Source organism: Streptomyces olivochromogenes (genome assembly GCF_001514115.1).
GTDB classification, from domain to species: Bacteria; Actinomycetota; Actinomycetes; order Streptomycetales; family Streptomycetaceae; genus Streptomyces; species Streptomyces olivochromogenes.
On sequence record NZ_KQ948452.1, the window covers coordinates 225,424 to 283,094 of the forward strand.

Here is a 57,671-nt window from a genome sequence, read left to right on the forward strand (position 1 = left end):
CACGGCTACGTCAGCCTGGAGATGGGGGGAGGGTTCAGCCACAGCGCCCCCGACACGCAGGAGACCTGGGTGCGGATGCTGGACGCCCTCGACGCGCTGCTGCGGAACTGGCCCGCGAGCGCGGCGGCGACGGCAGCGACAACAGCGACAGCAGCAACAACAGCGACAACAGGGGCAGAAACCGGGCCTGCATCCGCCCACTGATCGTCCCGCCCGAATCGTCCCTCCCGTCGATTCCGGCACCCGAGAGTTTTGATGGAGACACCGAGGCCATGACCACCGACCACGACTGGATCACCACACCCATCACCGCCGACCTCCTGCGCGGTGCCCTCGACCTGGAGCCCACCGAACGCGGTCTCCTCCCGCACCGGCTGCCCGCCCGGGCCCGCAGGCAGATCCCCGACGGACAGCTCGCCATGGCCGAGGCCCAGCCCTCCGGCGTACGGCTGGTCTTCCGTACCCGGGCCACCGCCGTCGAGCTGGACACCTTGCCCACCAAACTCGTCTACGTGGGTGCGCCGCCCCGTCCGGACGGGGTGTACGAGTTGGTTGTCGACGGCCGGCCGGCGGGGCGGGCGAGCGTGATCGGCGGCAGGACGATGACCATCGACATGGCCACCGGAGCGGCCTCGACCCGGCCGGGAGCGGTCGGGACGCTCCGTTTCGACGGTCTGTCCGACGGCGTCAAGGACGTCGAGATCTGGCTGCCGCACAACGAGAGCACCGAACTCGTCGCCCTGCGCACCGACGCCCCCGTCGAGCCCGCGCCGGACCGGGGACGCAAGGTGTGGCTGCATCACGGCAGCTCGATCAGTCACGGTTCCGACGCCGCCGGGCCCACCTCCACCTGGCCCGCGCGCGCCGCCTCCCTCGCCGGTGTGGAACTGATCAACCTGGGGCTGAGCGGGAGTGCTCTGCTCGATCCGTTCACCGCGCGGGCCATGAGGGACACCGCCGCCGACCTGATCAGCGTCAAGATCGGGATCAATCTGGTCAACACCGACGCGATGCGGTTGCGTGCCTTCGGACCGGCGGTGCACGGCTTTCTCGACACCGTCCGTGACGGGCATCCCACCACGCCGCTCTTGGTCGTCTCGCCTCTGCTCTGTCCCATCCATGAGGACACGCCCGGGCCCACCGCCCCGGAACTCTCCGATCTCGGCGCGGGGCGGCTGCGGTTCCTGGCCATGGGAGATCCGGCGGAGCGCGCGAGCGGGAAACTGACGTTGCGTGTCATCCGCGACGAGCTGGCCCGGATCGTGGAGCAGCGGGCGGCCGAGGATCCGAACCTGCACCACCTGGACGGCCTGGACCTCTACGGCGAGGCCGACTTCGCCGAGTTGCCGCTGCCCGACCAGCTCCACCCGGACGCCGTCACCCATCGCCGTATCGGCGAACGCTTCGCCAGGCTGGCCTTCACCGCCCAGGGTGCCTTCGCCTAGTTCACGTACGCGGGAGACACCGCCGCGGTGCTGATGCGGCGCGGCTTTCCCGTGCCGTCGGACGGGACGGTGTAGAGGTCGGCTCCGTAGTCGCCGGGGAGGGCGTAGACGATCGTGCGGTCGTCGCGCCAGACCACCTGGTCGTCGACGCTGCGGGACTCGGCCAGCGGGGTTTCGCGCATCGTGCGCAGGTCGAGGACGTACAGGTGCCAGGGGGCGTCCTTCGACAGGCCCGGCACGCGCTTCTTGTAGGCGACGCGCGTGCCGTCGGGGGAGAGGGACGGGCATTCGACGTTGGTGTGGAGGGTCGTGAGGGTGCGGGCCAGGAGGTCTCCTCGGACCAGGTACGTCCTGCCCTTCGTCGCCAGCGTCGCGTAGAACGTGCGGTCGTCGGCCGCGAACGTGACGCCCCAGAAGTTGACGTCCGCCGCGTGGTACGTCCTGCCGTCCTTCACGACCCGGAACGCCTCCAAGGAGGGGGTCAGTTTCCCCGTTCTCGTGTCCACGATCGCCGCGCGCGTGGAGAAGTTCGTACCCGCGTACGAGTCGCCGCCGACGAAGGCCGTCCACGCGGCGTACCGGCCGCTGGGGGAGACACGGGCGCGGGACGGGATGCCGGGGACGTCGTAGCGGGCCGTCTGGCGCAGGCGCGTGTCGAGGATGACGGCCCGGTAGGTGTCCTGGACCGGGCCGTGCACCGACTGGAGGCAGACGCCGGTGCCCGCGGCCGCGTAGAAGCGGAGGCATTTGACCTTCGACGCGGTGCGGGGCCCCGAGGGGTTGGATGCCGGGACCGTCGTCAGTTCGTCGCGGTGCGGGCCCCAGGCCATGTTCCGGAAGATCATGCGGCTCCCGGACCCGGTGGTGAGCGCGACCGTGCCCGCGGTGACCCTCGGACCGCCGGGCTGGGTCTGGTTCTTGCGGTCCGCGCGGGCCGAGGCGTGCAGGACCGAGGCCGTGGCCACGCCCGCCAGGACGACCAGCGCCGAGATCAGGACCAGGATGCGGGTACGCAGGGTCATGCGAGGCCTTCTGAAGGGGCGGAGGGGGTGGGACGGCGGAGTGTGAGCGCGAACAGGGCGCAGAGTGCCAGCGCCACCGTCGACGCCGTGAGCGCCGTACGGTCGCCCCAAGCCGTCCACGCCGCGCCGAAGCCGAGCGAGCAGACGAAACGGGCCAGGGCCTGGCCCGTCTGTACGAGGGCGAGACCGGACGAGCGCAGTTCCTCGGGCACGCTCTCCGAGGCCACCGCCATCAGTACGCCGTCGGTGGCGGCGTAGAAGCAGCCGTGCAGGAGCAGGACGGCGTACGGCAGTGCCGTTCCGTGCCAGGAGGTGAGCAGGAGGGCGTACGCGAGGAGCAGGGCGCCGTGGCCGGCCAGGAACACCCGCCAGCGGCCGACCCGGTCCGCGAGGCGGCCGAGCGGGACGGCCAGGAGCAGGAACGCCGCCGCCGTGCCGAGGGGCAGCAGCGCGAACCAGCGGTCCGGTACGCCCAGGCGCCGCTGGAGGAGCAGGTAGACGAAGGAGTCGCTGACCGTCGCGAGGCCCAGGAGGAGCGCGCAGAGGGTGACGCGGCGCAGGTCGGGGCGGGCGAGAAGGGCGAGGGCCGCGCGCAGGGTGGGGCGGGGTGCGGTGTCCCCGGAGGTTTTCTGCGGTGCCGTCCCTGTTCCTGCCCTTGTCGCCCTTGTCGCTGTCGTACGCGCGCCGTTCGGCACGAACAGCACCAGGACCAGTACGCCCACCACCGCCACGCAGAAGCTCACCGTGAACACCGCGTCGTACCCGTCGACCGTGGCCCGCAGGATCAGGAAGGCCACGAGGGGACCGAACAGCGCGCCCGCCGTGTCCATCGCCCGGTGCACGCCGAACGCGCGCCCCCGTGTCTCCGGCGTGCTCGACAGCGAGATCAGCGCGTCGCGCGGGGCCGTGCGCAGGCCCTTGCCGGTGCGGTCGGCGGCCAGGATCAGGCCGATCGGGGTGAGCGTGTGGGCCAGGAGCAACAGGGGCTTGCAGGCCGCCGAGAGGGCGTAGCCGAAGCCCGCCACCCACTTGTGGCGGCCGCCGCCGCGGTCGGCCAGGTGGCCCCCGATCAGCCGGACGAGCGCCGAGAAGCCGTTGTAGATGCCGTCCAGGAGGCCGAAGCCCAGCGGGGACAGGCCGAGGCCCGTCACCAGGTACAGGGGCAGTACCGCCGTGACCATCTCCGAGGAGACGTCGGTGATGAGACTGACCGCGCCGAGCGCCAGCACCGTGGGCGCGACCGCGGCACGACGCCGTCCGGCACGAGGCCGGACGGCGCCTTCCGCGGACGCCGCACTCGTGGAGGCGCGGCTGTCCGCCACATACATCTCAGGACGTCCAGATGCCGGTGATGTCCTTGCCGGAGGCGGCGTTGCCCGCGTGTGTCGACAGGCCCTGCGAGTCCTCCAGGGTGCGCAGCAGGTCGTAGTGGTTGTAGGTGGTCGAGCTGGTGGATCCCGCGGTCACCTGCTGGCCGTAGAAAACGGTCGGGATCTTGTTGCCGCTGAGCCGGTTGTCCTCGTCGAAGGTGACGACGAGCAGGCTGTTGTGGGTCTTGGCCCAGGTCGCGTACGCGCCCAGCTTGTTCTTCAGCCAGGTGTCACCGGTCGACACCGAGCAGTCGTGCATGTCGCTGCACAGGTTGGGGACCACGAAGGAGACCTGCGGAAGTGTCGTGTAGTCCGTCGGGAACTGGGTGAAGGTCTTCGCGGACGACGTCGGTACGTTGCTGAAGCCGAACCACGGGTTGTGCTTCTGCGCGTAGTTGCCGCTGCTGCACGTCGTGGAACCCTGGCTGGGCAGCGTCTCGTTGTAGCTCGCCCAGGTCCTGCCCGCCGCGATCACCTCGGAGGCGAGGTTCGCGGCGGAGGAGAAGCCGGGGGTGACACAGCTGTCGTCCGTGACGCCCTGGGTGGAGCCGGAGAAGAGGGCGTAGTAGTTGGGCTGGCTCGGGTGCGTCTCGGCGTACGACGAGGTGAGGTTGGCGCCGCCGGTCCTGAGCGAGTTGATGTACGGGGCGCTGGAGGAGCCGATCACCTGGCTGTACGCGTGGTTCTCGAAGACCACGACGACGACGTGGTCCGGGGTCGGTACCCCGGCCGCGGCGTGCGCGGTCGTGGAGCCGCCGAGGCCGGTCCACAGGCCCACCGCGGCTGCGGTGAAGGCGAGGGCGGACGCCACGACGGCACGACTGCGGCGGTACACGTTTCTGCCGGACACTTCAGACCTCCGGTGGGGGGAAGACGACGGTGGCGGTGCGGACAGAGCATGCACACGCCAACATTCCCCTGCGCCAAGCCGCCCAACCGGCGGGGTGAAGACCTGATGAACTGCTCACCTCCCGGCCTGCGCGGTCGCTGCCGCCCCGCTCGCCTTCTGGCATTTCGTACCCTCCTCGCCGCTCGCACGGGCCACATCCGAGGACACCTCCTACGGAAGCCGATTCCGGCACGGGGCGCCACCGTGGGGACCGGGGTTAGGCTCGGCCTCGTACGACCTTGATCGGACCGGTCGTGCGACCTGATCCGACGGGAGGGCCCAGGATGATGGCGCCGGGGCGCAGGAGCAGTACCTTCACGCGGCTGCTGCGACACGGCTTCACCGATCCGTCGGCCGCCGAGCGGCTCCTGGACGGCGCGGAGCTCGAGCCCGTACGGTCCGATCCGGTGCTCCTCGACGCGCTCGGCGCCACCGCCGATCCCGATCTCGCACTGCTCGGGCTCGTCCGGCTCGTCGAGGCGCAGGACGGTCACAACGCCGAACGGGAACTCCTCGACACCCTGATCGCGGCCAAGCCGCTGCGCGACCGGCTGCTCGGAGTCCTCGGTGCCTCCGCGGCCCTCGCCGACCACCTCGCCCGGCACCCGCGCGACTGGCAGGAGCTCGTGACGTACGAGCCGCAGGACCTCCACCCCGGGGTACGGGAGTTCGAGCGAGGGCTGGCGCAGGCGACCGACCCCGTCGCCCTGCGCGTCGCCTACCGGCGCTGCCTGCTGTCCATCGCCGCACGTGACGTGTGCGGCACCACCGACCTCGCCCAGACCGCCGCCGAACTCGCCGACCTCGCCACGGCCACCCTGCGCGCCGCGCTCGCCATCGCCGGCCGCGCCGCGCCCGACGACGCCGCGCTGTGCCGGCTCGCGGTGGTCGCGATGGGGAAGTGCGGGGGGCACGAGCTGAACTACGTGTCCGACGTCGACGTCATCTTCGTGGGGGAGGCGGTGGACGGGGCTGACGAGCGCAAGGCGCTGCAGGCCGCCACCCGGCTCGCCTCCCACATGATGCGGATCTGTTCCGAGACCACCGTCGAGGGCAGCATCTGGCCCGTCGACGCGAATCTGCGGCCCGAGGGGCGGAACGGGCCGCTGGTACGGACCCTGAGCAGTCACCTCGCCTACTACCAGCGGTGGGCCAAGACCTGGGAGTTCCAGGCGCTGTTGAAGGCCCGGCCCGTGGCCGGGGACCTCGGACTCGGCGAGGAGTACGTGGCCACGCTGGCGCCCCTGGTGTGGCACGCCGCGGAGCGGGAGAACTTCGTCGCCGACGTACAGAAGATGCGGCGGCGGGTCGTGGAGAACATCCCCGTCGCCGAGATCGAGCGCGAGCTGAAACTCGGACCGGGGGGACTGCGCGATGTCGAATTCGCCGTACAGCTCCTCCAGTTGGTGCACGGGCGGGCCGACACCTCGCTGCGCAGCGGGACCACGCTGGACGCGTTGAAGGCGCTCGCGGCCGGTGGGTATGTCGGGCGGGCCGACGCGGTGCAGCTCGACGAGGCCTATCGGTTCCTGCGGTCCATGGAGCACCGGATACAGCTCTACCGGCTGCGACGGACCCATCTGGTGCCCGAGGACGATGCCGATCTGCGGCGCATCGGGCGGTCGCTCGGGCTTCGGGCCGATCCCGTCGTCGAGCTGAACCGTGAGTGGAAGCGCCATGCGGCTGTCGTACGGCGGCTGCACGAGAAGTTGTTCTACCGGCCGCTGCTGGACGCCGTGGCCCAACTCGCCCCGGGCGAGAGCCGGCTGAGCCCGAACGCGGCGCGGGAGCGGCTCGTCGCCCTCGGGTACGCCGATCCGGCCGCGGCGCTGCGGCATTTGGAGGCCCTGGCTTCGGGGGTCTCGCGGAAGGCCGCGATCCAGCGGACCCTGCTGCCCGTGCTGTTGGGGTGGTTCGCGGATTCCGCCGACCCCGACGCCGGGTTGCTGAACTTCCGCAAGGTGTCGGACGCCCTGGGCAAGACCCCCTGGTATCTGCGGCTGTTGAGGGACGAAGGGGCCGCGGCGGAGAACCTGGCGCGGGTGCTGTCGGCCGGGCGGCTCGCTCCGGACCTGCTGATGCGGGCGCCGGAGGCCGTCGCGCTGCTCGGCGGCGACGGGGACGGGGGCGGGCTCGAACCGCGCGGCCGTGCCCATCTGGAGCAGGAGATCCTCGCCGCGGTGAGGCGGGCCGACGGGGGCGAGCAGGCGGTGACCGCCGCGCGTGGTGTGCGGCGGCGGGAGCTGTTCCGTACGGCCGCCGCGGACATCGTCGCCTCGTACGGCACCGAGGAGACGCCGGCCGTCGCCGATCAGGGCGCGCTGGTGGATCAGGTGGGCGGGGCCGTGTCCGACCTGACGGCGGCGACGCTGGCGGGGACCCTGCGGGCCGTGGTGCGGGACAGGTGGGGGGACACGCTGCCCACGCGGTTCGCCGTCATCGGGATGGGGCGGTTCGGGGGGCACGAGCTCGGCTACGGGTCCGATGCGGATGTGCTGTTCGTGCATGAGCCCCGGGAGGGTGTCGACGAGCAGGAGGCCTCCCGGGCGGCCAACGCGGTTGTCTCGGAGATGCGGCGGTTGCTTCAGGTCTCCAGTGCGGATCCGCCCTTGCTGATCGACGCCGATCTGCGGCCCGAGGGGAAGTCCGGGCCGTTGGTGCGGACGCTGAACTCCTACCAGGCCTACTACCGGCGGTGGTCGTTGGTGTGGGAGTCGCAGGCCCTCTTGCGGGCCGAGTTCGTCGCGGGCGACGAGGACCTGGGGCGGCGGTTCATCGAGCTGGTCGATCCGTTGCGGTATCCCGCGGAGGGGCTCGGTGACGACGCCGTACGGGAGATCCGGCGGCTGAAGGCCCGGATGGAGTCGGAGCGGATGCCCCGTGGGGCCGATCCGACGCTGCACACCAAGCTGGGGCGGGGCGGGCTGTCCGACGTGGAGTGGACCGTGCAGCTGTTCCAGTTGCAGCACGGGTGGGTGGAGCCGGGGCTGCGGACCACGCGGACACGGGAGGCGCTGGGCGCGGCGTGCGCGGCGGGGCTGGTGTCCGGAGAGGACGCCGTCATCCTGGACGAGGCGTGGGTGCTGGCCACGCGGGTGCGCAACGCGGTGATGCTGGTGCGGGGGCGGGCCGGGGACACGTTTCCCTCCGACGGGCGTGAACTCGCCGCGGTCGGGCGGTACTTGGGGTACGGGCCCGGTCATGGCGGCGACATGCTCGAGGACTACCGGCGGATCACTCGGCGGGCTCGGGCCGTGGTGGAGGTGCTGTTCTACGGGGCGTGAGCCTTGGGGGCCTGCCGCGCGGTGGGCGGCACGGCCCCTTCCGTTCGGGGGCGGGTGCGGGTGGCTGCCACTCCGGCCAGGACCACCGCCATGCCCGCCAGGGTGCGGGGGCCGAGCGTCTCGTTCAGGACCAGGGCGCCGAGCGTCACGGACACGACGGGGAGCAGGTAGCCGACCGTGGCCGCGCTGGTGGGGCCCTCTTCGGCGATCATGCGGTAGTTGAGGTAGAAGGTCAGGCCGGTGGAGAAGACACCGAGGACGGTGACCGCCAGCAGCGCCGTGGTGTCGGGGTGGGTGGGGGCCGCCGTGGGGAGGGCCAGGGTCGTCCACGCCGTGGCCATGAGGAGTTGGGCCGCCGATACGGCCAGGGGGGCGCCGCGGGGGGTGAGGTGGCGGGCCATGTAGGTGAAGGCGATCGCATAGCTGGCCGCGGCGGCCAGGAGGGCTCCGGCGCCCCAGCCGGCCAGACCGCCGTGCTGCCAGGGGGCGAAGATCAGCAGGACGCCCGCGAAGCCGAGGAACAGGCCGGCCAGGCGCAGGGGGTGGAAGGCGCGGTCGGTGCCGAGAACCGCGCCCAGGAGGAGCGACCAGAGGGGAGTGGTCGCGTTCATGACGCCCGCGATCCCCGAGTCGACCGTCTGCTCGCCGAGCGCGAAGAGGGCGAAGGGGATCGCGTTGCAGAACAGCGCCGCGACGGTCACATGGAGCCAGAGGGCGCGGGAGCGAGGGAGGCGCTGGCGCGCCCCGCGGGCCAGGAGCAGGAGGACCGCCGTGCCCAGGGCGCAGCGCGTGAGGGTCAGGTGGGCGGGGGACATGCCGTGGTCCAGGGCCAGTTTGATCCAGAGGAAGCCCGAGCCCCAGAGGAGCGCAAGGCCGGCCATGCGGAGAGAGGAACGGAGGGGGGAGGAGGGCGAGACGGTGACGGGGCTTGCCATGCGTCCTACCGTCCGTGGTTTTTGGATTGAGGACAAGTGAAGTGTTTTGCACGCACTGTTAAGGTGTGCTTCATGCTTGATGTGCGGCGTATGCAGGTGCTGCGGGCTGTGGTCAGCAGCGGGTCGGTGACGGCGGCCGCGGCGGATCTGGGGTACACGCCGTCCGCCGTCAGCCAGCAGATCGGGGCGCTGGAGAAGCAGGCGGGGACCGAGCTGCTGGAGCGGGTCGGGCGCGGGGTGCGGCCCACCGCGGCGGGGCTGCTGCTGACCGAGTACGCGGACGCCATCGGGCGGCAGGTCGCCGAGGCGGAGACCGCCCTCGCGGATCTGCGGGCGGGGCGGACGGGTCGGCTCGCGGTGCGGTACTTCGCCACGGCCGGGGCCGCGCTGGTCGCTCCCGCCGTTGCGCGGTTTCGGCGTGAGCACCCCGGCGTGCGGGTGGAGTTGAAGCTGATCGATGTGGAGGATCCGCTGCCCGATGTGAAGGAGGGGCGGGCCGATCTCGCCCTGGTGGTGCGGGCCGACGGTACCGGTCCCGAGGGCATACGGCTCGTACGTCTGCTCGATGATCCGTACCGGGTCGTGCTGCCCAGAGGGCATCGGCTCGCGGGGCGGCGACTGCTCGAACTGGCGGAGCTGGCCGATGAGCCGTGGGTCGGGAGCGAGTGGCCGGGGCCCTGCCTCGACGCCCAGTTGGACGCCTGTGCCACTGCCGGGTTCCGGCCCTCGTTCGCGGTGCAGAGCGAGGACTACGCCACCGCTCAGGGATTCGTGGCGGCCGGGCTCGGAGTGAGTCTGATTCCCCGGCTCGGGCTGGGGAGCCGGCACCCCGGCGTGGTGGTGCGGAAGGTGCGCGCCCCTGAGCCGGTGCGGGTCCTTTACGCGGCGGTACGGGAGACGGGTCCCGGCGCGGCCGAGCGGCCGGCACTGCGCGGACTGCTGGACGCGCTCCGGGGCGCGGCCCACCCCGACCGGTGACGGCTCACCCCGAGCGGTAGCGGGTTCGTGCGGCTCCAGGCGCCGGAGAGTCGCGAGACGGGACGTATCGCCCCGTTCGACGACAGCTCCGGGTCGTCAGGTCTCCAGCGGCACCAGGGGCGCGCCACGCGTCCCGGGAACCCAGCGGGGCAGGGCGTACGGCAGAGCCCCGTACCAGAGGCGGGCGACCGCGAAGCCGAAGGCCAGGCACAGCATGCCGCCCACCGCGTCCAGCCAGAAGTGGTTGGCGGTGGAGACGATGACCAGCAGCGTGGCCGCCGGATAGAGCAGGCCCAGGACACGCACCCACGGCACCGAGGCCAGGGCGAAGACGCTCAGACCGCACCACAGGGACCAGCCGATGTGCATCGACGGCATCGCGGCGTACTGGTTCGACATGTGCTTGAGGTCCCCGGAGGCCATGGAACCCCACGTGTGGTGGACGACCACCGTGTCGACGAAGTCGCCGCCGATCATCAGGCGGGGCGGGGCCAGCGGGAAGAAGTAGTAGCCGAGCAGGGCCACCGCCGTGGTGGCGAAGAGCGCGAGGCGCGCCGCCGCGTACCGGCCGGGGTGGCTGCGATAGAGCCACACCAGGACGCCGAGCGTCACGACGAAGTGCAGCGTCGCGTAGTAGTAGTTCATCCCGACGATCAGCCATGTCGCCGAGTTCACGGCGTGGTTGACCGACTGCTCGACGGCGATCCCGAGATGGTGCTCCAGGCGCCACAGCCAGTCGGCGTTGCGCAACGCCTCCTGCTTCTGCTCGGGCACGGCGTTGCGGATCAGTGAGTACGTCCAGTAACTCACGGCGATGAGCAGGATCTCGAACCAGAAGCGGGGGCGACGCGGGGTGCGCAGCCTGCGCAGGAACGCCTTCCCCGCGTTCTCCTCCGCGACGGGGCGTGGAGCGGCCCGGTCCTGGCCTTCCAGTGTCGTCACGGTCGTCTCACCCATAGGCACAAAGTCTGCCAGAAAAGCGTTCCGCGACCGATCATCCCTTGGTTGGGTCCTGGCCGCACGTTCTACGACAGGAGGAGTCCTACCCGCAACGTACGGGCTCCTCCTCAGGGACGATTCCGGTCCCCAGGGGCCGAAGCGGTCGAACCGCGCACCACCAGCTCCGGCATGAACACGAACTCACTGTGCGGCGCCGGAGTTCCACCGATCTCCTCCAGCAACGTCCGCACGGCCGCCTGTCCCATGGCCGGGACCGGCTTGCGTATCGTCGTCAGGGGTGGGTCGGTGAAGGCGATCAGGGGGAGTCGTCGAAGCCGACGACCGATATGTCCTTCGGCACCTCCAGGCCCCGCTGGCGCGCCGCCCTTATCGCGCCGAGGGCCATCATGTCGCTCGCGCAGACCACCGCCGTGCACGCCCGGTCCATGAGGGCGGTGGCCGCGGCCTGACCGCCCTCCAGGGTGTACAACGAGTGCTGGACCAGTCGCTCCTCGATGTCGGCCGGGCTCAGCCCCAACTGCTCCTGCATCGTGCGCACGAAGCCCTCGATCTTCCGCTGCACGGGCACGAACCGCTTCGGACCCAGGGCGAGTCCGATGTTGGTGTGCCCGAGCGAGACGAGGTGCGTGACCGCGAGGGCCATCGCCGCGCGGTCGTCCGGGGAGATGAAGGGCGCCTGGACCTTCGGCGAGAAACCGTCGACCAGGACGAACGGCACGCCCTGGGCGCGCAGCTGCTCGTAGCGCTGCATGTCCGCCGAGGTGTCGGCGTGCAGACCGGAGACGAAGATGATGCCGGCGACGCCCCGGTCCACCAGCATCTCCGTCAGCTCGTCCTCGGTGGAGCCGCCCGGCGTCTGGGTGGCGAGGACCGGGGTGTAGCCCTGACGGGTCAGGGCCTGGCCGATGACTTGCGCCAGGGCCGGAAATATCGGGTTCTCCAACTCCGGAGTGATCAGGCCCACCAGGCCCTCGCTGCGCTGCCGCAGCCGGACCGGGCGCTCGTAGCCCAGGACGTCGAGCGCGGCCAGGACGGACTGGCGGGTGGTCGCGGCGACGCCCGGCTTCCCGTTCAGGACGCGGCTGACAGTCGCCTCGCTGACCCCCGCCTGGGCTGCGATGTCGGCAAGCCGTGTGGTCACAGGATTGGACTGTACCGGTCGCATCTCAGACTGCCCACCAGACCGTTGAATCTGCGGGCAGTTCGGTCGTTTCGGCACCCGGCTCGACGTCCGCGCTGGCGAGCAGCAGGGTGCCCGGGGTGGGCAGCGGGAGGGGGGCCGCGGTGAGGTTCACCGTGCAGACGAAGGAGCCCTCGGCGGTGTCCCGGCGGAAGGCGAGGACCCCGTCGGGCGTCGGCAGCCAGGTCACCTGGCGGCCCGCGCCGAGCGCCGGGTGCTCGCGGCGCACGGCGAGCGCGCTGCGGTAGAACTCCAGCGTCGAGGTGGGGTCACCCTCCTGCGCCTCGACCGTGAGGTTCTTCCAGGAGGCCGGCTGCGGCAGCCAGCTCGGGCCGCCCTCGACCGGGCCGAAGCCGAACGGCGCGGCCTCGCCGGACCACGGCAGCGGCACCCGGCAGCCGTCGCGGGTGCCGTCCTGGCCCGCGCTGCGGAAGAACGCCGGGTCCTGGCGGACCTCGTCGGGCAGGTCGACGACCTCGGGCAGCCCGAGCTCCTCGCCCTGGTAGAGGTACGCCGAGCCGGGCAGCGCCAGCATGAGCAGGGTCGCCGCCCGGGCCCGGCGCAGACCACGCGCCTCGTCCCCTTCCGCGAGACGCGTGGAGTGCCGTACCACGTCGTGGTTGGAGAGGACCCAGGTCGCGGGCGCGTGCACGGCGTTCATGGCGCCGAGTGAGCGGTCGATGACCTCGCGCAGGTCCGCCGCGTTCCAACCGGTGGTCAGGTAGGAGAAGTTGAACGCCTGGTGCAGCTCGTCCGGGCGCAGGTACAGCGCGCTGCGCTCGACGGTCGGCGTCCACGCCTCCGCCACCGCGATGCGCCCGCCCGTCTCCCGCCCCCGCCCTTCCAAGGAAGGCCCTTCGGGCCCTGTCTCATTTCCGGTGTACTCGTCGAGGATGCGCCGCCAGCTGCGGTAGATCTCGTGCACGCCGTCCTGGTCGAAGTACGGCACGGCCTCGGTGCCCAGCAGCCTGACCTGCTCGTCGTGGCCGATGTCCGGCAGACCCGCCGCCTTGACGAGGCCGTGGGCGACGTCGATGCGGAAGCCGTCGATGCCGAGGTCCAGCCAGAAGCGCAGGATGGAGCGGAACTCGTCGTGGACGGCCGGGTGGTCCCAGTTGAAGTCGGGCTGCTCGGGCGCGAACAGGTGCAGGTACCACTCGCCGTCCTCGACGCGGGTCCAGGCCGGGCCGCCGAAGATGGACTCCCAGTCGTTGGGAGGCAGTTCGCCGTTCTCACCTTTGCCGGGACGGAAGTGGAAGCGCTCCCGGATCGGCGAACCCGGGCCCTCGCGCAGCGCCTGCTTGAACCACTCGTGCTGGTCCGAGCAGTGGTTGGGCACCAGGTCGACGATCACCCGCAGCCCCAGCCCGTGCGCGTCCCGCACCAGGTCGTCGGCGTCCGTGAGGTTGCCGAACATCGGGTCCACCGCGCGGTAGTCGGCCACGTCGTAGCCCGCGTCCGCCTGCGGGGAGGCGTAGAAGGGGGACAGCCACACCGCGTCGACGCCGAGTTCCTTCAGGTACGGGAGCCGGGCCCGGACGCCGGGCAGGTCACCCATGCCGTCGCCGTTGCCGTCCGCGAAGCTGCGCGGATAGACCTGGTAGATGACCGCGTCGCGCCACCACTCCCGGCGCCCGGAGGCGGCGGAGGAGGCGTCGGTGGGCAGTGCGTCGGTGACGTGCTGGGTCATGGATTCCCTTAGGGGTGCGGGGGGAACGACGGAGGCGCTTGCTGCGTACGAGGGGTCCGCTAAGTGCGGGCGGGCCGTCAGGATTTCGTGCCTCCGGCCGTCAGACCGGAGACCAGGCTGCGCTGCACCAACATGAAGACGAGGGCCGCCGGAAGGGTGATGATGATCGCCGTGGCCGAGGTCCACGCCCAGTCGGGCCGCTGGTCCTGCGCGAAGGTGCGGATGCCGACGGCGAGCGTGTAGTGGTCGGACTGCATGAACTGCGTGGCGTACGCGACCTCGCCCCAGGCGGTGAGGAAGCTGTAGAACGCGGTCACGGCGAGGCCCGGCTTGGCCAGCGGCACGATCAGCCGCCAGAACGTGCCGAACGGGGTGAGCCCGTCGACCCGGCCCGCCTCGTCTATCTCCTTGGGGATGGTGTCGAAGTACCCCTTCATCATCCAGGCGCAGAACGGCACCGCCGTCGTCGCGTACGCCAGGATCAGACCGAGGTAGTTGTCGAGCAGGTTCAGCTCGGACATAAGGAGATAAAGCGGCACGATCAGCACGATACTGGGGAACATCTGCGTGACCAGGAAGGTCCACATCAGCTGCCTGCTGCCGGGGAACTTCATCCGGGACACCGCGTATCCGGCGGTCGCCGCGAGGAAGACGCCGAGCACGGTGGTGCCGCCCGCCACGACGACGGTGTTCAGGAACCACTTCGGCAGGTCCGTCTGGGACAGCACATCGCTGTAGTTGTGCAGGCTGAGGTGCGAGAACACCTCGCTCGGCTGCTGCCAGGCGTTCTTCGGGCCGAGCGAGATGAACAGGATCCACATCACCGGGAAGGCCGCGATCACCGTGGCGACGATCAGCGTGCCGTGCAGGGCGATCGAGGAGCCGAGGCTGCGTTCCTCGCGGCCGCGGACCTTGCGGGGGGTGGCCACGGCGGACCGGCCGGCGGTGGCGGTCGCGGAGGACTCGTGGGTTGCTGCGGTCATGGCGAGGGCTCCTTACGCCTGCTCGGACTTCAGGGTGCTGCGGCGGTAGAAGGTCGAGAAGGCCAGCAGGAGGGCGAGGATGATGATCCCGTACGTCGCCGCGCCCGCGTAGTCCGAGATGCCGGTGAACGCCTTGCGGAAGGCGAAGGTGACGAGGATGTCGGCGTCGCCGCTCGTGTTGTTGCCCAGCAGCAGATAGATGACGTTGAACATGTTGAACGTCCAGATGCAGCCGAGCAGGATCACCGTGTTCGACACCGGGCGCAGACCGGGCAGCGTCACGTTGACGAAGCGCTGCCAGGGGGAGGCGCCGTCCATCTCGGCGGCCTCGTACAGCTCCCTGGGGATGGACTGGAGTCCGCCGAGCACCGCGACCATGTTGAAGGGGATGCCGATCCAGACGTTCACCATGATGACGGCGATCTTCTGGGCGAGCGGGGTGCCGAGCCAGTCCTGGGCCGGCAGGCCGAACGCGGTGATGATCTCGTTGAAGACGCCGTACTGGGAGTTGAGCATCAGCCGCCAGGCGAAGACGCCGATGAACGAGGGGACGGCCCAGGGCAGGATCAGCATGGCGCGGTAGAAACCGCGGAAGCGGACCTTGCGGTTGAGCAGCACCGCGAGGCCCATGCCGATGCCGACCTGGAGGGTCACGCAGGACACCGTCCAGATGACCGTCCACAGCAGGCGGGGGTAGAAGTCGCTGTCGGCGCCCGACAGCACGTGCCAGTAGTTGTCGAGGCCGACGAACTTGTAGGTGGCCGGGCGGTGGAAGGCGCCGATGGTGGACGCCACGTTCGACTCGTTGGCGTCGGTCAGCGACTGGTAGATGCCGTACCCGAGCGGATACAGGACGAGGACGGTGAGGACGATGGCGACCGGGGTCACCATGGCCCAGGCGTACCAGTACTTGTCCCAGGACCGCCGGAGCGCCGAAACGCGTGGGGGGCGCGCGGCGTTCTTGCCGGGCGCTGGCTGGTCGGTCTTCTCGGTGCTCGCTGCGGTCGTCATCCTCATCGGCTCTTTCGCGGCGGAAATGCGGAGGTCTGGGGCTCGGGAGATCCGGTGACCCGGGGTCCGGTGACCCCGTGGCCCCGGTGGACCCGGGGGTCTGGTGGATCTGAGGCTCGGTGGGCCCAGGGCCCAGGTTCCGGGGTCCGGGCCCCGGTGGGCCCGGGGTCCGGAGGCCGGGTCTGGTGGATCCGGGATCCAGGGTCCGGTGACCTCGGATCCGGGACCCGGGGTCTGGTCAGCCCCTGGGGCCCGGTGGGCCCGGGATCAGGTGGGCGCCGAGATCCTGAGGGAACCGGTGACCGCAGCCCCGGGGGAGCCCCGTTCGGGGCGGCAGCGGGGAAAACGTTCCCCGGGGCTGCGCGTTCTTCGGTTACCGGTGGATCAGGGGTTGCCCGGTCAGCCGATGGTGTAGCCGGGCAGGAGCTTCTGGAACTCCTTGGCGGTGGCGTCGAGGCCGGCCTTGACGTCCTCGCTGCCCTGCAGGATCTTCACGTAGTTCTGCGCGAGCGGCGTGAAGAGCGAGCCGACCTGCGGCAGCGCGACGCGCGGACGGGCGGTCTGCTCCAGGATCGGCTTGAAGCCGGCGATCTTGGCGTCCGCCGTGACCTCGGCCGTGTACGCCGACTTGCGGGTCGGCAGCGTGCCGGTGCCCTTGGCGATCTCGACCTGGCTGTCGGTCGAGGTCATGAACTGGGTGAAGAGGTACCCGGCGTCCAGGTTCTTGGAGCCCTGGTAGACCGCGAGGTTGTGACCGCCGGTCGGCGCCTGGGCCTTGCCACCGGGGCCGGCCGGGACGGGCGCGTAGCCGAGGTTGGTCTCCTTGCCCTTGAAGGCGCTGCCGCTCAGGTCCTCGCTGACCGACCAGGGACCCTGGACCAGCATGGCGACCTTGCCGGTCTTGAACGCCGTCTGCATGTTCTGGTAGGCGTTGGCGTAGTCGACCTTCATCGACGCCTCGTCCTGGATCTTCTTCGCCGTGGTGATCGCGGTGACGGCGTTGGCGTCGGAGATGGTGATCTTCTTGGCCGAGGTGTCGGCCATGTCCGCGTTGTTGCTGTAGAGCAGCGGAAGCAGGAAGTACGAGTCCGGGTTGAGGTAGGTGCCGTACGCCCCGGTCTTCTTCTTGATGGTCTTCGAGTCGGTGATGAACTCGTCCCAGGTGGTCGGCGGCTGCGCGATGCCGGCCTTCTTCAGGAGGTCCTTGTTGTAGAGGAGACCCAGGGTGTCGGTGACCGAGGGGACGCCGTACGTCTTGCCGTTGTACTTGGCGGTGTTCAGCGGGCCCGAGTTGAAGTCCGAGGTGTCCTTCAGCGCGATCGTGCCGTCGAGCGGGGCGATGTAACCGAGCGAGGCGTACTCGGCCATCAGGCCGACGTCGGTGCGGACGACGTCCGGGGCGCCCTTGCCGCTCTTCGCCGCCGACTTGAACTTCTGCTCGACGTCGCTGAACGGGACGCTCTGGTAGTTCACCTTGATCTTCGGGTACTTGGCCTCGAACTTCTTGATGAGAGCCTTGTACGTCGGGGCTTCGGTCGCCGCGTCCGATGTGTCCCAGTACGTGATCGTCCCGGAAATGTCGCCGGCGGCCTTCGGCTTGCTCGACGAGTTGTCGTCGGAACCACCACAGGCAGTCGCGGTCAGCGCGATGACGGTCACCGCGGCGGCGATCGATATGCCACGTCGCATATGAACTCCTAGAAGAGGGTTTGCCCGGATCTTCCCTTGGGAGGACCGCGGGTGCCGTCTGTCCCATCGACGGCCGCCGGGCTGGGGAGGAAACTAACAGCGCTGCAAGTCCTTGCGAAAGACGTTGCAAGGAAATTTCCGCAAGATCCCGCAAGCGTGACGTTCCCGTTACCGCAAGGTGTCGCAAAGGGGTCGCAAAGAGGAAAGCGCCGTATCGGGTATGTCCGATACGGCGCTTTCGGTACGGGCTCTCGTACGGCCTTCCGCGCGGCTCGCGGAGGCCGCTCAGCAGCTGGTCTTGCCCGCGTAGAGCGCCAGCGCCGTGTTCGTGCCGAGGGTCGCCGTGAACTGCCCGGAGCTGTTCACCGTGACGCTGGTGTTGTTCTGGACATTGCAGTACGTCCCCGCCGCGAGGGATGTCTGATAGGTCCGGGTCAGCGAGCCCGACTCGTGGTTGATGGCCACGTACCCCTTGGCGCCGCGGCCGAAGGCGATCGCGTCGTTGCCGTCGTCCCACCAGTCGGTGACCGACTGGCCCCGGGTGGCGTTGCGGAAGGCGACCATCGACTTGATCTCCGGCCAGGCGTGCTGGCACTTCCAGCCGTCCTGCCAGCAGGCGTTGACGGTGCCGCCATTGGGCGGGCCGGCGTCCACGTCCGACCACTCGTAGCCGGAGTTGATGTCCGGGGCGCCGTACGGGTAGGCGAGCATGAAGACGTTGGCGAGGGTGTAGTTCGCCCCGTCCTTGTAGTTGAGCGTCGAGCCGTTGCGCTCGGTGTCGTGGTTGTCGACGAACACGCCCGCGACGGAGCTGCTCATATAGCCCCAGCCCTCGCCGTAGTTCTTCAGGTAGGCGAGGTTCTCGTTGTTGAAGACCCGCTTGAGGTCGTAGGCGTAGCGGAACTCCTGCACGTCGCCGTTGCCGGTGTACTCGGTCGGCTGGACCGCCTCCCCGGCGCCGTAGATGACCTCCTGCTTCCAGTACACCGAAGGATTGGTCAGCCGTGACTTGATGTTGGCGAGGTCGGCCGCCGGGATGTGCTTGGCCGCGTCGATGCGGAAGCCGTCCACGCCGTACCCGAGCAGGCTGTTCATGTATCCGGCGATGGTCTTGCGGACGTACTCCTCGCCGGTGTCCAGGTCGGCGAGCCCGACGAGCTCGCAGTTCTGCACGTTGGCGCGGTTGGTGTAGTCGCTGACCGTCGCCGTGCAGTCGTCCATGTCGTACGAGGAGTACAGGCCGGGGTAGTCGTACTTCGTGTACGAAGATCCGCCGGTGCCGGTGCCGGAACCCGCCGCCATGTGGTTGACGACCGTGTCCGCCACGACCTTCACGCCGGCCGCGTGACAGGTGTTGATCATGTTCTGGAAGGCGGTCGCGTCACCGAGCCGCCCGGCGATCCTGTAACTCACGGGCTGGTACGAGGTCCACCACTGCGAGCCCTGTATGTGCTCGGCGGGAGGTGAGACCTGGACGTAGCCGTAACCGGCCGGGCCCAGCGTGTTGGTGCATTCCTTGGCGACCGAGTCGAATTTCCACTCGAACAGAACGGCGGTGACGTCCTTCGTGCCGGGCGGGGAAGCCGCCGCGACACCCGGGGGGAGGGCCACCGAGACCGCCAGGCCCGCCGCGAGGGCGAACGAGGCGGCAAGTGTCTTCCTGGCCATGTTTCTTGCCATGTGGGTGCTCCTGCACTTCGTCGTGCGGGTGGGGGGAACGGAAGCTATCCGTTGGTTCGGGTTTCAGCAAGATGTCGAAAGAACTTCCAACACGTGTATTGACGGGGCCCCTTGACCGCGCCCACTCTCGCACCGCGGTCAACTCGCTTCCCCAGCAACCCAGTTGACCGCGTTCCCGCACCTCCGTCCCCCGCAAGGAGTTGCCGTCATGCGCTGGATCAGATCACGGGCGTTACCCCTGGCCACAGCCGGACTGCTGGCCCTCGGCGGAGCCGCCGCGCTGCCCGCCCCGGCCGCCCACGCCGCCGTCTCCGACACCGGCATCCCCAACGGCGATGTGATCGCCAACCTCTGGGAGTGGAACTGGAAGTCGGTCGCCGCCGAGTGCGTGAACGTCCTCGACCCGGCCGGCTACGGGGCGGTCCAGGTCGCCCCGCCCGCGGAGTCGTTGAAGCAGACGAACTACTACTGGTGGGATGTCTACCAGCCCTACGCCTACAACCTGAACAGCCGCTTCGGCACCGCGGCCCAGTTCAGGACCATGGTCGAGACGTGTCACGCGGCCGGCATCAAGGTCTACACGGACGCCGTGATCAACCACACCGCCGCCCAGACCGGCACCGGCTACAACGGCACGGTCGTCACCAGCAAGTACGACACCCCCGACTACGACCCCGCAGACAGCGACGACTGCACGAAGACCATCTCCAACTGGTCCGACCGGTACGAGGTCCAGCACTGCGAACTGCTCGGCCTGCCCGACCTGGACACCGCCGAGAGCGGCGTCCGCACGAAGATCATCGGCTTTCTCAACCAGCAGATCGACCTGGGTGTCGACGGCTTCCGTGTCGACGCGGCCAAGCACATCGACGCCGCCGACCTGAGCGCCGTCGTCGCCGGACTGCACACCACGACCTCCGGTGCGGCGCCGTACATCACGCAGGAGATCTACCCCGGCACCCCGCCCGCGCAGGACGAGTACTACGGCACCGGTGACGTCCTCGACTTCACCTTCGCCGCGCAGATGAAGTCCCAGTTCCAGGGCGACATCGCCAACCTGTCCAGCTTCGGCAGCAGTTGGGGCCTGACGGCCGAGGCGAACTCCAACACCTTCGTCACCAACCACGACACCGAGCGCAACGGCTACTCGCTCAGCTACAAGGACGGCGACACCGCGGTCCTCGCCAACGTCTTCCAGCTGGCCCGGGGCTACGGCCGCCCGTCCGTCTACTCCGGCTGGACCTTCAGCCAGAGCGACGAGGCCCCGCCGAACTCCGCCGGTTTCGTCACCGACACCGACTGCGCGAGCGGCTGGTACTGCCTCGACCGCAACACCGCGGTCTCCGGCATGATCGGCTGGCACAACGCGGCGAGCGGCTACGCGGTCGCCAACTGGCAGTCCCCGTCCTCGAACGTCATCGGCTTCGGCAGGGGTGGCGCGGGCTTCGTCGCCATCAACAACAGCTCCGGCGCCAGCACGTACACATACACGACGGGCCTGGCCGACGGGGCGTACCCGAACGTGATCGACGGTGGCGCGACCACCGTCACCGTCACGGGCGGCAAGGCCTCCCTGACCGTGCCCGCGAAGTCGGCGGTCGCCTTCTACGACCCGAACTACATCTGCACGGTGAACTGCGGCGGAGGCAGTGGCGGCGGAGGCGGCGGTGGTTCCACCAGCGTCACCGCGACCTTCGACGAGTACGCCTCGACCACCACCGGCACCGACGTGTACGTGGTCGGTTCGGTCGCGGCGCTCGGCAGCTGGAACACGGCGAACGCGGTGAAACTGTCGTCGTCGGGCTACCCGATCTGGAAGGCCGACGTCTCCGTTCCGGCGAGCACGAGCATCGAGTACAAGTACATAAAGAAGGACTCGTCCGGAAACGTCACCTGGGAGTCCAATGCCAACCGGGCACTCGCGACGGGTACGTCGGCGGTCGAGGTCGACAACTCCTGGAACGTGGCCGACACCGACGCCACGGACGTGACCTTCGGAGTGAACGCCACCACCGACTACGGCACCAACGTGTACGTCGTCGGCTCCATCCCCTCCCTCGGCTCCTGGAACACCGCCGACGCGATCCCGCTGTCCTCGGCGTCGTACCCGTACTGGGGCCGGCTGGTCATCGTGCCCAGGTCGACGTCGTTCGCGTACAAGTACGTGAAGAAGGACTCCTCCGGAAACGTGACCTGGGAGTCCGGCAGCAACCGTTCCTACAGCACCGGTTCGGGAACGGGCTACAGCGTCAGCGACACCTGGCGCTGAAAGTTCTTGCTCAGAGTTTCAAGACTCTTGCTGTAAAGCTTGCGTGGGCGATACCGTCGCGCCGGTCGCCCGGCATCGAGGCCGTGTCTCGGTCAAGCCGGTCCCAAACGAGCCGTTTTGAGCCGTATTCACTAGGAGTTCACGCCTGTGGCCCTGATACCGAGATGGCCGGCGCCCTGGGCGCGCCGTACCGCACCGCGCAGACGGATCGCGGCCGTCGCCGTGGCCACCCTCGCGGCAGCGTTCCTCCAGCCGATCGCGGCGCGGGCGCAGACCCCGCCCGCGCCGCCCTCGGACGCGAAGCTCGCCGCCGAACCTGCCCGGCACGACGACACGCGCGAGCAGTTCTACTTCGTGATGCCGGATCGTTTCGCCAATGGGGACACGTCCAACGACCGGGGCGGGCTGACCGGTTCGCGCCTCAGCACCGGGTACGACCCCACCGACAAGGGCTTCTACCAGGGCGGCGACCTGAAGGGGCTGACCGGCAAGCTCGACTACATCAAGAAGCTCGGCACCACCGCCATCTGGATGGCGCCGATCTTCAAGAACCAGCCCGTGCAGGGCGAGGGCAGCAACGCCTCGGCCGGATATCACGGTTACTGGATCACGGACTTCACCCAGGTCGACCCGCACTTCGGCACCAACAAGGACCTCGCGACCCTCATCTCCAAGGCGCACGCCAAGGGCATGAAGGTCTTCTTCGACGTCATCACCAACCACACCGCCGACGTCGTCGACTATGAGCAGAAGTCCTACGACTACCTCTCCAAGGGGGCCTTCCCGTATCTGACCAAGGACGGGAAGCCCTTCGACGACGCCGACTACGCGGCGGGAGGCGCCCGGTTCCCGTCCGTGGGCGCCGGGTCCTTCCCCCGTACGCCCGTCGTGCCCGCCGCCAAGAAGACCGCCAAGGTGCCGTCCTGGCTCAACGACCCGACGATGTACCACAACCGCGGCGACTCCACCTATGCCGGCGAGTCCACCACCTACGGCGACTTCTCCGGCCTCGACGACCTGTGGACCGAGCGTCCCGAGGTCGTCAGCGGCATGGAGAAGATCTACGAGAAGTGGGTCAGGGACTTCGGCGTCGACGGCTTCCGGATCGACACCGTGAAGCACGTGGACATGGAGTTCTGGACGCAGTGGGCCACCGCGCTCGACACGTACGCGGCGGAGCGGGGCCGGAAGAACTTCTTCATGTTCGGCGAGGTCTACTCCGCCGACACGTCGATCACCTCCCCGTACGTGACCCAGGGCCGGCTCGACGCCACCCTCGACTTCCCCTTCCAGGACGCGGCACGCTCGTACGCCTCCCAGGGCGGCAGTGCCAAGAAGCTCGCCTCGGTCTTCGGTGACGACTACAAGTACACGACCGACAAGGCCAACGCGTACGAGCAGGTCACCTTCCTCGGCAACCACGACATGGGCCGCATCGGGTACTTCCTGAACCAGGACAACCCGAAGGCCACCGACGCCGAGCTGGTGAAGAAGGACGAGCTCGCCAACGAACTGATGTTCCTCAGTCGCGGCAACCCGGTCGTCTACTACGGCGACGAGCAGGGCTTCACCGGCGCGGGCGGCGACAAGGACGCCCGCCAGACGATGTTCGCCTCCAAGGTCGCCGACTACCTCGACGACGACGAGCTCGGCACCGACCGCACGCACGCGAGTGACGCCTACGACACGAGTGCACCGCTCTACAAGGAGATCGCCGCTCTCTCGAAGCTCCGCAAGGACAACCCGGCCCTCGCGGACGGGGTGCAGACCGAGCGGTACGCGGCCGACGGGGCGGGCATCTACGCCTTCTCCCGTACGGGCGGCAACAGGACCGAGTACCTCGTCGCCCTCAACAACGCGGGCGAGGCGAAGACGGCGACCTTCGCGACCGGCTCCGCCGGCATGACCTTCCAGGGGATCTACGGGACCTCGTCCCGGCTGACGAGCGACGCCGACAAGAACGTCACCGTCACCGTCCCGGCGGGTTCCGCCGTCGTCCTCAAGGCGGCCCGCCCGCTCGGCGCCCCCGCCACCAAGCCCTCGCTCACCCTGAAGGCGCCGGACGCGGGCGCCACCGGCACCGTCGAGCTCGGCGCCGACGTCACCGGCGGTCAGCTGGACCGTGTCGTCTTCGCCGCCCAGGTCGGCAACGGGAAGTGGCGGACGCTCGGCTCCGCCGACCACGCCCCGTACAAGGTCACCCAGGTCATCGGCAAGGACGTACCCGCCGGAACCGCCCTGCGCTACAAGGCCGTGGTCGTCGACTCGGCCGGGCGGACCGCGAGTGCGACGGCCACAAGCACCACCGGAGCCCCGCCCGCCCCCGAAGTCCCCACCGCCTCCTCACGCGACTACGCGATCGTCCACTACAAGCGCACCGACGGCGACTACACCGACTGGCGGCTGTACGCCTGGGGCGATCTGGCCGACGGCGAGTCGACGACCTGGCCCGCGGGTCACGACTTCATCGGCCGGGACGCCTACGGGGCCTTCGCCTACGTCAAGTTGAAGCCAGGCGCCTCCAGTGTCGGCTTCCTCGTCATCGACAAGGACGGCAACAAGGACGTCGCCACCGACCGCACGATCGACGTCACCGAGACGGGCGAGGTCTGGGTCGAGCAGGGCAAGGAAGCCGTACAGACCCAGCGGCCCGACTACCCGGCGCAGGACACGACCAAGGCCGTGGTGCACTACCACCGTGCCGACGGCGACTACACCGGCTGGGGACTGCACGTCTGGACCGGGGCCGCGACGCCCACGGACTGGTCCAAGCCCCTGGAGCCGGTGAAGACCGACGCCTATGGCGCCGTCTTCGAGGTGCCGCTCGCCGCGGGTGCCACCAGTCTCAGTTACATCCTCCACAAGGGCGACGAGAAGGACCTCCCGACCGACCAGTCGCTCGACCTCACCGCGAACGGCCACGAGGTGTGGCTGGTGAACGGCCAGGAGAAGTACCTGCTGCCGCAGCCCGCGGGCAGCGCGGCCGCACTCGACCTGACCACCTCCAAGGCGGTCTGGATCGACCGGAACACGGTCGCCTGGAACGGCTCCGAGGCCGCGGCCTCCACCCAGTTGCTGTACTCCCACGACGGCTCGATCGCCGTCAAGGACGGGACGCTGACCAGCGACGACGAGCGCTGGCTCCGGCTGTCGAAGACCACCCTCAGCGACGCCCAGAAGGCCGCGTTCCCGTACCTCAAGGACTACACCGCCTGGTCCGTCGACCCGCGTGACCGGAGCCGGGTGAAGGAGGCCCTGAACGGTCAGATCGTCGCCTCGGGGCGGGCCGCGAACGGCGCCGTGCTCGCGGCGACCGGCGTCCAGATCGCCGGCGTACTGGACGATCTGTACGACGCGACGAAGGCACAGCTGGGTCCGACGTTCCGCGACGGCCGTCCCACGCTGGCCGTGTGGGCGCCGACCGCCCAGAGCGTGGCGCTGGAGCTCGACGGATCCACGGTCGCCATGAAGCGCAACGACACCACCGGCGTCTGGTCCGTCACCGGCGCGAAGTCCTGGCGCGGCAAGCCCTACCGGTACGTCGTGAAGGTGTGGGCGCCCACCGTCCGCAAGGTCGTCACCAACAAGGTCACCGACCCGTACTCGCTCGCCCTCACCGCCGACTCCGAGCGAAGTCTCGTCGTCGACCTGAAGGACAGGTCACTCGCCCCGAGCGGCTGGTCCTCCCTGAAGAAGCCCAAGGCCGTGCCGCTGCGCGACGCCCAGATCCAGGAGCTGCACATCCGGGACTTCTCGGTGGCGGACAAGACCGTCCCCGCGAAGGACCAGGGCACCTACCTCGCCTTCACCGACAAGAACAGCGACGGGTCCAGGCACCTGCGGGCCCTCGCCGCGTCGGGCACCTCATATGTCCACCTCCTGCCCGCCTTCGACATCGCCACCATTCCCGAGAAGAAGTCCGACCAGGCCACCACCGGCTGCGACCTCGCCTCCTACCCCGCCGACTCCCAGAAGCAGCAGGAGTGCGTCGCCGCGATCGCCGCGAAGGACGCCTACAACTGGGGCTACGACCCGTACCACTACACGGTCCCGGAGGGCTCGTACGCGAGCGACCCGGACGGCACCGGCCGTACGGTCGAGTTCCGCCGGATGGTCAAGTCGCTGAACGAGGACGGCCTGCGGGTCGTCATGGACGTGGTCTACAACCACACGGCCGCCAGTGGTCAGGCGGACACCTCCGTGCTCGACAGGATCGTGCCCGGCTACTACCAGCGGCTTCTCGCCGACGGGTCCGTCGCCACCTCCACCTGCTGCGCGGGCACGGCCACCGAGAACGCCATGATGGGCAAGCTGGTGGTGGACTCGATCGTCACCTGGGCCAAGGAGTACAAGGTCGACGGCTTCCGCTTCGACCTCATGGGGCACCACCCCAAGGCCAACATCCTGGCCGTCCGCAAGGCCCTCGACGCGCTGACCCCGGAGAAGGACGGGGTCGACGGGAAGAAGATCATCCTGTACGGGGAGGGCTGGAACTTCGGTGAGGTCGCCGACGACGCCCGTTTCGTGCAGGCCACCCAGAAGAACATGGCCGGGACCGGCATCGCGACCTTCTCCGACCGGGCACGCGACGCGGTGCGCGGCGGCAGCCCCTTCGACTCCGACCCCGGTGTCCAGGGCTTCGCCTCGGGGCTGTACACCGACCCCAACTCCTCGACCGCCAACGGCACCTCGGCCGAGCAGAAGGCCCGGCTGCTGCACTACCAGGACCTCATCAAGATCGGGCTCAGCGGCAACCTCGCCACCTACCGCTTCACCGACACCGACGGCAAGGAGGTCAAGGGCTCCGAGGTCGACTACAACGGCCAGCCCGCCGGATACGCGGCGGCACCGGGTGACGCCCTCGCGTACGCCGACGCGCACGACAACGAGTCCCTGTACGACGCCCTCACCTACAAGCTGCCCGCCACGACCGGCGCGGACGACCGGGCGCGGATGCAGGTCCTCGCCATGGCGACCGCCGCCCTCTCCCAGGGCCCGTCGCTCTCCCAGGCGGGCTCCGACCTGCTGCGCTCCAAGTCCCTCGACCGCAACTCGTTCGACAGCGGTGACTGGTTCAACGCCATCCACTGGGACTGCCGGGACGGCAACGGCTTCGGACGCGGACTGCCGATGGCGGCCGACAACGCGTCCAAGTGGCCCTACGCCACACCCCTGTTGAGCACCGTCAAGGTGGGATGCCCGCAGATCGAGGGCAGTTCGGCCGCGTACCAGGACCTGGAGCGGATCCGTACGACCGAGAGCGTGTTCTCGCTGTCCACCGCCGGGCAGGTGCAGTCGAAGCTCTCCTTCCCGCTGTCCGGCAAGGACGAGACGCCCGGCGTGATCACGATGGAGCTCGGCGACCTCGTCGTCGTCTTCAACGCGACACCGAAGGCACAGGAGCAGACGGTCGGCGCCCTGGCCGGGACGGCGTACGCGCTGCACCCGGTGCAGGCGGCGGGCGCCGACCCTATCGTCAAATCCTCCACCTACAAGGCGAAATCGGGCACGTTCGCCGTTCCGGGGCGCACTGTGGCGGTATTCTCCCGGACCTCCTGAAAGGGCATTATCTTGGTGGGGCAGACCTCGAACCCGGTCTGCCCCACCGGCGTGTCCAAAGGCTGGCAGATGGACGTCAACGGCAAGCGGACAGACACGACCGTCCTGGTCGTGGACGATGTGGCGGCCAGTCGGTACGCCATGAGCGCCGTGCTGCGCCGCGCCGGTCACCAGGTCGTCCCGGTGGCCAGCGGCTCCGAGGCGCTCGTCGAACTCGACGTACGGCTGCGCAAGGGCACCCTGCCCGACGTGGCGCTCGTCGATGTGGAACTGCCGGACATGAGCGGCTTCGAACTGTGCCGTCGGCTCAAGGCCCGGCCCCACATGGCCGGCCTGCCCGTCGTGCACTTCTCGGCCGCCGCCGTGGACGCGGGTGATCGCTGCCGAGGCCTCGACGTGGGCGGCGAGGCGTATCTGACGGTGCCCGCCGAGCCCGAGGAGATCGACGCGGTGGTCCGGGCCGCGGTGCGCGCCGCCCGGCTCAGGGCCGGCGACCAGGCGTTGGCACGGCGGCTGACCCGGCTGGCGGAGACGGTCGTCGCCATTCAGACGGCGCGCTCCCCGCAGGAACTCGCCGATGCCGCCGCCGACGGCGCCGCGCGGCTCACCGGCTCGCCCGCCGCCGTCTTCGTCCTCGGCCCGGACGAGGAGCTGTACCGCGGCACCTCACGGGACCGTACCTCGCTCGCGATGCCCGACGAGGGCGCCCACCGGGCCGTGGCCGGTCTGCTTCGACGGCTCACCCGGGGGCAGTCGGGCGTCCAGATCACCACGGTGCCCGCGCCGCTGTGGCCGGCCGGGTTCTTCCGGCCGGGCGTGCAGCACGACGCCCGCCTGGCGCTGATCCCCATCCAGGAGGGCCGGGCCTCGGTGTGCCTCGCCACGCCCACCCGCGGGATGCGCCGGGTCAGTCCCGAGGACGAGGCCCTGCTGGCCCGGCTCGCCGAGGCCACCGCGCTCGCCGCCGAACCGCTGCTCATGTACCAGGTCGAACGGCACGTCGCCCTCACCCTCCAGCACAGCTTCCTGCCCCAGCCGCACCGGCTGCCCGAACTGCCGGGCGTCGACGTCGTGGTCCGCTATGTGCCCGCGTCCGCGGAGACCGAGATCGGCGGCGACTTCTACGCGGCCCTGCGCACCGGCGAGGGCGTGCTCACCGCGGTCGGCGACGTCGTCGGGCACTCGCTGGAGGCGGCCACCGTCATGGTCGAGATCAGGCACGCGCTGCGCGCCTACAGTGTCGAGGAGAGCGACCCGGCCGTGCTGGCCGAGCGCCTCGACCGGATGCTGCAGCGCTACCACCCCGGCATCACCACGACCGTCTGCCTGGTCCTGGTCGACCCCGCCACCGGACGCACCCGCATCGCCAACGCCGGCCACATCCCGCCGCTGATCATCCGGGACAACGGAGGCGCCGACTACACCAAGGCCGCCGGCCCGCTGCTCGGTGTGGGGCTGCCCCACCCGCCGCCCACGGAGCTGTTCCTCGAACCCACCGACCGGCTCCTCATGGTCACCGACGGTCTGATCGAGACCCGGGGCACCGATCTGGCGGTCTCGATGGAGCACCTCCGCGCCGCCGCCACCGGCGCCCTGCCCGGCCTGGACGCCCTCTGCGACACCCTGCTCGACTGCTTCGGCCGGGACCGCGAGGACGACATCGCACTGCTGGCGCTGCGGCTAGGGTGACCGGGAAACCCTAGAACAGGAGTGCCCATGCCGCAGATCACCGTCGACTACTCCTACTCGCTCGACGACGCCTTCGACCAGCGCGGCTTCGCGCTCGCGCTGCACCCGGTGGTCGTCGAGACGGCGGCCGCGCGCATCGAGGCGTGCAAGACGCGGTTCCGATGCACCGATGAAGAGGTGGTGGGGGCGGGGGAGGACGGACACGCCATCGTGCACATCACGCTCGCCCTGCTCCCGGGCCGCACCGACGAGACCAAGGCCAAGCTCACCGAAGCCGTACTGGAGCTGCTGCGCAAGCACATCGAGCCCACCGACGGGGTCTCGACGGTGCACGCGTCCGCCGAGGTACGCGACCTCGACCCGTCGTACCGGAAGTACGAGGAGTAGGGGCCGCCTGGCCTACGGGGCCGGGGGTGAGGCCAGCGAGATCAACCGGACGGCGAGGTCGGTGAACGGCCCGTCGCCCGGGTCGCCCTTGAGCGCCCGGCGCAGCAGCGCGCCGAGCTCCTCGTCGTGCGTGGCGCTCACCGCCGCCAGCGCGGCGAAGTCCTGCACGAGCTGCACCTCCAGCTCGCCGCGCGGAATCCGCCGCCCGTCCAGCCAGATCAGCGCCGTCGACTCGACGAGCGAGATCCAGGAGCGGATCACCAGCTCCAGGCGGGCGGGCGGATCCTCGACCTTCAGATGCGACAGGATCTGGACATAGGCGGCCTGCCGCACCGCGTCGACGAGCGCGTTGGTCTTCGAGGAGCCGACCGCGGGACCGCCGCGCATCAACGCCGAGAAACCGGGCCCGTGGTCGTCCACGAAGTCGAAGAAGCGGCGCATGACCCGCAGCAGCCGCGAGCCCAGCGGGCCCTCCTGCGGCTCCACGAAGCGGCTCGCGAGATCGTCCGAGGCGCGCTGCAACGCCGCCTCGTACAGGCTGAGTTTGCCGGGGAAGTAGTGGTAGACCAACGGCCGTGAGATACCCGCGGCCGAGGCTATCTCGTCGATGGAGACCTCGTCGGGTGAGCGTCGGCTGAAGAGGTCGAGGGCGACGCCGATCAACTGCTGTCGCCGCTCCTCGACACCCATCCTGCGGCGTACCCCGGTTGTCATACGAACACCTTACCGATCGGATCCGGCCCCGAACGGGCCGGTCCGGCCATGGTCGTTCACATGTCCAACACGATGCGATCACCGAGCGCCCGCGAAACACAGATCAGCATCGAGTCACCACGCTCCGTATCGGTGAGCAGTTCGTCGCGGTGCTCGATCTCCCCCTCCAGCACCCGCTGTTGGCAGGTCCCGCAGAATCCCTGCTCGCAGGAGTAGGCGGTGTCGGGCAGTTCGGCGCGTACGGCGGCGAGCACGGTGGTGTCGGCGGCCACGCTCACCGTACGTCCGCTGCGGCGCAGCTCGACCTCGAAGGTACCGTTGCCCTCGGCGGAGGTGCTCGGCGTGAACCGCTCCAGGTGCAGCGCCGCACCGTCGGGCAGTCGGCGTCCGACCGCCTCCATCAGCCCCTCGGGGCCACAGCAGTGGACGGCCGCGCCCGCCGGCACGTCCGCGAACAGCGCGTCGAGATCGGGCCGTCCGTCCTCGTCCTCGGCCACGACGGTGACCCGGCCGCCGCGCAGCTTCCCGATCTCCTCCAGGAACGGCATCGACGCGCGCGTCCGGCCGCCGTACAGCAGCCGCCACTCCGCGCGGTCCTGGACCGCCCGCAGCATCGGCAGGATCGGTGTGATCCCGATGCCGCCCGCGACGAAGACGTACGCGGGCGCCGGCGCGAGGGGGAACCGGTTGCGCGGCCCCCGCACCTCGACCTCCATGCCCACCCGGAGCTGTTCGTGGACCTCGCGCGACCCACCCCGCCCGTCCTCGACCAGCCGGGTCGCGACGGTGTACGACGAGGTGTCCTCCGGGTCCCCGCACAGCGAGTACTGCCGTACGAGCCCCGAGGGCAGCACGAGGTCGAGGTGGGCGCCGGGCTCCCAGCGCGGCAGGTCGTGCCCCTCCAGGCGCAGTTGTACGACCCCGTCGGCGACCCGCTCGTGCCGGGTGACCGGCAGCCGCAGCGCCCGGGAGCGCGGCCGGCCGGAGATCGGCTCCTCCAGGGCGGGCAGCGGCCACAGCGGCGAGACCTCGATCCGGCGGCGCAGCGCCCGCCGGACGAGCACGGCCGCACCGGCGACGGCGACGACGGTCCGCAGCCGGGGCGTCATCCGGCTCTCCTCTCGGCAGCCGTCGCTGCCGGTGACGAGGCGAGATAGGCGACCGCCTGCTCGGTCGACCCCTCCTGGGAGGGGTGGTAGGTGCGGCTGAGATAGCGGGGAATGGACTTGAGCATGTCGCCGGTCGACGGCAGCACACCTCGCTTCCCGCTCAGGTAGAAGTCCTTGAAGCTCGCCCGGCCCGCCGTGAGGGTCGGGTCGTTCTCCATGAAGAACCGCGCCCCGCGCTGCCACAGGAAGACCAGGGCGGTGAAGGCCGTGGCCCAGGTCCGGGCGCGGCGCCGGTAGCTCCCGTCGACGTGGAGGAAGAGTTCGAAGGCCACGGACCGGTGCTCGACCTCCTCCGCGCCGTGCCAGCGCATCAGGTCCAGCATGGTGGGGTCGGCGCCGCGCCGGTCCAACTCCTCGGCGTTCAGGATCCAGTCGCCGAGGAAGGCGGTGTAGTGCTCGATCGCCGCGATGATCGCGACGCGCTCCATCAGCCACCACCTGCGGGCCCTGCCCGGCGGCAGGGTGCGGTCGCCGAGCAGCTTCTCGAAGAACCAGTCGACCTGGGCGGTGTACGGCGTCGGGTCGAGCCCGAGTTCCCTGAGGTGGGGGAGTACCTCGTCGTGGGCCTGTGAGTGCATCGCCTCCTGCCCGATGAACCCGATGACGTCCGCGCGCAGCCGCTCGTCCCGGATGTAGGGCAGTACCTGCTTGTACACGTGCACGAACCAGCGCTCACCGGCCGGCAGCAGCAGGTGCAGCACGTTCATGGTGTGCGTGGCGAACGGCTCCCCCGGTACCCAGTGCAGCGGCGTGTCCTCCCAGGAGAACGACACCTTCCGCGCCTTGAGAGGTATCCGCTCGGACTCGACCGGCCGGGGCAGCCGGGCGGCATGCTTGTTAGACATGCCGTCAATGTACTGACGGGTAGGTGCCGGGAGAACCCCCGTGCGCCCACTTGTTGACGCGAAGGCCGACCATGGCCAGTCCGGGGAGGGGGCCTAGCGCAGTCCGCTGACCGCCCGCCCGTCCGTCAGCGTGCCCTTCAGTCCGGCCTGGTCCCCCTGCTTCGTCCGTACGGCGAGCAGCGCGCCCCGGGCCGACCCGCTCACCCCGCCCGTCGTGCTGATCGAGGCGGTGTCCTTGCTGCCCGCCGCGAGGAGGTACCAGTCGCCCGTGCCCGACTTCCACAGCACGCCCGCCAGCACATGGGGGTCACGGCTGCCGCACGCGGGCGAGTTCTCGGCCTTCGCCGCGACGGCGCCGTACGCCCCGTCCGGGGTGTGGAACTGGGCCAGGACACGGGTGCCGTCGCCCCGCCAGGTGTCGGCCCGGGTGCAGACCCAGGCGGCCTGCCCGCTCGCGTCCGGCAGCGGCTGCTGCGCGTACTGCCAGGCGTTCACGGACCGCACGCCCTGGGAGCGCACGGCGGCCAGGGAGCAGGCGAACGGCGCCCAGTTCCGCAGCGCCGCGGGGCCCGCGGCCTCGTGGGGTGCCGCGGGCGGCCCCGAGGTGAGATGGGCCGGGATCAGCTCGCCGAGATCGGTCAGCAGGTGGGGGCCCGAGGCGTCGGTCACCTGCATGACGTTCCACGCGGTGCAGGTGCCGGTCGGGGCAGAGCCGGCCAGCGGTGTGCTGACACCCGCGGCCGAGAGGGTGAGGGGCGTCGGGCCCGCGGTCGGCTTCATCAGGTCGCGCTCGGCGGCCCCGGTCACCCAGGGGGCGGTCAGATAGCGGACGTTGCCGTCGGCCCGGTCCAGGACCAGCGCCTCCGCCTCGGCCCCGGTCGCGCCGTCGACCCGGGCGAAGTCGAGGGCCGCGCCGCCCGTGCCGGAGCGCGGCTCGGCGTACCGGGCGATGCGCAGTCCGTCGTAGAAGAGCACCACGCGCGCCTGGTCCACGTCACCGGCGTACAGCAGCTGCGGCGGTCCGGCCGGGGCACCCGAGGGGGTGCCGGGCGTCGCCGAGACCTGTACGGACTCGCCGGGCCGGGCCCAGACGGCGAGCGCGCGGCGCAGCAGCGCGGTGTCCCCGGCGAGGTTGCCGCGCGCGGGCCACACGGAGAAGTCGGTGCGCGCGGACGACCGCCACGCCGTCGGGGCGACCCGCGTCACCTTCCCGGGGTCGAGGGCGGCCTCGGCGGCCGGGTTCTGCGCGTACGACGGGGCGGCGGCGCCGTCGGGTCCCCAGCCGCCGCTGGGCAGGGCGAGCAGCGCGCCGCAGACGGCCGCCGCGACGCCGGCGGCGAGCGCGGCCTTCATGTGCTGTCTGCGCCGCATCAGGTCGGTGGGCCGGGCGTGCAGCGAACAGGGGTCGAACTCGGGGGACAGGAGCAGGACGTCCCTGGCCTCGACCCCGCCCGCCTCCTTGAGCGCCGCGCCCGGGTCGTCGACGCCCGCCGCCGTCAGCACCTTGCGCACGTCGGGGTCGGGCAGCTTCTCCAGGCCGCGCAGGACGTACGCCGCGCGGGCGGGACTGGACAGGGCCGACAGCCGCTGGTCCAGGGCGAGTTCGTCGGCGCCGCCCGAGCGCGGGAAGAGCCTCAGGCCCCACACCTGGGGCAGCAACGGCGGCAGCTGGGACCGCTTGGGCCAGGCCGCGCGCCGCAGCGGCACACCGGCCTCCAGCGCCGTACGCACGACCTTGAGGCGCACGAGGGCGTAGCCGGGGTCGCCGTCGCGGCCGGTGGCCTGGGCCGGGATCAGGGTGGCAGTCGTGCGTCCCCGGGGCAGGGCGCGCTGGGTGAGGGCGTGCGCGGTCAGCACCCGTCGGTTGCGGCCGAGGCTCGGCGGCAGCACCAGATAGGCGAGCCGGACGAGCCGCGGGTAGTGCTCGACGAGAGCGGCCTCGGCCTGCTCGACGTCGACGACCGGTCCTGGGGAGGCTGCGGAGCGCTGGGCTACATCCTGTGACTGCACGTTCAGCAAAACGAGCGAATCGGTGGATGGTCACCTGGCTCCGGAGAGTTACTCCCCGGGGTGTACGAGCAGCCGCGCGTAGTTCGCCATCGACCGCTGGTAGCGCGGCAGATGGGGCGCGAGGGCGGCGATCACCAGCGAGAGGCCCTCGCGTTCGCGGCCCAGGTCGGCGAGACAGAGCGCGAGAGTGGCGCGTACGGCATCGTCCAACTCGTCGGAGGGCGCGTCGAGTTCGGGGGTGAGGAGCTTGACGCCCTCCTCGGCCTGCCCGATGTTCCGCAGCGAGCTGGAGAGTTGGATCTTGGTGCGGCGGCCGCGGTAGCCGCCGAGGCCGCGGGCGAGGGCCTCCCGGTACAGCGGTACGGCCTGGTCCGAGTGGCCGGTGGAGTCCCAGGCGCAGGCCCGCTCGAAGGGGCCGACGGGGCTGTCCGCGGGCAGTTCGGCGACCAGCGCGTCGATCACCGCCCGGAAGTCCGCCGCGTCCGCTTCCGCATAGTCGTCGAACGTGGCCCAGGCCGCCGCCGTACGCTCTTCCCAGTCTTCGGTCACGGCCACACCTTCGCACACACGTGCCCGTTGCGGCATCGGCATTCCCACCGGATGCCTTTCCGTCCGTAACGGGGGAGATTGAGCACTTGGCGCGCCGCAGCCGTATCGAAGACCAGGGCCCTCGCCGGGGCTCTCGACGGCGTGGGCGCCGACAGGCACCGGAGGAACGTATGAGGTTGACACGCGAAAAGCTGAGCGGGCACGGCCTTGCGGTCGTCGCGGCCGCTGCCCTGCTGGCGCTGACCGGCTGCGGCGGGTCGGGCGGGGGAGGAGCCAAGAGCGACTCGGCCGGCCAGGTCCCGGCCACCGCGACCGGCAGTCTGGAGGATCTGGCGGCCGAGGTGAAGTGCAAGCCGGACATACAGACGGACGCCGACGAGATCCGCCAGGCGATCTGCAAGAACACCGACGGCAAGTTCGTCCTCGCGACCTTCGCCACCGACCGCGGCCAGCGCGAGTGGATCAACGACGCGAAGGACTACGGCGGGTTCTACCTCGTCGGCGCCAAGTGGGTCGCCGTCGCCGACCAGAAGGTGGTCACGGCGCTGCGCGGCACGCTCGGCGGTGACATGGAGGTCGGGACCGACCACAGCCAGCATTCCTCCCACAGCGGCTGAGCCGCACGCACGGCACACGCACAGAAGGCCGGTGGCGGGATCTCCCGCCACCGGCCTTCTCAGTGCCTTGCTAGCTCTTCGACGAAGCGACTACTGCCTTCGGTGAAGGGGCTGCTACCTGCACTGCCTGCCACCGTTGATGCAGTTGGCGATCTTGTTCGCCAGGTTGTTGGTGGTGACGCTGATGAAGTCGTCGTGGTCGGTGGCCGCCTTGTGGAGCTGCTCCGGGAAGCCGTCCACCGCGTACGCGTTCTTCACCACGCCGTTCTGGATGGTCGGCGGCGCGATGTTGTACGTCAGGCGCATCGTCAGCTGCGGGATCGCCTTGAAGCCGTTGCCGCAGACACCGCTCGCGGGGTCGGGGAAGGCCACGTGCGTACGGTGGTTGGCGCTGTCGATGTTCTGGCCGTCCCAGCAGCTCTGGAAGGCGAACGTGCGCACCACCTTGCTGCCCTGCGGGCAGATCGGGTACTGCGACGTCAGCTGGACCTTGTTCTCGAACCCGGTGCAGCTCCAGTGCGCGTTGGCGTTCGCCAGACCGTTGGTCGTGGTCTTGGCGTCACCGGTGATGATGCGCAGGAACTGCGGCATCGCGACGACCTTGCTGGCCGGGCTGCCGACGTACTTGATCTGGGCCGAGACGGGGGTCAGGATCTTGCCGACGTTGCCTTCCTTGCCGCCGCCGTCCTTGTTCTGGTCGAAGTCCTGCGTGCCGTTCTGGATACGGACCACGGGCCAGTAGTACGACGACAGGTCGCTCTTGTTCTGGCAGCTGGTCCCGCCCTGCAGGAACGTCTGGTTGCTGGAGAACGCGTTGACCTTCTGGTTGCCGACGTAGTCGTGCAGGTGGTGCGCGCCGTTGGTCACGCCGGGCGCCACGATCACGTTGTCGGTGTTGAAGTTCTTGTTCGCGTTCACACCGCACTGGGTGGTGAACGTACCCCGAGAGGCGTTGGCGCCCTTCTGCGGCTTGCCCTGGACGTTCGGCGCGACCTTGGTGATGTCGACGAAGTCGGCGGCGACGGGACCGTTTCCGGCCTGGCCGCCGATGTTGGCCGGCGCGCTCGCGCTCGGAGCCGGGCTGGCCGCGGCGCCGCCGTTGTTCTGCTGGCCGCCGTTCTGCTGACCGTTGTTCTGGCCACCGTTGTTCTGGCCGTTGTTGTTCTGACCCCCGTTGTTCTGCTGGCCGTTGTTCTGGCCACCGGCGGTGGTCTGGGCCTGGTTGGCGGTGGTGCCGGTGCAGGCGGCGAGACCGTCCAGCATGGTCGGCGCGGCGGCGCCCACCCGAGTGAAGTCGATCTTGATTCGGCCGATGACCGCGGAGCGCTTGTCCTTGAGCGGCGACAGGATCGCGTTCTGGACGAAGCCCGCGTCATTGGCCTGAGCCTGACGCGACGAGGCCAGCCGGGCGTAAGCCTCGGTGATCTGCTTGTCGAGCGTGGCCAGCTCCGAGTCGACGTTCGACTTGGCGTTGGCGGGCACACTGGTCAGTTTCTGCCCGACATCGGGGCAGGAGATGGTGGCGACCTGAGCGGCGGCAGCCTTGGTGGTGTTCGGGCTCGAGTTGGACTCGTGCGCCGAAGCGTAGAAATTCGCCCAGATCAATCCGCCCCCACCGATCGCGAGCGCCGCGGATGCGGCAACCGCGCGAACTGCCAGCGGCGAACGTCGTTTGCGAGTGTTGCGTCCCATGGAACTCCTCTGACTTCCTTGCGGGGCATCGAGGCGCCCGACAGGAGTGAAGCGGCGTCCATCAGTACGCAGGTGACTCCTGAGGCGTTCAGAAACCCTCGAAAATCTTAGAAGTTCGTGAGGTCATTTCCGGCACAATGGGCTCAGAAGCGCATGTTTTTCGAGGAGTTGATCTCGGGAAACAGGTTTGAATGATATTCAACGGCGTCGGCGGGTCCCTCTTCGTCAGTGGCTTCCGTGATCCAAATACGCCAGTACGGCGAGTACGCGGCGGTTGTCATCGTCGGAGACCTCCAGCCCCAGTTTGGTGAAGATGTTGGAGGTGTGTTTGGCGATCGCCCGTTCTGTGACCACGAGTTGGGCCGCGATCGCCGCGTTCGAGCGTCCCTGTGCCATCAGTTCGAGCACCTCCAGCTCGCGGGGCGTCAGCCGCCCGAGGGGCTGCGCGGTGTGGGAACGCCGCGCCAGCAACTGCTGGATCACCTGCGGATCCATCGCGGTCCCACCCGCGGCGACCCGCCGTACGGCGTCGATGAACTGCTCCGCGTCGAACACCCGGTCCTTGAGCAGATAACCGACCCCGCCCGTGCCGTCCGCGAGCAACTCTCGTGCGTACAGCTGCTCCACGTGCTGGGAGAGCACGAGCACCGGCAGCCCCGGGCGCTCCCGACGGGCCTGGAGCGCGCACTGCAGCCCCTCGTCCGTGTGCGAGGGCGGCAGCCGTACGTCGACCACGGCGACGTCCGGCGCCAACTCGGCCAGCGCCCGGGTGAGTTCGGGCCCGCTCTCGACGGCGGCGGCGATCTCGAAGTCGTACGCCTCGAGCATCCGGACCAGTCCGTCGCGCAGCAGGAACAGGTCTTCGGCTAGGACAACGCGCAAGGGATCTCCATGGTCACCATGGTGGGACCGCCCGCGGGGCTGCTGACGGCCAGGACGCCGTCGAATGTACCGAGCCGCCGCTCGACGCCGGTGAGCCCCGAGCCGGCGCCGACCCGGGCGCCGCCCTCCCCGTCGTCGGTGACGGTGACGCGGAGCATTCCGTCCCTGTGCTGGAGGTCGACCCAGAGGCGCTCGGCACCGGAGTGTTTGACCGCGTTGGTCAGTACCTCGCTGACGGCGAAGTACGCGGCGGACTCGACGGGCGCGTCGGCGCGGCCGTCCATGTCGACGTCCACCTCGCTCACGAGAGGCAGCCGAAGCACCAACGCCCTTACCGCGTCGCCGAGTCCACGCTCCGCGAGCACGGGGGGATGAATACCCCGTACGAGGTCGCGCAGCTCGGTGAGCGCCTCGGCGGAGGACCGGCGGGCCTGGGCGAGCAGTTGTCGGGCCTTGGCCGGGTCCTTCTCGATGAGGACCTCGACGGTCCCCAGGTCCATCCCCATGGCGACCAGTCGCGCCTGCGCCCCGTCGTGCAAGTCCCTCTCGATGCGGCGGAGTTCGGCCGCCGACGTGTCCACGGCGGTACGCCGGGACTCGGTGAGGACGCGGACCCGTTCGGCGAGTTCGCCGTCGCCGGAGGCGAGGACGGAGCGGGTGAGGAGGAAATGGACCCGCAGGAGGGCGGGGGAGAGGACGTAGGAGGCGACGAGGAGCGCCGCGCCCAGTGCCCCCGCGAGGAGGGCGGAGCCCTGCCCCGACACCGGCACGAAGCCGTACCACCAGCCCACGTGCGTGCCGTCCGTGAAGACCCGCCACAGGCCGGCCGCCAGCGCGAAGCCCTCCAGGGGGTAGAAGAGGAGGGCGGCGGGCAGCAGCGCGGTCACGAATCCGGCGGTCATGTCGACCACCAGCCAGCCGAGGTCGCGCCAGGTCGCCGGGTCCCCGAGCATGCGGAAGCAGCGCGTCCACGGGGTCGTGTCCGCGGGCAGGCTCCGGTACGTGGACGGAATCCGTATCCCGCACCACTCGGCGGCGATGATCCGCCGCCGGTCCGCGAAGGCCCGTACGCCGGTCAGGACCCAAGGGGTCGTGACGATCCCCACCCCCGCCGGGACGAGCAGGATCGACACGACGGACAGCACGAAGAGAACAACCGCTCCGGTGAACCCCCCGACGGCCAGCACCAGCCCTCGTCCCCCGGCGACCAGTACCTCCGGTCCGCGCGTCCGTATGCCCCTGCCGCTCCACATCTCCATACCGCCAGTCTCACCGACCCGTCCCGCGGGGTCACGGGGCCGAGCACCAGGACGGGGGTGGTGCCAGGTGCACCCCGGGGCACGTCTTTTCCTCGCCCCCGCCGCCCCTACCCGTCCCATCCATACCCGGGGGCTCCGCCCCCAGACCCCCCATCGGCCTGAACGGCCTCGTCCTCAAACGCCGGACGGGCTGAAGGTCTTCAGGGGCGCGGGGAACTGCGCGACCAGCCCCCACCGGCCCGCAGCCGAACGAATCCGGGCGGGCCGGAGATCCGGGGCGCAGCCCCGGCCCAAGGGGCGCGGGGAACTGCGCGGCCAACCTCCACCCACCCGCAGCCGAAAGACCACCCCACGGGGTCTGGGGCGGAGCCCCAGGAGGATGGGACGGGTAGGGGCGGCGGGGGCGAGGACGAGGGTGGCGCTACTGGGTGAGTACCTTTGTCTCCAGGTCCGAGGGGAGGCCCACCGGGGGACGGTCCGGGCGTTGGGGGGCCACCCCGCCGATGCCCTGGAGCCAGGTCCACGTGTCCGCGACCGTCTCCGAGACGGGCCGGCACCGCAGTCCCGCCCCCACCGCCCGGGACACGTCCGCCCGATGAAGAGCGTCATGCATGTCGGACCCCACCGGCACCCACACCGGCAACTGCGTCCACGGCTGGATCCCGGCGTCGAGGACCACGGAAGGCTCGGTCCAACGGAGTTCCGCCCGCGCCCCGGTGACCCGGACGCACGCGTCGAGCAGCTCCCCCATCGTCGTATGCCCCTGCGGACTCATCAGGTTGTACGCCCCGCTCACCCCCGCGTCCACCGCCCTGAGGATCCACTCCGCGAGATCACGCACATCGACGTACTGGAGGGGGAGAGACCGTGGGCCGGGCGCGAGTACGGGACCGCCCTGGGCGATCCGGGTCAACCACCACGGCAGGCGCCCGATGTTCTCGTACGGCCCGAGGATCAGCCCGGACCGCACGAGCAACGAGCGCTCCGCGCCGAACGCGGACACGGCGGCCAGCTCGCCGCCGAGTTTGTCCTGCGCGTAGTCGGTCTCTTCCGCGTCCTCGGACGCCCCTTTCACGAGCGGCGCGTCCTCGGCGTAGTCGGCGGGCGGAGCCCACGCGTAGACCGAGCAGGTCGACACGTACACATACCGCCCGGCCCGGTCGGCCAACAGCCGTGCGGTGTCGCGAACGGCCCGCGGCGCCGCCGACCAGGTGTCGACGACGGCATCCCACTCACCATCGGCGGACGCCTCGGCGAGCGCCGCGAGCCCGTCGGGGGCGGTGCGGTCCCCCAGCAAGGACCGCGCCCCCGCGGGCGGCTCCCGGCGCCCGCGGTGGAAGACGGTCACCTCCCAGCCACGGCCGAGCGCCGCCTCCACCACGGCCCGCCCCGCGAAGTCCGTACCGCCCAGCATCAGCAGTTTCTTGGGTGTCATACGGAGGACTCTGCCCGCACGGTCCGCCGGACGGAACGGGAATCTGCTGACAGAAGAGTTCCCGAGCGGCGGAGCGGGTCAACGCCCCGTCGGAGGCGCGTACTTGTACCCCACCCGCCGTACCGTCTGGATCGCCTTCCGGTGCTGCGCCCCCAGCTTGCGCCGCAACCGCGCGACGTGGACGTCGACGGTCCGCCCGTCGCCCACGTGCCCGTAGCCCCACACGGTGGTGACCAGCTGGTCGCGGGTGTGCACCCGGTGCGGATGCGAGACGAGGTGCGCGAGCAGCTCGAACTCCAGGTAGGTGAGGTCGAGCGGCTGCCCGTCGACCTCGGCGGTGCGCTGCACGGGGTCGATGCGGACGAGCGGGTCGTCCCCCACGGCGGCGTCGGTGGGGGCGGGGGAGTCCGGGACGGCGACCGGCAGCAGGGGCTGCTGGTCGGCCGGTACGAGGACCAGGTAGCCGATCATCGGCGGCTGGCCGGGGAGTACGGGCAGGGTGTGCGGGGGAGCGGGCAGCCAGGTGGCGCCCGGCGGCAGGAAGTCCGCGACGTCGACCACCTCGTCCCGGTGGACGGCACGGAGTCGGTGCCGCGCGGGGGCGGGGGCGGGTGCCGGTGCGGACGTGGTCGCGACGGACGAGAAGGAACGAGTGGTCGCCATGAGAGGTCAGCTCTTTCGCGCGAGAAGTTCGTCGGGAAGGTCGACGACCGCGAGTTCGTGGTCGGGGCCGTCGAGGACGTACGTCGTGCGCGCTGGCCGAAGGCCGGGGGTGTACGGCTTTAGAGGGCCGGCGCGTTCGTCGCGCGGCAACACACCCGGTCGAAGTCGTGATGCTGACGGGAAGGCCAGAAGGGCTCCAGGTCGGGGCGACCCGTCGCGGTGTACTTCTGGAAGCTGGCCATGCCCCCATTGAAGCAGAAGCCGGAGCCGGGCAGGAGACTCCTCTCACAGGTCGGACGCGTCCTTGGCGTGAACTTGACGCCGTACGACGGGCTGACCTCGTACGACGGGGTCGACGTCGTACGACGAGGCCGATGTCGCGCAACGCGAGGAGGCGCCCACCGTGACGGTGGACGCCTCCTCGCGTGGTGTGCGGGGCGGATCAGACCTGGCCGGCCTTCTCCAGGGCGGTGCAGCAGGTGTCGACGAGCAGGCGCGTGACGACGTACGGGTCGACGTTGGCGTTCGGGCGGCGGTCCTCGATGTAACCCTTGCCGTCCTTCTCGACCTGCCACGGGATGCGGACCGAGGCGCCGCGGTTGGAGACGCCGTAGGAGTACTCGTTCCACGGGGCGGTCTCGTGCAGACCGGTCAGGCGGTCGTCGATGCCGGCGCCGTAGTTCTTGACGTGGTCGAGGGGCTTCGAGCCCTCGCCCAGCGACTCGCACGCGGTGATGATCGCGTCGTAGCCCTCGCGCATCGCCTTGGTGGAGAAGTTGGTGTGCGCGCCGGCGCCGTTCCAGTCGCCCTTGACCGGCTTGGGGTCGAGGGTCGCGGAGATGTTGAAGTCCTCGGCGGTGCGGTAGAGCAGCCAGCGGGCCACCCACAGCTGGTCGGAGACCTCCAGCGGCGCCAGCGGGCCGACCTGGAACTCCCACTGGCCGGGCATGACCTCGGCGTTGATGCCGGAGATGCCGAGACCCGCCTTGAGGCAGTTCTCGAGGTGCGCCTCGACGACGTCACGGCCGAAGATCTCGTCCGCGCCGACGCCGCAGTAGTAGCCGCCCTGCGGGGCCGGGAAGCCGCCGACGGGGAAGCCGAGCGGGCGCTCCCCGTCGAAGAAGGTGTACTCCTGCTCGATACCGAAGATTGGCTCCTGAGCGGCGAACTTCTCCGCCACCTCGGCCAGCGCGGCACGGGTGTTGGACTCGTGCGGCGTCATGTCGATGTTCAGGACCTCGCACATCACGAGGATGTCGTCGCCGCCGCGGATCGGGTCCGGGAAGGTGGCGACGGGCTTGAGTACGCGGTCCGAGGCGTGACCCTCGGCCTGGTTCGTGGAAGACCCGTCGAAGCCCCAGATCGGCAGCTCGACGCCCTTGGCGTCGTCGCCCAGTATCTTCGTCTTGGAACGGAGCTTGGCCGTCGGCTCGGTGCCGTCGATCCAGATGTACTCAGCCTTGAAGGTCACGGGCCACATCCTTCGGGGTGTGTCTTTGGGCGCACTGCGGGTGCTGCGGCGCTGCGGCACTGGGGCGCCGCGGTACTGCCCGGCAGCCTGTCAACAGGCGATTTCCCGATCATTGCTCGAATGTGAACCCCGTGTTACCGGGTGTCTCTGTGCTGCGACTCGCTCGCCGAGAGCTATTCCCGACCGCTGTCGGCGGCCCGCTCGCGAAGCCCGCGAGCACACGCGTCGGCCCACCGTGGTCCTCCCGGTCCCGGTGGCGGCGGCTCGTATGCGATGGGTTTGCGGACGCGCACCGGACTCTCCGCCCCGTGAACTCGCTCTACGTGCCGGTCCTGCTGTTCGTGGCCGCGAACAGCAGGACGCACGGCCCGCACCGGGCGGCGGTCCGGGCCGCGGGGCTGCTGCCGCACGCGGCCCGGCCGGTACCGCCGCCCGTTCGGGCGGAGTTCCTCAGTCGTCAGGTGGAGGCGCTCAGCCCACCTTCTCGATGCGGGCCCGGCGGATCAGGAACTTGCCCGGCTCCCGGACCTGCTCGAACGCCGCGTTGTTGAGCAGTACGCAGCTGCCCGACACGGAGGTGACCTGCACGGTCGTGGACTTGTTGTTGTCCAGGTTCGTGACCTTGAGCTTGGTCCCGGCCGGGAACTGGTTGCTGGACGCGGCAGGGGCGCCCGCCTCGCCCGAGAGGGTGACGGTCGAGCCGTTGCAGACCTGCTGGCCGGCGGCGGCGCCACCACCACCCGTCCCCTGCGCGGGTGCGGTGGTCTGCTGCTGCGCGGGTGGGGTCTTCGCCGGCTGGGCGGACTGCGCGGGCTGCGTGGTCTGGGAGCCCTGAGCCGACTCCCCAACCGCGCAACCGGACGCCTTCTGCTGCACCTTGATCTGTGCGATGACCGCCTCGCGGTTGGCGATCCGCGCCGCCGACTGCGCGTCGGGATTGGCCCGTTGGCCGTCGATGAACTTCTGGTTGTTGCCGAGGGCGGTGGTGAGCCCCTGGCAGACCGTCGAGTCCGCGGCGGACAGGGTCCGGCCGTTCTCGGTCTGCGCCGCGTTGGAGTTGGCCGCCATGGCGAAGGCGCCACCTCCGGCCACGGCGGCGGCACTGACCAGCAGTGCGAGCTTCTTCTTGGGGCTGAGAGTCCTTCTACGCGACATGCACGCCTCCTGTCCGTGGCCGCCTCGTGCGACGACCGGATGTGATCCGTGTGCCGCTATGTACGAGATGCCGAACAGGGTTACTCAATGGTTCACACGAGTCAGTGAAGTGGCCTGGGTCACATGTCACATGCGAGTCAAGGCGTCCCGAACCGCTTCCTCCGTGCGTGCCACGACGGCCGTCCCGTCGTCCGCCGTGATGATCGGGCGCTGGATGAGCTTCGGGTGCTCGGCGAGTGCCTTGATCCACCGCCCACGCGAACCGGCGTCGCGTGCCCACGATTTCAGGTCGAGCTCCTTTGCGACGGCCTCCTGCGTCCGGGTGATGTCCCATGGCTCGAGGCCCAGCCGCTCCAGTACGTCCTGGATCTCGTCCTCCGTGGGTACGTCCTCCAGGTAGCGGCGGACGGTGTACTGCGCCCCCTCGGCGTCGAGCAGGCTGATGGCGCCGCGGCACTTCGAACAGGCCGGATTGATCCAGATCTCCATGCAGCACACGTTACGTGGGACCCCCTTTTCCGCCGGTGTGCGGGAAGCTCCCTCGTTCCTCTCCATGAGGCCGACACCGCGCGGTTCATCACAAGATCATCACTCCATCTCCATGCCTCTGTCATATGCCACACCCAGGTAATAGCGTCATCCCACCCGAAAGCACAGCCAGGGGGGACGAGATGACTGACCCGTACACAACGCTGCCTGCTCCACGCCCGCCGGACACGCGGCCCTGGCGCAAGCGCAAGCGCGTGTGGGCGGCCGGGATCCTTGTGTTCGGTCTGGGAGCCATGGGTGGCACCCAGAGCGCGCAGGACGAGGTGGACGCGGCGAAGGCTGCGGCTGCCAGGCCCCGTCCGACGATCACGGTGACCGCCACGGCCACGGCCACCGCCACCGCCACCGTCACCGTCACCGCGACGCCGAAGCCGCGGGCCACCGTGACCAAGACGGTGCGGACGCCGGGCCCGACCAAAACGGTCACCGAGGCCGCGCGGGACGCCGGGGTGGACACAAGCGGGAGCAGTGACACCGGCACCTGCTCGATCGTCTCCAACTCGGGCAACTGCTACGAGGCGGGGCAGTACTGCCGGAACAGGGATCACGGCGCTTCGACGACGGATGCCGGTGGTGCGGGCATCACGTGCGCCTACCGCAACGGGTGGCGCTGGACCTACTCCTGACGGCGTGAGCCGCCCCTTTCCCGGTGGGTGACGAACGGGTCCCCGTCGTGCCCACCGGAGGGTCTGTTCGAATTTGCCGCCGCCTCACGCGCATCTCGCGGAACTGCTGTGACGCGGCGGCAATTCCCTTGCTCACCTGGATGTTTGCTGGACTCTGCGGACTCCCTGGATGTCAGTGCCGGGCAGTAAACTGGAAGCAGTGTTCGAGGGTGTCGCCGGGGGGTCCGGATGGCGCCCTGACCGCGACAGGAGGATGCCTGTGCCCGCTGCCGCACTGAAGCCGCTGCCCACTCAGTCCACGTCCAAGAGGGCGGTCCTGATGGACCTGCCGTACGAGCCCGTGGCGAAGCGCCCGTTGCCGCCGGGGCGGCCTCGCGAGTGGTACGTCACGCACAACCGCCGGCTCAAGGCGATGCGTCTCGCGATCGCTCTGCTCGACTCCGGTGTGTACGTTCCGAATCAGGCCCGCAACGAGAAGATCCGCAGTACTGCGGAGGCGATCGGTGTTCATCCGCCGTCGGACACCACGTGCCACATGGTGCGCGCGCTGATGCGGTACGCGCGCTGAGCGCCGGGGCGGCGGGGCCGAGGTTCCTCGCCCCCGCCGCCCCTACCCATCCCGTCCCCGGGGGCTCCGCCCCCAGCCCCCCCATCGGCCTGAACGGCCTCGTCCTCAAACGCCGGACGGGCTGAAAGACGCAGGCTGGGGTGGGTGGGTCATCGGCCTCCGGGCTCGTCCTCGAACGCCGGATGGGTTGAAAGACGCGGGCTGGGGTGGGTGGGTCATCGGCCTCCGGGCTCGTCCTCGAACGCCGGACGGGCTCAATGATGCGGGCCGAGGTGGGGTGTGGCTTCCGGGCTTGCCCTGGAACGCCGGACGACCCGAGGCTTTTAGGGGCGCGGGGAACTGCGCGCCCAGCCCCCACCGGCCCGCAGCCGAGCGACCAGGGGTGGGTGGGGATTCGGGGCGAAGCCCCGCTCAGGGGCGCGGGGAACTGCGCGAGCAACCCCTACCGGTCCGCAGCCGAGCGGCCGGGGGTGGGTGGGGATTCGGGGCGAAGCCCCGCTCAGGGGCGCGGGGAACTGCGCGAGCAACCCCTACCGGTCCGCAGCCGAGCGACCAGGGGTGGGCGGGGATTCGGGGCGAAGCCCCGCCCGGGGGCGCGGGGAACTGCGCGAGCAACGCCTACCGGTCCGCGGTCGAAGGACCACCGGGATCCGGGGCGAAGCCCCGGCCGAGGGGCGCGGGGAACTGCGCGATCCGCCTCCACCCACCCGCGGCTGAACGGCACACCGAGGGGCCGGGGCGGAGCCCGTTCCCTCCGTCACTGCCCCGTCGTCAGTTCCTTCTCCAGGGGGGTTCGGAAGCGGGGCGTGATCCGGGTCGGGCCCAGCCAGGCCCGTAGCCGGTCGGCCTCCGTCTCGATGGCGGCCAGTGCCTCCCGCCCCACCCCGGCAGGCTCCAGCACCCGCCACACCAGGGCCCCATCGGCCCGCTGCGCCCACCCCCCGACCACCCGCCCGTCCCACCACACCGTCGGCCCGACATTCCCACTGCCGTCGAAGAGGGCGGGGCGGAGGGAGGGGGAGAGGTACCAGTCCCGTTCCTGCCACCCCATGGCCGTGGGATCGAGCCCGGGCAGGAGCGCGGCCCACGGCGCGGCGGGGCCGGGGACGGGGGCGATGTCGTCGGCGGTCACATATCCGGTGACCCCGTCGTCGAGCGACACGGCCACCGCCCCGATCGCGGCCAGCGCCCGCCGCACATCGGTGACCTTCCACCCCGTCCACCACTTGAGGTCGGCCTCGGTGGCGGGCCCGCACACCGCGAGCCAGCGGCGCAGCAGCTCGGGCTGGGCCTCGGAGGGCGGGAGTTCGGGATGCGGCGGTGCCACGGCCCAGCGGAACTGGGTCGACGTCCAGGACCCCAGCGGGCGCCCCCGCACCACCCGCCCCTCGACCCCGAGCACCCGCATCAGCCGGGACGACACGGTGTGCGCGCTCTCGTAACTCCGCCCCGCGCCGTACGTGAACTGCTCCCTCAACCGCGGCTCGTCCTGGACGAGTTCGTTCACCGTGGCCTGCCCGCGCCGCGCCAGCGCGGCGAGCGCGGACGCCTCCACCTCGGCGAGCCACTCCTCGCTCAGCCGCCCGTCGCTGCCGCTCACCAGGTCCTTGATCAGCCCGGCCCGGGCCTTCGCGGCGATCGCGAGCCCCGTCGAGGCGTGCACCACCGCGGCCAGCTCGGCGGGGAACACGAACACGGTGTGCCGCATGCCGTGCATCCGTACCAGCGTCCGGTCCTCGTACAACGCCCGGTCGAGCTCCGCCACCGTCTTCCCCGCGTCCGCGAGCCGCGCGCCCACCGCCAGGTACACCGTCGCCGGATCGGTCCCGTGCAGTGCGACCAGGGACCTGGCGACCTCCTCGGGACTCGCCGCGTGCGCCGTCCCCGCGAGCCGGTGCCGCAGGGCGAGCCGGGCCCGCCGCTCCGCCACCGCGATGTGCCGCCGTTCCTCGCCCACGCCGCCTCCCTCTCGTAGCTGCCGTCCCCGCATCCTCTCGCGCCTCACCCGATCGGCGCCCCCGCCATGCGTACGCCCCTGCTCACGGCCTTGACTGAAGCGGGAATCCGCAGCGGACCGTCGGGAGACGACATGGCGCGGCACGTGAGGCAAGGGATATGCGGGATACGAGGGATACGCGGGACAGGCGGGGTGCACGGGGTGAGTGGGATACGGGCGCCCGGCGTACGACGGACCGGCCCGTGGCCCGTGCCCGTCATGCTCCTGCTGGCCCTCGGCGCCTCCCTGACCGGCTGTTCCCACGGCACCACCCCGTCCGACATGGCCTCCGCCGCCTCCTCCCTCGCGTCCCAGGCCGGCGACTCGCTCGCCTCCGCGACCGCCGAGGCCGGGCGGAAGTTCGACGAGTTCAAGAACGGCCTTGACGCCAAGGACGAGGTGAAGCTCGGCGACCGGGTGACCATCGACTCCGCGGGCCGGGCCACCGTCAAGGCCACCGCCACCAACCCGACGTCCGCGGCGAAGACGTACGCGGTCCAGGTCGACTTCCGCGACAAGGGCGGCAACCTCCTCGACACGGTCGTCGTCACCCTGAACGACGTCCCGGCCGGCGCCGCCAAGGACGCCACCGCCCGCAGCACCCGCAGCCTCTCCGGCGACGTCACCGCCGACGTGGCCCGCGCCGTACGGACCTGACACCCGCGAACGCGCCTCCCACTCCGGCGACCATCTCGTCGTCGCCGATGCCTCAGCCGTACAGTTCGAACAGCCCGGTCACATACGCCGTCAGCCGTTCGCCCAGCAGTTCGGGGGTCAGGTCCGCGCGCCCGAGTTCCCGCCACGGCACCGCGAGCTTCTCGGCGTCGGGGGAGTAGGCCAGCGCGTCCAGCAGCCGCCAGTACAAGTGCTCCTCGGCGTCGGCCGGTCGGCGTCCGCCGTGTGCCTCGTACCGTGCGCGGAACCCCAGGCCGTACGCCTCCCCGTGGAGCAGCGCGAGAGCCGTGGAGCAGTGGGCCACGTCCAGGTCGGCGGGCCCCCACGAGGTCTCCACCCAGTCGACCACCCCGCTGATCCGCAGTGTGTCGCCCGCGCCGGTGAAGAGCACGTTGCCGGGATGGAAGTCCCGGTGCAGGAAACACCCTTCGTACGCCGGGGGTTCGCGCCGGATCACGTCCACGGCCCGCTCCCACAGCGCGCCCCGGGGCGCACGGACGCGTTCGGGCGAGGTCCATGCCTGGTACGGGCGCGGGCGGTCGGCAGGAACCACCGCGTGGATACGGGCCAGTTGGCGGGCCAGCAGGTCGATGCGCCGGTCCAGGTCCTCCTCGTCGACCCGTACCCCGCCCGGCAGCGAGGACATCAACAGCGAGGGATGGTCGCAGTGTTCGGCGGCGGCGTCGACGGCGTGGAGCTCGGGCGTGGGTACGTCCTCGTACGGGGCGAGCAGGGTGAGGACGGACGCCTCGCGGGCCAGCAGGCCGGGCGCGTGACGGCGGTAGAAGGGCTTCACGAACGACCGCAGCACCAGACCCGTACCGTCGTCGAGGGTGAGCCGGCGCATCTGGGAGCTCCAGCCGCCGCGCAGGGCCGTGGACTCCCGTACGCTCCTGCCGGCCGGAAGCTGTTTGGCCACCCAGCCGCGGGTCGCGGTCCACCCCCGCTCGCCAAGGCCCACGAGTACGGCGTCCACGAACCGCGCCCGGTCGGTGGGATGTTCGCGCAGCCACAGGCCCAGCATGTGGTCGGCGTCGGGGAACTCGAGCCGGGTGAACTGGGCGCGGGCGGTGAGCGCGTCCGTCACGGCCTCGGTGACGGCGGGCGGGATGACGGCGTCCGTAGCGGGTACGGCGAGGACCGCACGGCCGTCGTACCCGCGCAGCACGTCGAGCGCGGGGGCCTGCCGCCAGCTGTCCGGCGCCCGGATGATCTCGCTGAAGCGGCCTCCCCCACTCTCGACTTCGCTCGAGCGGGAGGTACCCCCATCCTCCCCGAAGGGAACCTGCCAGGCCTCGGCGCCGTACACCGCGGGCGCGCACAGGCCCAGCGCCACCACGCGCCGCCCGTAGTGCCCGGCGAGATCGGCCACCGTCTGGCCACTCATGCTGAACCCGACGAGGATCAGCGGACCGTCCGCCGGGACCGACGCGTCGATGACGGAGACGGCCTGCTCGAAGCGTCGGCGCAGGCTCAGGTCCTTGAGTTCGCCCGAGCTCTCACCGTGTCCGGAGAAGTCGAGGGCGAGGCCCCGGCAGCCGCGTGCCACGAACTCCTCCAGCAGCGGGAGCAGCCGCTCCTTGTTGCCGAGGCCCGCGCCGTGCAGCAGGACGACGGTGGCCGCGGCGCCAGGGCCGTCGTCACCGCCGCCGCTGACGCAGCTCAGTCGTTCACCGTCATGGCCGTGTGCGAAGGAGGCGAGCATCCCCCCATTTACCCACGCCCGCTTTTCCTCTCTCTACGTACCGACGGTCCCCGGCCAGGTCACAGACCTGGGGCGCCCCAGATCGGGAACCAGCGGCTGAGGTCCTGCTCGATCCGCAGATCGTCCGCGAGCGTGGCCTTGACCTGCAGTTCCAGCGCGTTGTCGCGCCGTTGGGCCTCGCCGGCCAGCGGTGCGAAGGGATAGAAGGTGCCGCGCTTGTAGAGGTAGACGAGTCCGAGCCGCCGCTGCCCGGTGTCCTGGAAGCCGGCCACGGAGCAGAGCAGCTGCGGTCCGAAGCCGCTGCCCTCCAGCGCGCTGTTGACCGCGTGCAGATCACTGACCAGCGCGGGCAGATCGTCCGGTTCCCGCCGTGAGACCAGCCACGAGTACCCGTACTCGTCCCGGCGGACCTCCACCGGCGGACCCGTGCGCTCGGCATCCGCGTCGAGCAGCTCCTGCACCTCCTGGTGTGCCTGGGCGAAGGCCCCGCCCTCGACGCTCGCGAAACACACCGCGCCCGTCCCGGTCGGGGTGAAGCCGGCGGCGGCCTGCAGGGTCAGGGCCGCCGACGGCAGCCCGAAGAGCTGGTCGAGATCGGGCGCGACGGCCTTGGTACGCCCGAGCAGGATGTCCAGGAACCCCATGCAGTCGGCCGCCTTTCCGGAAGGGACGAAGGGCCACGGCCCAGGAAGAGCAGGGTGGGTCGGGAAGGGCCAGGAAGGGCCAGGGAGGAGCAGGAAGAGTCAGGCGGTGTTCTCCGGAGTCGCCGCCTCACCCAGCTCCGCCGAGATCCTGCCCAGTTGTTCGAGCCGCTGCTCCAGGCTGGGGTGGGTCGAGAAGAGCTTCGCGATCCCCGGTTCGGCACCGAAGGCCGGCGTGAAGTAGAACGCGTTGAACGCCTGCGCCGTCCGCAGGTCCTTGGTCGGGATCCGCGCGATGTCCCCGGAGACCTTCGTCAGCGCGGACGCCAGCGCCGAGGGCCGGCCGGTGAGCAGGGCGGCGGACCGGTCGGCGGCCAGCTCGCGGTACCGGGACAGGGCCCGGATGAGCAGGAAGCTGATCGCGTACACGGCCGCGGAGACGGCCATCACCGCCATGAAGATCGCCACGGTGTTCTGGTCCTTGCGGCCGCGCCCGCCGAAGAGCTGGGAGTAGAAGGCGAACCGCACGATCAGCCCGGCGATCACCCCGAGGAACGAGGCCACGGTGATCACGGCGACGTCCTTGTGCGCCACGTGCGACAGCTCGTGCGCGAGCACGCCCTCCAGCTCGTCGGGCTCCAGCCGCCGCAGCAGCCCGGTGGTCACGCACAGGACCGCGTGATCGGCGTTCCGCCCGGTCGCGAACGCGTTCGGCATGTCGATGTCCGACACGGCGACCAGCGGCTTCGGCATGTCGGCGACGGCACACAGCCGGTCGACGACCCCGTGCAGCTGCGGATACTCCTCGCGCTCCACGATCCGGCCGTGCATCGCGTAGAGCGCGATCCGGTCCGAGAACCAGTACTGCGCGCCGAGCAGCAGGGCCGCGACGACCACGACCAGCACCCAGGATTTCAACAGCACGATCAACGCGGCGACGAAGGCCACGTACAGCAATCCGAGCAGGAACAGCGTGACCGTCATGCGTACGGTCAACCGCGGATCGCTCCGGAACCGGCTCTGCATCTGCATCACCCCCGCAGTAAGGCACTCGTCCCGCTGTCCAGTGTGCACCTGCGGATGCCCATGGAGCGGTTCCGAACAGCCCTAGGAGGGGCAAAGGCCACCTGTGGGATTCCGGGCAGGAACTGAGGGATTCCGTCCAAGATGCTGAGTGGTCGATCGCCGACTAGCCTTTATTCGCGAGCAGCTCTTCATGAAAAGAGCCGCCACCGGAGTACGCCCGCTGCACGCGTCGGCGGCATGAACGTACTCCCTGTACTCGGGCGAGCATCGCGCCGGACCCGCTCCGTCGCGGTCACGGCCATCTGCCATCCGTCTCGTGCCTCCGAAAGACCGCACGAGGGGTGCAAGGAGGATTCATCCATGAAGGCACAACGTGCGAGGCGCTTCTTCGCGGTATCCGCCATCGGCGTTCTGATGGCCGGAGGCGCCGCGATCGGCGCAGCAGGTACGGCCTCGGCAGCTGCCCCGGCCCAAGCCCACTCCCAGGTCACCACCAACGGCTGTTCCAACTGGGGTGGCCGTGGCAACTGTGGCTTCGGCTTCAACAACGGTTTCAACACCGGCTTCAACCGTTTCGGCTTCAACAACGGTTTCGGCTTCAACAACGGATTCGGCTTCAACAACGGCTTCAACAACGGCTTCAGCAACGGCTTCGGTGGTGGAGTCGTAGTGATTGTGGTGCCCTGACCGGACCACGGCCGAGGGCCGCCACCTGTACATACAGGTGGCGGCCCTCAGTTTTTCAGGCGTCTTTCAGACGTCGTGATCTTCAGACGTCGTGATCTTTAGCTGTCTGATCTTTAGACGTCGTAGTACAGCTCGAACTCGTGCGGGTGCGGACGCAGCTGCAGCGGCGCGATCTCGTTCGTGCGCTTGAAGTCGATCCACGTCTCGATCAGGTCGGACGTGAAGACGTCGCCGGCGAGAAGGAACTCGTGGTCGGCCTCGAGGCGGTCGAGGACGGCCGGGAGGGAGGTCGGGACCTGGGCGACGCCCGCGTGCTCCTCGGGGGCGAGCTCGTAGAGGTCCTTGTCGATCGGCTCGGCCGGCTCGATCTTGTTCTTGATGCCGTCCAGGCCCGCGAGGAGCAGGGCGGAGAAGGCGAGGTACGGGTTGCCGGAGGAGTCGGGCGCGCGGAACTCGACGCGCTTGGCCTTCGGGTTGGAGCCCGTGATCGGGATACGCATCGCGGCGGAGCGGTTGCGCTGCGAGTACACCAGGTTGACCGGCGCCTCGAAGCCCGGCACCAGGCGGTGGTACGAGTTCACCGTCGGGTTGGTGAACGCGAGCAGCGACGGGGCGTGCTTGAGGATGCCGCCGATGTAGTAGCGGGCGATGTCCGACAGACCCGCGTAGCCGGCCTCGTCGTAGAAGAGCGGGGTGCCGCCCGCCCACAGCGACGAGTGGACGTGCATGCCCGAGCCGTTGTCACCGAAGATCGGCTTCGGCATGAAGGTCGCGGTCTTGCCGTTGCGCCAGGCGACGTTCTTCACGATGTACTTGAAGAGCTGGAGGTCGTCGGCCGCGGCGAGCAGCGTGTTGAACTTGTAGTTGATCTCGGCCTGGCCGGCGGTGCCCACCTCGTGGTGCTGGCGCTCGACCTGGAGGCCGGACGCGGCCAGCTCCAGGGAGATCTCCGCACGCAGGTCGGCGAAGTGGTCGACCGGCGGGGTCGGGAAGTAGCCGCCCTTGTAGCGGACCTTGTAACCACGGTTGTCCTCGAGGGCGCCGGTGTTCCAGGCGCCGGCCTCGGAGTCGATGTGGTAGAAGGCCTCGTTCGACTTGGTGTCGAAGCGCACGCTGTCGAAGACGTAGAACTCGGCCTCGGGGCCGAAGTACGCGGTGTCGGCGATGCCGGTGGAGGCGAGGTAGGCCTCGGCCTTCTTCGCCACGTTGCGCGGGTCACGGGAGTACTGCTCGCCCGTGATCGGGTCGTGGATGAAGAAGTTGATGTTGACCGTCTTGTCGCGGCGGAAGGGGTCGACGCGCGCGGTGGACAGGTCGGCGCGGAGCGCCATGTCGGACTCGTGGATGGCCTGGAAGCCGCGGATCGAGGAACCGTCGAACGCGAGCTCCTCGGCCGGGTCGAAGGCCTCGGCCGGGATCGTGAAGTGCTGCATCACGCCCGGCAGGTCGCAGAAGCGGACGTCGACGAACTTGACGTCCTCGTCCGCGATGAACTTCTTGGCCTCGTCGGCGTTCTGGAACATCCAGCTCCTCCTACTCCCGCCCACAGTGGACCGGGGTGGTAGTTCGTTCGTGCGGCCAGTGCGGTGGCACACGCTGGAGCCGACCATAGGGATGGGGGATTTCTCCAGCGTGACCCATTTGTTTCGCCCAAGTTAACCGACCCGGGGTCGTCAGGCCCCTCCTGTCCGCATGCCAAAACGGGCGCAGTACCGTGGACGGGTGGACAACAGGCAAGCAATCGGATCGTGGCTCTCCGGACCCCGCGCGGCCCTGGAGGACGCCGGTGCCGACCTCGGATACCGGGGCGAACAGCTGGGTCTGCCGGAACAGGGGCCCGGCTCCATCGCCCGCCCCGGCCGCAGGCTGGCCGCCCTCGCCATCGACTGGGCCCTGTGCCTGTTGATCGCATACGGACTGCTCACCCACGGCTACAAGCCGGGGGCGACGGGCAACTGGGCCCTGCTCGTCTTCTTCGTCCTGGGCGTCCTGACCGTCGGCACGGTCGGCTCCACCCCGGGCAAGCGCCTCCTGGGCCTGCGGATCGTCCCCGAGGGCGGCGGCCGTCTCAACCCGCTGCGCGTCCTGCTGCGCACCGCCCTGCTGTGCGTGGTCATCCCCGCCCTGATCTGGGACCGCGACGGCCGCGGCCTGCACGACCGCATGGCCCGCACGATCGAGGTCCGGGCCTAGCAACCGGGCACCGGGCCGTACGACGACACCAGGCCGTACGACGACACCAGGCCCTACAGCGACACCAGGCCGTACGGCGAGTGGTACGACGATGGGGGCGCCCGGAGTGATCCGGGCGCCCCCATCGTCGTAACTCTGCTCAGAGGAGTGTCAGCGGGCCTTCGGTCCGCCGCGCGGCATCCGCATGCCCTTGGGCATCGGACCCTTCGGAAGGGGCATGTTGCTCATCAGGTCGCCCATCGCGCGCAGCCGGTCGTTGGTGGCCGTCACCTGCGGGCCGGTCAGGACGCGGGGGAACTTCAGCATCGTCGTGCGGAGCTTCTTGAGCTCCACCTGACCCTCACCGGAGCCCACGAGCACGTCGTGCACGGGCACATCGGCGACGATCCGCGCCATCTTCTTCTTCTCGGCCGCCAGCAGGCTCTTCACCCGGTTCGGGTTGCCCTCGGCCACCAGCACGATGCCGGCCTTGCCGACCGCGCGGTGCACCACGTCCTGGCTGCGGTTCATCGCCACCGCCGGAGTCGTGGTCCAGCCTCGGCCGATGTTGTCCAGCACGGCCGCTGCTGCGCCGGGCTGGCCCTCCATCTGTCCGAACGCGGCTCGCTCGGCCCTGCGCCCGAAGACGATCGCCGTCGCGAGGAAGGCGAGCAGAAGGCCGAGAATGCCCAGGTAGTACGGGTGGTCGATCAAGAGGCCGATCGCGAGGAAGACACCGAAGGTGACGATTCCGACTGCCGCGAGTACAAGACCGATCTTGGAGTCGGCCTTGCGAGTCATCTTGTAGGTCAGGGCGATCTGCTTGAGTCGCCCGGGGTTAGCAGCGTCCGCTGCAGTTTCCTTCCTCGCCATGCCACGAAGTCTACGTGGCCCGACAAGCGCCGACGACGGCAGTGTCCGGGCAGGCTGCGGCAGCGCCCGCACGGGGGGTCCGGCGACGGCTACGAACGCGTCGCCACGGACTCCAGCACGCGCTGCGCCTCGACCCGGTCCTTGGCGCGGCGGCGGTCCTCCAGGACGGAGGTCCAGGCGTTGCGGCGGGCGGTGCGCTGGCCACTGCTCATGAGCAGCGACTCGACGGCACGGAGTGCATCGGTGAACGACGGGATGGCTGTGGCGCGTACGGGCGCGGCCTGCATGATGGAGGTCCCCCCTCGGGATGGCGGCTCTGGACGGGGCGGTACGTGGCGTAAGACCAGGGTCACTGATTGGTGTTACCAGGGCGTGACCGACCGGTCAAACACCAATGAAGCCTTGATGCGGCGGGCCTCCAGCATGACGCCGTCCTGACGCCTGTCCCCATCTGCGCGGACGGTCCGTAGCGCGGTGAATTGGCCACATTGTGGGGGGAGTTGCTTGTGCGCCGATTCACACGCGAGCGGTGGCACTGAGTGCCACCGCTCGGGTTGTAAGGCGTTTCAAATTATGTCGCCCGCACTGCTCCGTGCGGGTGATCAGACCGCCTGCGAGGCGACGTACGCGCCACGCTTCTCGATGGCCATCTGGTACAGCCGACCGGCGCGGTACGAGGAGCGCACCAGCGGGCCCGACATGACACCGGAGAAGCCGATCTGCTCGGCCTCCTCCTTCAGCTCCACGAACTCGTGCGGCTTGACCCAGCGCTCCACGGGGTGGTGGCGCACGGAGGGACGCAGGTACTGCGTGATGGTCACCAGCTCGCAGCCCGCCTCGTGCAGCTGCGTGAGGGCCTCGCTGACCTCCTCGCGGGTCTCGCCCATGCCGAGGATGAGGTTCGACTTCGTGACCAGACCGTAGTCGCGCGCCTCGGTGATGACCTTCAGCGAGCGCTCGTAGCGGAAGCCCGGGCGGATGCGCTTGAAGATCCGGGGGACCGTCTCGACGTTGTGCGCGAAGACCTCCGGGCGGGACGAGAAGACCTCGGCGAGCTGGGCGGGCTCGGCGTTGAAGTCGGGGGCGAGGAGTTCGACCTTGGTGCGGCCGGCCTCGCGCTCCGCCGTCTGCTGGTGGATCTGGCGGACGGTCTCGGCGTACAGCCACGCCCCGCCGTCCTCCAGGTCGTCGCGGGCGACGCCGGTGATGGTGGCGTAGTTCAGGTCCATCGTGACCACGGACTCGCCCACGCGACGGGGTTCGTCGCGGTCGAGTGCCTCCGGCTTGCCCGTGTCGATCTGGCAGAAGTCACAGCGCCGGGTGCACTGGTCACCGCCGATGAGGAACGTGGCCTCGCGGTCTTCCCAGCACTCGTAGATGTTGGGGCAGCCCGCCTCCTGGCAGACCGTGTGCAGGCCCTCGCTCTTCACGAGGTTCTGCATCTTGGTGTACTCGGGGCCCATTTTCGCCCGGGTCTTGATCCACTCGGGCTTGCGCTCGATGGGGGTCTGGGCGTTCCGGACCTCCAGGCGCAGCATTTTGCGTCCGTCGGGTGCGACTGCGGACACATCGGCTCCCTGTAGCTTCGATTCTTCGGCGTACACCAGGGTACGCCCGTACGGTTCTCGGCCCCCGCGGTGGGCAACCTTGCGGACCGGGGGTGCATTCCCGGGGGTTTCCTCGCCCCCGCCGCCCCTACCCGTCCCATCCCGCCCCGGGGGCTCCGCCCCCAGACCCCCGGGTGGGTTTGTCGGCTGCGGGCCGGTGGGGGCCGATCGCGCAGTTCCCCGCGCCCCTGAGGGGCGGGGCTGCGCCCCGGCCCCCACCGGCCTGAACGACCTCGTCCTCAAACGCCGGACGGGCTGAAGGCTTTCAGGGGCGCGGGGAACTGCGCGAGCAGCCCCCACCGGCCGTCAGCCGAACGACTGCGGACGGACGGGGACGCGGGGCGGAGCCCCGGGCTGAGGGGCGCGAGGAACTGCGCGAGCAGCCCCCACCGGCCCGCAGTCGGGCCACGTCGGGCAGGCGGGGGATCGGGGCGGAGCCCCGGCCTGAGGGGCGCGTGAGGGGACGTCCGCAGGCGGCATACGTCAGGCCGAGGCCCGTTCGACCTCGCGGGGGCGCAGGTCGGCGTGCTCCAGGACATCGCGCAGGTGCTTCTCGGCGACCGGCAGAACCTCGGCGATGGTGACCTCGCGCCCCAACTCGTACGCCAGGGACGTCACCCCCGCGTCCCGGATCCCGCACGGGATGATCTTGTCGAAGGAAGACGTGTCCGGATTCACGTTCAGGGCGAAGCCGTGCATCGTGACGCCCTTGGCGACCCGGATCCCCATGGCGCAGATCTTCCGGTCCTCGCGCCGCTGCCCGGCGTTGGAGGGCGCGTACTCGGGCCCGTTCAGACGGGGGTCGAACTCCTCGTCCGCCAGCCGCGGGTCGAAGTCGAGGGAGAGCCCGCCGACGGAGGGGCGTGAGGCGACGGGGTCGCCCAGGACCCAGACGCCCGCCCGGCCCTCCACCCGGCTGGTCTCGACGCCGAACTCGGCGCAGACCCGGATCATGGCGTCTTCGAGCCGCCGCAGGTGCGCCACCACGTCCACCGGGCGCGGCAGCTTCTGGATCGGGTAGCCCACGAGCTGCCCGGGTCCGTGCCAGGTGATCTTGCCGCCGCG

Annotated in this window: 46 protein-coding genes and 1 pseudogene (2 of these 47 only partly in view); 14 read left to right on the forward strand and 33 right to left on the reverse strand. The window is 70.1% G+C overall.

Annotated features, from left to right (window positions below; all coding sequences use genetic code 11):
• Together AQJ27_RS06980 and AQJ27_RS06985 are read left to right on the forward strand one after the other, a co-directional pair.
• Nucleotides 1-204: the final stretch of a TetR/AcrR family transcriptional regulator gene (locus AQJ27_RS06980; protein ID WP_167552111.1), read on the forward strand. 447 nt of this gene lie to the left of the window's left edge; the window shows 204 of its 651 coding nt (coding positions 448-651); the start codon falls outside the window, past its left edge; it ends in the stop codon at nt 202-204.
• 68 nt (nt 205-272) lie between these two features.
• Nucleotides 273-1,445 carry a GDSL-type esterase/lipase family protein gene (locus tag AQJ27_RS06985; protein WP_067363375.1) on the forward strand — a complete coding sequence of 391 codons (1,173 nt, stop codon included), beginning with the start codon at nt 273-275 and terminating at the stop codon, nt 1,443-1,445.
• Here AQJ27_RS06985 and AQJ27_RS06990 read toward each other — a convergent pair.
• From AQJ27_RS06990 to AQJ27_RS07000, 3 genes are read right to left on the reverse strand one after another with little or no spacing between them, the layout of a single operon-like run.
• Nucleotides 1,442-2,467, reverse strand: coding sequence for a TolB family protein (locus AQJ27_RS06990; RefSeq protein ID WP_067363379.1), 1,026 nt, complete (start codon nt 2,465-2,467; stop codon nt 1,442-1,444). The two genes, AQJ27_RS06985 and AQJ27_RS06990, sit on opposite strands and share 4 nt — an antisense overlap.
• Complete coding sequence (locus AQJ27_RS06995) at nt 2,464-3,795, reverse strand: MFS transporter (RefSeq protein ID WP_201264290.1); 1,332 nt, start codon at nt 3,793-3,795, stop codon at nt 2,464-2,466. Before AQJ27_RS06995 ends, AQJ27_RS06990 begins: the two co-directional genes overlap by 4 nt.
• A 1-nt stretch (nt 3,796) precedes the next feature.
• The gene (locus tag AQJ27_RS07000) at nt 3,797-4,687 is read right to left on the reverse strand and encodes an alkaline phosphatase family protein (RefSeq protein ID WP_067363381.1); all 891 of its coding nucleotides are present in this window, start codon (nt 4,685-4,687) and stop codon (nt 3,797-3,799) included.
• Nucleotides 4,688-5,010: 323 nt separating this feature from the next.
• Here AQJ27_RS07000 and AQJ27_RS07005 point away from each other — a divergent pair, with 323 nt between their 5' ends.
• A complete protein-coding gene (locus AQJ27_RS07005) occupies nt 5,011-8,010 on the forward strand; it encodes a bifunctional [glutamine synthetase] adenylyltransferase/[glutamine synthetase]-adenylyl-L-tyrosine phosphorylase (protein ID WP_067363384.1) in 3,000 nt (999 codons plus the stop codon).
• Here the strand turns inward: AQJ27_RS07005 and AQJ27_RS07010 are convergent.
• Nucleotides 7,998-8,891 (reverse strand): DMT family transporter, encoded by an 894-nt coding sequence (locus tag AQJ27_RS07010; protein WP_067364728.1) that lies wholly within the window; start codon nt 8,889-8,891, stop codon nt 7,998-8,000. The genes AQJ27_RS07005 and AQJ27_RS07010 overlap by 13 nt on opposite strands.
• A 126-nt stretch (nt 8,892-9,017) precedes the next feature.
• Here AQJ27_RS07010 and AQJ27_RS07015 point away from each other — a divergent pair, with 126 nt between their 5' ends.
• Complete coding sequence (locus AQJ27_RS07015; RefSeq protein ID WP_067363387.1) at nt 9,018-9,923, forward strand: LysR family transcriptional regulator; 906 nt, start codon at nt 9,018-9,020, stop codon at nt 9,921-9,923.
• Nucleotides 9,924-10,019: 96 nt separating this feature from the next.
• On the opposite strand, the gene AQJ27_RS07020 is transcribed toward AQJ27_RS07015, so the two are convergent.
• From AQJ27_RS07020 to AQJ27_RS07055, 7 genes and pseudogenes are all read right to left on the reverse strand, one after another.
• Nucleotides 10,020-10,880: a phosphatase PAP2 family protein gene (locus AQJ27_RS07020; protein WP_067363390.1), complete on the reverse strand. Its 861-nt coding sequence runs from the start codon at nt 10,878-10,880 to the stop codon at nt 10,020-10,022.
• A gap of 110 nt (nt 10,881-10,990) precedes the next feature.
• Nucleotides 10,991-12,024 (reverse strand): annotated as a pseudogene (locus AQJ27_RS07025) (LacI family DNA-binding transcriptional regulator).
• Nucleotides 12,025-12,049: 25 nt separating this feature from the next.
• Nucleotides 12,050-13,753, reverse strand: a complete 1,704-nt coding sequence (locus tag AQJ27_RS07030; protein WP_067363393.1) for a glycoside hydrolase family 13 protein — start codon at nt 13,751-13,753, stop codon at nt 12,050-12,052.
• Between the two features lie 77 nt (nt 13,754-13,830).
• The gene (locus AQJ27_RS07035; RefSeq protein ID WP_054230821.1) at nt 13,831-14,736 is read right to left on the reverse strand and encodes a sugar ABC transporter permease; all 906 of its coding nucleotides are present in this window, start codon (nt 14,734-14,736) and stop codon (nt 13,831-13,833) included.
• A 12-nt stretch (nt 14,737-14,748) separates the two neighbouring features.
• Entirely contained in the window at nt 14,749-15,747 is a 999-nt protein-coding gene (locus tag AQJ27_RS07040; RefSeq protein ID WP_096239813.1) for a carbohydrate ABC transporter permease, read from the reverse strand.
• 399 nt (nt 15,748-16,146) lie between these two features.
• Nucleotides 16,147-17,436 carry an extracellular solute-binding protein gene (locus tag AQJ27_RS07050; RefSeq protein WP_067363402.1) on the reverse strand — a complete coding sequence of 430 codons (1,290 nt, stop codon included), beginning with the start codon at nt 17,434-17,436 and terminating at the stop codon, nt 16,147-16,149.
• A gap of 285 nt (nt 17,437-17,721) precedes the next feature.
• Nucleotides 17,722-19,104: an alpha-amylase gene (locus AQJ27_RS07055; RefSeq protein ID WP_067363405.1), complete on the reverse strand. Its 1,383-nt coding sequence runs from the start codon at nt 19,102-19,104 to the stop codon at nt 17,722-17,724.
• Between the two features lie 220 nt (nt 19,105-19,324).
• Between AQJ27_RS07055 and AQJ27_RS07060 the strand changes: the two genes are divergently transcribed.
• The 4 genes from AQJ27_RS07060 (at nt 19,325) to AQJ27_RS07075 (ending at nt 29,020) form a co-directional block, all read left to right on the forward strand.
• On the forward strand, nt 19,325-21,385 hold the full coding sequence (locus AQJ27_RS07060; protein WP_067363407.1) for a carbohydrate-binding module family 20 domain-containing protein: 2,061 nt from the start codon (nt 19,325-19,327) through the stop codon (nt 21,383-21,385).
• Nucleotides 21,386-21,538: 153 nt separating this feature from the next.
• Nucleotides 21,539-26,944, forward strand: coding sequence for a pullulanase-type alpha-1,6-glucosidase (gene pulA / locus AQJ27_RS07065; protein WP_067364731.1), 5,406 nt, complete (start codon nt 21,539-21,541; stop codon nt 26,942-26,944).
• 69 nt (nt 26,945-27,013) lie between these two features.
• Complete coding sequence (locus tag AQJ27_RS07070) at nt 27,014-28,633, forward strand: fused response regulator/phosphatase (protein WP_067364734.1); 1,620 nt, start codon at nt 27,014-27,016, stop codon at nt 28,631-28,633.
• Between the two features lie 27 nt (nt 28,634-28,660).
• A complete protein-coding gene (locus tag AQJ27_RS07075; protein ID WP_067363410.1) occupies nt 28,661-29,020 on the forward strand; it encodes a 5-carboxymethyl-2-hydroxymuconate Delta-isomerase in 360 nt (119 codons plus the stop codon).
• A gap of 12 nt (nt 29,021-29,032) precedes the next feature.
• Here the strand turns inward: AQJ27_RS07075 and AQJ27_RS07080 are convergent, their stop codons facing one another.
• From AQJ27_RS07080 to AQJ27_RS07100, 5 genes are all read right to left on the reverse strand, one after another.
• Entirely contained in the window at nt 29,033-29,734 is a 702-nt protein-coding gene (locus AQJ27_RS07080; RefSeq protein WP_079064845.1) for a TetR/AcrR family transcriptional regulator, read from the reverse strand.
• Nucleotides 29,735-29,790: 56 nt separating this feature from the next.
• The gene (locus AQJ27_RS07085) at nt 29,791-30,843 is read right to left on the reverse strand and encodes a PDR/VanB family oxidoreductase (protein ID WP_067363415.1); all 1,053 of its coding nucleotides are present in this window, start codon (nt 30,841-30,843) and stop codon (nt 29,791-29,793) included.
• Complete coding sequence (locus tag AQJ27_RS07090) at nt 30,840-31,748, reverse strand: metal-dependent hydrolase (RefSeq protein ID WP_060900739.1); 909 nt, start codon at nt 31,746-31,748, stop codon at nt 30,840-30,842. The genes AQJ27_RS07085 and AQJ27_RS07090 overlap by 4 nt, the downstream gene beginning before the upstream one ends.
• 93 nt (nt 31,749-31,841) lie before the next feature.
• A complete protein-coding gene (locus AQJ27_RS07095) occupies nt 31,842-33,758 on the reverse strand; it encodes a hypothetical protein (protein ID WP_067364737.1) in 1,917 nt (638 codons plus the stop codon).
• A 48-nt stretch (nt 33,759-33,806) separates the two neighbouring features.
• Nucleotides 33,807-34,343, reverse strand: coding sequence for a tetratricopeptide repeat protein (locus AQJ27_RS07100; RefSeq protein ID WP_201264289.1), 537 nt, complete (start codon nt 34,341-34,343; stop codon nt 33,807-33,809).
• 134 nt (nt 34,344-34,477) lie between these two features.
• Here AQJ27_RS07100 and AQJ27_RS07105 point away from each other — a divergent pair, with 134 nt between their 5' ends.
• Complete coding sequence (locus AQJ27_RS07105; protein ID WP_079064846.1) at nt 34,478-34,924, forward strand: hypothetical protein; 447 nt, start codon at nt 34,478-34,480, stop codon at nt 34,922-34,924.
• Between the two features lie 114 nt (nt 34,925-35,038).
• Here AQJ27_RS07105 and AQJ27_RS07110 read toward each other — a convergent pair whose 3' ends face one another.
• From AQJ27_RS07110 to AQJ27_RS07145, 8 genes are all read right to left on the reverse strand, one after another.
• Nucleotides 35,039-36,616: a DUF1996 domain-containing protein gene (locus AQJ27_RS07110; RefSeq protein ID WP_067363418.1), complete on the reverse strand. Its 1,578-nt coding sequence runs from the start codon at nt 36,614-36,616 to the stop codon at nt 35,039-35,041.
• 225 nt (nt 36,617-36,841) lie between these two features.
• Entirely contained in the window at nt 36,842-37,498 is a 657-nt protein-coding gene (locus AQJ27_RS07115; protein WP_060895223.1) for a LuxR C-terminal-related transcriptional regulator, read from the reverse strand.
• Nucleotides 37,483-38,751 (reverse strand): sensor histidine kinase, encoded by a 1,269-nt coding sequence (locus AQJ27_RS07120; protein WP_425275194.1) that lies wholly within the window; start codon nt 38,749-38,751, stop codon nt 37,483-37,485. Before AQJ27_RS07120 ends, AQJ27_RS07115 begins: the two co-directional genes overlap by 16 nt.
• 427 nt (nt 38,752-39,178) lie before the next feature.
• Nucleotides 39,179-40,171 (reverse strand): NAD-dependent epimerase/dehydratase family protein, encoded by a 993-nt coding sequence (locus AQJ27_RS07125; RefSeq protein WP_067363424.1) that lies wholly within the window; start codon nt 40,169-40,171, stop codon nt 39,179-39,181.
• A gap of 99 nt (nt 40,172-40,270) precedes the next feature.
• Nucleotides 40,271-40,855 carry a winged helix-turn-helix domain-containing protein gene (locus tag AQJ27_RS07130; RefSeq protein WP_067363427.1) on the reverse strand — a complete coding sequence of 195 codons (585 nt, stop codon included), beginning with the start codon at nt 40,853-40,855 and terminating at the stop codon, nt 40,271-40,273.
• 442 nt (nt 40,856-41,297) lie between these two features.
• Entirely contained in the window at nt 41,298-42,326 is a 1,029-nt protein-coding gene (gene glnII, locus AQJ27_RS07135) for a glutamine synthetase (RefSeq protein WP_067363430.1), read from the reverse strand.
• A 471-nt stretch (nt 42,327-42,797) separates the two neighbouring features.
• Nucleotides 42,798-43,481, reverse strand: coding sequence for an RlpA-like double-psi beta-barrel domain-containing protein (locus tag AQJ27_RS07140; protein WP_067363434.1), 684 nt, complete (start codon nt 43,479-43,481; stop codon nt 42,798-42,800).
• Nucleotides 43,482-43,607: 126 nt separating this feature from the next.
• Complete coding sequence (locus AQJ27_RS07145; RefSeq protein ID WP_067363437.1) at nt 43,608-43,970, reverse strand: arsenate reductase family protein; 363 nt, start codon at nt 43,968-43,970, stop codon at nt 43,608-43,610.
• A 182-nt stretch (nt 43,971-44,152) separates the two neighbouring features.
• Here AQJ27_RS07145 and AQJ27_RS07150 point away from each other — a divergent pair, with 182 nt between their 5' ends.
• Both AQJ27_RS07150 and AQJ27_RS07155 read left to right on the forward strand, forming a co-directional pair.
• Nucleotides 44,153-44,656 carry a hypothetical protein gene (locus AQJ27_RS07150; RefSeq protein ID WP_067363439.1) on the forward strand — a complete coding sequence of 168 codons (504 nt, stop codon included), beginning with the start codon at nt 44,153-44,155 and terminating at the stop codon, nt 44,654-44,656.
• 259 nt (nt 44,657-44,915) lie between these two features.
• Nucleotides 44,916-45,224, forward strand: coding sequence for a hypothetical protein (locus AQJ27_RS07155; RefSeq protein ID WP_054230803.1), 309 nt, complete (start codon nt 44,916-44,918; stop codon nt 45,222-45,224).
• A gap of 757 nt (nt 45,225-45,981) precedes the next feature.
• On the opposite strand, the gene AQJ27_RS07160 is transcribed toward AQJ27_RS07155, so the two are convergent.
• Nucleotides 45,982-47,214, reverse strand: coding sequence for a winged helix DNA-binding domain-containing protein (locus tag AQJ27_RS07160; RefSeq protein WP_067363441.1), 1,233 nt, complete (start codon nt 47,212-47,214; stop codon nt 45,982-45,984).
• A gap of 168 nt (nt 47,215-47,382) precedes the next feature.
• On the opposite strand from AQJ27_RS07160, the gene AQJ27_RS07165 reads away from it, so the two are divergent.
• The gene (locus AQJ27_RS07165) at nt 47,383-47,877 is read left to right on the forward strand and encodes an FxLYD domain-containing protein (protein WP_162489339.1); all 495 of its coding nucleotides are present in this window, start codon (nt 47,383-47,385) and stop codon (nt 47,875-47,877) included.
• Between the two features lie 52 nt (nt 47,878-47,929).
• Here the strand turns inward: AQJ27_RS07165 and AQJ27_RS07170 are convergent, their stop codons facing one another.
• The 3 genes from AQJ27_RS07170 to htpX form a co-directional block, all read right to left on the reverse strand.
• Nucleotides 47,930-49,600, reverse strand: coding sequence for an alpha/beta fold hydrolase (locus tag AQJ27_RS07170; protein WP_067363444.1), 1,671 nt, complete (start codon nt 49,598-49,600; stop codon nt 47,930-47,932).
• A 59-nt stretch (nt 49,601-49,659) separates the two neighbouring features.
• Nucleotides 49,660-50,244: a PspA-associated protein PspAB gene (pspAB, locus tag AQJ27_RS07175; RefSeq protein WP_067363447.1), complete on the reverse strand. Its 585-nt coding sequence runs from the start codon at nt 50,242-50,244 to the stop codon at nt 49,660-49,662.
• Nucleotides 50,245-50,343: 99 nt separating this feature from the next.
• The gene (gene htpX, locus AQJ27_RS07180) at nt 50,344-51,267 is read right to left on the reverse strand and encodes a zinc metalloprotease HtpX (protein WP_067364748.1); all 924 of its coding nucleotides are present in this window, start codon (nt 51,265-51,267) and stop codon (nt 50,344-50,346) included.
• A gap of 360 nt (nt 51,268-51,627) precedes the next feature.
• Between htpX and AQJ27_RS07185 the strand changes: the two genes are divergently transcribed.
• Complete coding sequence (locus tag AQJ27_RS07185) at nt 51,628-51,954, forward strand: hypothetical protein (RefSeq protein WP_067363450.1); 327 nt, start codon at nt 51,628-51,630, stop codon at nt 51,952-51,954.
• 113 nt (nt 51,955-52,067) lie between these two features.
• On the opposite strand, the gene glnA is transcribed toward AQJ27_RS07185, so the two are convergent.
• Nucleotides 52,068-53,477 (reverse strand): type I glutamate--ammonia ligase, encoded by a 1,410-nt coding sequence (glnA, locus tag AQJ27_RS07190; protein WP_067363453.1) that lies wholly within the window; start codon nt 53,475-53,477, stop codon nt 52,068-52,070.
• 199 nt (nt 53,478-53,676) lie between these two features.
• Here glnA and AQJ27_RS07195 point away from each other — a divergent pair, with 199 nt between their 5' ends.
• Nucleotides 53,677-54,147, forward strand: a complete 471-nt coding sequence (locus tag AQJ27_RS07195) for an RDD family protein (RefSeq protein ID WP_067363455.1) — start codon at nt 53,677-53,679, stop codon at nt 54,145-54,147.
• Between the two features lie 150 nt (nt 54,148-54,297).
• On the opposite strand, the gene AQJ27_RS07200 is transcribed toward AQJ27_RS07195, so the two are convergent.
• From AQJ27_RS07200 to lipB, 4 genes are all read right to left on the reverse strand, one after another.
• A complete protein-coding gene (locus AQJ27_RS07200; protein ID WP_067363458.1) occupies nt 54,298-54,999 on the reverse strand; it encodes a DUF4191 domain-containing protein in 702 nt (233 codons plus the stop codon).
• A gap of 89 nt (nt 55,000-55,088) precedes the next feature.
• On the reverse strand, nt 55,089-55,286 hold the full coding sequence (locus AQJ27_RS07205) for an SCO2195 family GlnR-regulated protein (protein ID WP_054229278.1): 198 nt from the start codon (nt 55,284-55,286) through the stop codon (nt 55,089-55,091).
• Nucleotides 55,287-55,601: 315 nt separating this feature from the next.
• The gene (lipA, locus tag AQJ27_RS07210; protein WP_067363461.1) at nt 55,602-56,567 is read right to left on the reverse strand and encodes a lipoyl synthase; all 966 of its coding nucleotides are present in this window, start codon (nt 56,565-56,567) and stop codon (nt 55,602-55,604) included.
• Nucleotides 56,568-57,089: 522 nt separating this feature from the next.
• Nucleotides 57,090-57,671, reverse strand: partial view of a lipoyl(octanoyl) transferase LipB gene (gene lipB / locus AQJ27_RS07215; RefSeq protein ID WP_067363464.1) — the 3' portion only. 216 nt of this gene lie beyond the right edge of the window; only the last 582 of its 798 coding nucleotides appear in the window; its start codon lies beyond the right edge, outside the window — the gene reads right to left on this strand; it ends in the stop codon at nt 57,090-57,092.

Excerpts from the sequence above, each read along its gene's own strand:
- AQJ27_RS06985 (WP_067363375.1), top strand. The coding sequence starts at position 273 with ATGACCACCGACCACGACTGGATCACCACACCCATCACCGCCGACCTC.
- AQJ27_RS06990 (WP_067363379.1), bottom strand. The coding sequence starts at position 2,467 with ATGACCCTGCGTACCCGCATCCTGGTCCTGATCTCGGCGCTGGTCGTC.
- AQJ27_RS06995 (WP_201264290.1), bottom strand. The coding sequence starts at position 3,795 with ATGTATGTGGCGGACAGCCGCGCCTCCACGAGTGCGGCGTCCGCGGAA.
- AQJ27_RS07005 (WP_067363384.1), top strand. The coding sequence starts at position 5,011 with ATGATGGCGCCGGGGCGCAGGAGCAGTACCTTCACGCGGCTGCTGCGA.
- AQJ27_RS07010 (WP_067364728.1), bottom strand. The coding sequence starts at position 8,891 with ATGGCCGGCCTTGCGCTCCTCTGGGGCTCGGGCTTCCTCTGGATCAAA.
- AQJ27_RS07015 (WP_067363387.1), top strand. The coding sequence starts at position 9,018 with ATGCTTGATGTGCGGCGTATGCAGGTGCTGCGGGCTGTGGTCAGCAGC.
- AQJ27_RS07020 (WP_067363390.1), bottom strand. The coding sequence starts at position 10,880 with ATGGGTGAGACGACCGTGACGACACTGGAAGGCCAGGACCGGGCCGCT.
- AQJ27_RS07030 (WP_067363393.1), bottom strand. The coding sequence starts at position 13,753 with ATGACCCAGCACGTCACCGACGCACTGCCCACCGACGCCTCCTCCGCC.
- AQJ27_RS07035 (WP_054230821.1), bottom strand. The coding sequence starts at position 14,736 with ATGACCGCAGCAACCCACGAGTCCTCCGCGACCGCCACCGCCGGCCGG.
- AQJ27_RS07040 (WP_096239813.1), bottom strand. The coding sequence starts at position 15,747 with ATGACGACCGCAGCGAGCACCGAGAAGACCGACCAGCCAGCGCCCGGC.
- AQJ27_RS07050 (WP_067363402.1), bottom strand. The coding sequence starts at position 17,436 with ATGCGACGTGGCATATCGATCGCCGCCGCGGTGACCGTCATCGCGCTG.
- AQJ27_RS07055 (WP_067363405.1), bottom strand. The coding sequence starts at position 19,104 with ATGGCCAGGAAGACACTTGCCGCCTCGTTCGCCCTCGCGGCGGGCCTG.
- AQJ27_RS07060 (WP_067363407.1), top strand. The coding sequence starts at position 19,325 with ATGCGCTGGATCAGATCACGGGCGTTACCCCTGGCCACAGCCGGACTG.
- AQJ27_RS07070 (WP_067364734.1), top strand. The coding sequence starts at position 27,014 with ATGGACGTCAACGGCAAGCGGACAGACACGACCGTCCTGGTCGTGGAC.
- AQJ27_RS07075 (WP_067363410.1), top strand. The coding sequence starts at position 28,661 with ATGCCGCAGATCACCGTCGACTACTCCTACTCGCTCGACGACGCCTTC.
- AQJ27_RS07080 (WP_079064845.1), bottom strand. The coding sequence starts at position 29,734 with ATGACAACCGGGGTACGCCGCAGGATGGGTGTCGAGGAGCGGCGACAG.
- AQJ27_RS07085 (WP_067363415.1), bottom strand. The coding sequence starts at position 30,843 with ATGACGCCCCGGCTGCGGACCGTCGTCGCCGTCGCCGGTGCGGCCGTG.
- AQJ27_RS07090 (WP_060900739.1), bottom strand. The coding sequence starts at position 31,748 with ATGTCTAACAAGCATGCCGCCCGGCTGCCCCGGCCGGTCGAGTCCGAG.
- AQJ27_RS07100 (WP_201264289.1), bottom strand. The coding sequence starts at position 34,343 with ATGCCGCAACGGGCACGTGTGTGCGAAGGTGTGGCCGTGACCGAAGAC.
- AQJ27_RS07105 (WP_079064846.1), top strand. The coding sequence starts at position 34,478 with ATGAGGTTGACACGCGAAAAGCTGAGCGGGCACGGCCTTGCGGTCGTC.
- AQJ27_RS07110 (WP_067363418.1), bottom strand. The coding sequence starts at position 36,616 with ATGGGACGCAACACTCGCAAACGACGTTCGCCGCTGGCAGTTCGCGCG.
- AQJ27_RS07120 (WP_425275194.1), bottom strand. The coding sequence starts at position 38,751 with ATGTGGAGCGGCAGGGGCATACGGACGCGCGGACCGGAGGTACTGGTC.
- AQJ27_RS07125 (WP_067363424.1), bottom strand. The coding sequence starts at position 40,171 with ATGCTGGGCGGTACGGACTTCGCGGGGCGGGCCGTGGTGGAGGCGGCG.
- AQJ27_RS07130 (WP_067363427.1), bottom strand. The coding sequence starts at position 40,855 with ATGGCGACCACTCGTTCCTTCTCGTCCGTCGCGACCACGTCCGCACCG.
- AQJ27_RS07140 (WP_067363434.1), bottom strand. The coding sequence starts at position 43,481 with ATGTCGCGTAGAAGGACTCTCAGCCCCAAGAAGAAGCTCGCACTGCTG.
- AQJ27_RS07145 (WP_067363437.1), bottom strand. The coding sequence starts at position 43,970 with ATGGAGATCTGGATCAATCCGGCCTGTTCGAAGTGCCGCGGCGCCATC.
- AQJ27_RS07150 (WP_067363439.1), top strand. The coding sequence starts at position 44,153 with ATGACTGACCCGTACACAACGCTGCCTGCTCCACGCCCGCCGGACACG.
- AQJ27_RS07160 (WP_067363441.1), bottom strand. The coding sequence starts at position 47,214 with ATGCGGGGACGGCAGCTACGAGAGGGAGGCGGCGTGGGCGAGGAACGG.
- AQJ27_RS07170 (WP_067363444.1), bottom strand. The coding sequence starts at position 49,600 with ATGCTCGCCTCCTTCGCACACGGCCATGACGGTGAACGACTGAGCTGC.
- pspAB (WP_067363447.1), bottom strand. The coding sequence starts at position 50,244 with ATGGGGTTCCTGGACATCCTGCTCGGGCGTACCAAGGCCGTCGCGCCC.
- htpX (WP_067364748.1), bottom strand. The coding sequence starts at position 51,267 with ATGCAGAGCCGGTTCCGGAGCGATCCGCGGTTGACCGTACGCATGACG.
- AQJ27_RS07185 (WP_067363450.1), top strand. The coding sequence starts at position 51,628 with ATGAAGGCACAACGTGCGAGGCGCTTCTTCGCGGTATCCGCCATCGGC.
- glnA (WP_067363453.1), bottom strand. The coding sequence starts at position 53,477 with ATGTTCCAGAACGCCGACGAGGCCAAGAAGTTCATCGCGGACGAGGAC.
- AQJ27_RS07200 (WP_067363458.1), bottom strand. The coding sequence starts at position 54,999 with ATGGCGAGGAAGGAAACTGCAGCGGACGCTGCTAACCCCGGGCGACTC.
- AQJ27_RS07205 (WP_054229278.1), bottom strand. The coding sequence starts at position 55,286 with ATGCAGGCCGCGCCCGTACGCGCCACAGCCATCCCGTCGTTCACCGAT.